Here is a 57671-nt window from a genome sequence, read left to right as displayed (position 1 = left end):
GGAACTTTCTCTCATATAGCGCACATTCATCTTTCTGTACTTCATAGCGTAACGATATGCACTCTTCTTATGAACCCAGCCGTTTTTCTGGAATACATTCTTATAAGTATCCACATACGTCACATTTTTATAACCGGACTTCTTAACAAGCTTACGTAATGTGTTATTAAAACGAATAACCTTACTGTTTGTTACCGTATTTCCTCTGTAACGAAGCGTACAGTACACTGGATTGACAGAGAGAAGATAAAAATGATCTTCCGGATATTTACTGATAAAACTCTCATATAACTTCCAGTACTCTGTAGCAAGGGTTTCCGGACTTGCTGGAGCTACTCGTCCACCACCTACATAGGATCTGAATGGACTTACCTGTGGATTATAAATATCATTTACTCCGGAGGCAAAGACAATATTCTGACGACCCGCTTTTCTTGCTACGTTCTGTATTCTCGTTCTTCCTCCGCGCACCAGATTATATCCGGTTCCTCGTCCTGCATAACAATCACGATACTTGAGCATAAGATATTTGCCCTCTACTCGTGCTTTATTGCGATATTTTGTTCCATTTGGAGCTCTCATATCCATGTCCTGATAGATGAGAACGGTTCGGGAATCTCCCACCCATAATGAAATCGAATCATTTGTATCAATATTTTTCTTTACAGCAGCCTGTGATGTCATATTGAAACTAAATAACATCACTGCTGCCATAGCTAATGTCATTACTTTTGTTAATAAACTTTTCTTCATAATGCCTTCCTTCCTGTCTTATTCGTCTGGTACATCGTTTTGTAAATAACTATGTACTAACATTCTCCAAACAGCAGAATTCGAAATACTTTGAATCTGCGCAGAATATACTTTGCTGCAATAAATGATATGCCTGTTCCTGACACAAAACATAAAATAATAACCAAAATATTTGGCATATGTAATATGTTCCATAAAGCTAATCTTGATACCGTCTGTACCGGGTCTGACAAAATATAAATATCCATACTCGCATCACCCAGACTTTTCAAAACGCCGTAACTTCTTACATTCTTCTCTACAAGCCAAAGAGAAAACCACATACATAATATTGTTCCTGAAACAGAAGTAATAAATTCTCCTCTCCCCATCTGATAATTTACTATATTACATATAATAAATGCGATTGCCACCAAAATAAAAATCAACTTATTCTTTCTGATTTCTGTGAATTTGTCATAATGATCTCTAATATAAATTCCCAGAATAAAGAAAAATAAATACTTTGGTATACGGAAGCTCCAGTTAAATATAAAAGCTGTGCATGAAAGAATAGCGCTTGCAATAAGCATCGGTAACAGCACTGAGCGCCTCAGTAAAATCAATGCGATTACCGACACCCAGAAAAGGGTATATAAAAACCACATCGTTGTATTCGGATTATCTCCAAGAATCAACTTCCAGCTCTGTGAAAAATCATAGGGATTAATCGCAAACCTGTTCATAAAATATTTTAAAGGCATATAGAGAATTCCCATAACAAAATAAGGAATCAGGAGGCGGGCTGCTCTGCTTTTTATATAGTTTATGTATTCTGTCATCTTAGAATACTGAAGAATCTTTACAGAAACAAATCCCGATAACACAAAGAACAGGGGCATATGAAAACTATATATTATACTGATTACCGCATTCCCCGGTACATTACTTACTCCCGTCTGCTTTAAAGCATGTCCTAATACAACAAGAAGAATACCGATTCCTTTTGCAATCGTAATCTCGTTATAATATTTTTTATTTTGTTGTGTTGAATTCTCCATAACTTTCTTTCCTTTTATTATTCGTTACTTATCATTCCATGCAATTTCTTTTCTATCTTTATCGTCAGGTGATTATATCGCAGAACTTCTTTTAAAAATTCAATAACAACAGAAAACAGCAGACAGTCTATTACTAATACAATAACAATCAGCCACCAGAATCTGAAAGAATATGAGAAGTCCTCAAACCATCTCGAACGGATAAAGTTATGAAATAAAAAGATATTCATTGAGTATTTACCCAGTATGCACAGCATATCCCGAAGAATCGGTATACTTGCAAGGAAAAGATAAGTGAATAAAATAACTGCTAATGGTGTTACACTATCGGTAACATTCGGATGCACTTTTCCAAACTTTGAAGTCTTAAGCCATACGGTTCCAAGAATGAACACAGCAAGTACACAAAACTCTGCTGCCCTTGTTATCATAAGCCCTGTATGCGGAATCTTCCAGTCTGCAGCCTTAGGAAATAAATCTTCCTGTGCAAACCAGATACCTAACGTCATAGCCGGAAGATAATGTACAACACTGCTGCTCATCGGCAATGATAATGCCATTGGCAGAAGATAACTCAATGCAATCGTAGTAAATGCTCCACATTTACGATACATATAATAAAGAAATGGAAGCAGCATAATCTCCATAAATGCAAGTCCAAGATACCACCAGGTTCCAAGTAAAGTCGGTGTTCCAAAAATATGAGCCAACCCTGAAAAATCAATAAGCATATAAATAATTCGAGTCATACCCTGCTTATATACGGCAAAGCTTTCCGGTGCCCAAACTTTACATCCAACAATCGCAAGAATATAAATCGGCCAGAAACCGCTCAGAATCTTCCACACTCTTCGTATTGTAAGCCAGGAAATATTCTGTCTCTCATATTTATTCTGATCATATAGCTTTTTCAAAGAAATCGTAATACCGTATGCACTTAAAAATACAAAGATTCCAACACAGACTTTTGCCCATAAAGACAATGTTACAACGGTTCCTTTTGAAAATGGTGCAAACGATACCCCGTGTGCCTTAAAATTAATATTGGTTACATAACAATGATGGAAGAGCATTGCAATAATTGCAACGCCCTTCACGATATTTGTATCTTTTTTAGAAAATTGAGTATTCATCCATACTTCCCCCGCTAAAACTATTTAACGGAGAATGGATTTCCAGGGAATAATACTGGATCTGTAGGATCAGTTTTTCTGGAGTTCTTTAACTTACCTGTAGTATGTTTTAACTTAACAACACCGAAAGGTCCCTTTTTATTTTTCTTTACAATGTTGATCCATGTACGCTGTTTTTTTGGTGTCTTCTTTGCAATATCATAAACGATCTTTGCGTTTACCGCCTGCATACGAACACAGTAAGATGTATTACTGTTTCCTAACTTATTATAATAAGATGCAGATAATGCCTTGTTATTACCATACTTTGTATATACACTACTGTGAACTAATGTAGGAGTTCCTGCAATACGTGTAGCCCACTGATAGAAACGTGTATTATTATTCGGTACTCTTACCCATCTCTTTGCGGATGTCTTCATTAAGAAGAAATGTCCTCTAGGTGTTCCGTTCGCCTTTGCAGATGTAGAACAAAGCACTGTCTTCGCTGGAATAATATACTTCTTTGTCTTCTTATCGTACAGATAGAATGTAACATTATGAGTCTGTGTATTGATTTCAATCGTCATCTTTGTCTTAATACACTTGTTATATCCCCAGTCTTTAAATAAGTTTGTAGAAAGAGAACCGTCTTCTTTAAAGTAATATTTATACTTCGTACTTCCACCGGTATAGCTCTTTAACATCTTAAATCCTTTTGCAGGAGCAACACCTTTTGTAAAGTAATAAATCTTTCCGCCAACTTTCTTCCATCCTGTAAAGTTGCTCTGTAACAGACCCTTTACATAATACTTTCTGCCTGTAACACCAGAAAATACACTTCCGTTCTGATAATATACACCGTTAATCTGTGCCTGTGCACCTGTACTTACATTCAGATACTTTCCTGTAAATATTCCTGTATAGGCAACTCCCTGTACACCTTCTTTGTAGTTATAAAGCTTACCGTCCTTTAATGCAATACCTGTGTAAAGCTGTCCGGTTAAATAAAGCTTTCCTGCTTCCTCCCCTGTAAAATTCGCTTCAGCCGCCTGAACTACTGCAGGGAGATTAACACTTCCAGGTAATGCTGTAAAATTAAATGTAAATAATGCAGCACCCATTACAACACCCGTTAAAACGGTCTTTTTTACGTTAGTAAATTTCATAAAATCCTCCTTATAATTGTTTATATGCTAATACTTTTACTTTATCGTTTCGTATAAGAAAAGTCAAGCAAGTGTCTTTACTAATTATTACGTTTTTTTGCTTTTTTAGCTTACTTGCTGATTCACTGATTCTTTTTTCCTGCCCAATATAAATAGGTGCAAAATACAATCGGCATAGAGTAGATAACCGGAAATGCATATCTTGGATGTCCTTTAATAACCGGAGCCAGTACAATAATCGCATCACTAAGCAAAAGCGGCATCACCAACAAAAACAGTTGTGGAATCTTCTTGCGTATTCCATGATAGCAAAGATAGATTAAAATCAGATTAAAAAATGCCATACTTGCCATAAGCCCAAACACAGGCAAGGTAAAAAATACCTTATTAAATCCAGTTCTCCATCTATCCAGTTTTTGAATCACCGGAACTTCATGAACCCCTAACTTTTCTGCCAGTTTCTTTGCGGAGACTTTGTCCGGCGCTGTTGTATCATAAACGGTACTGTTCTCTACCAGTGGATAGACCAGATAATAATTCTGATTCATTGTTGCTTCTATATAAGTGACGGGATGCTTCAACCCCTGCTGTACCCACACTTTAAGATACGCTGTCAGATCTTTTGTCGTTGCCTTTTTCTTATAGGTAGCTTTGACGGGATCTGAAATCTTTGGATTATAATACTTACCAAGCTTATTGTATGCCAGTACTCCCTTTATCGCTTTCTTCTCTTCCTGCGTTACTTCTTCCTCATGCTCTTTCACATAACGGGCAGTCTGCTGAAATGGCAGGGATAATGCTTCCTGAATCCCTCCCGGTTCAATGTTATAATGTCTGGTCAAAAAGTTCTGAACCCCTGAAGAAACAGCAACCGAAATCAGACACACTATGACTGCTGTCATAAATGTTTTCGTATACCGAGTCCGTCTACTTTTCTTTCTGATGCAACTTGTATCTTGATTCTCCTCTTGATCTGTACGCTGGTTTCTATTCTGTAAAAATACCGTAATTAAAATACATAGGATCATCGGATAGATAACATACTTTCCGTTATTTCTAAACAAAACAGAGCCAATCATTGATGCTGCTAAAAGAAAACAATGCTTTTTACTTTTCCAATATTCCTGTTTTAATAAAAGTATGTACACCAGCTCAATGACAAAAAGCAATATAAAATAAGAATATATTGTATCCTTTACGATCATTCCGATATACTGCGTATAATATGGAGAAGAAACGGCAATAATAAATGCTGTAACTTTTAACCATGTTGGTGAAGCAAGCTCCTTCATTGTGTAAAACATATATCCTAAAATCAGCGCAAATAAGATTATTTGAAATAAAATATATAAAAATAAGCCCAGATTTGCACTTCCAAGCAGTAATCCTACTCTCTCAAAAGCGCCTGCCAAAACAGTATGTGCCGGCGGATGATGCGTCGTGAATCTCTGGAATCCAAAAGATTGCAGCATCTGATTCCACACATCAATACACATGGTCGCTGGATAAGATAATAATAAATTCGGCAACCAGCATACAAACAATACTAAAACAGAAACTTTAAATGGATGCTTATTGTAGGCATCACAGAAAAACACTTTTTTCTTTGGCAGCCAATCCCAGCCAGACTGTAAAAACAAATCAAGCAAAGCTGACATTTCAGAGAGGAACCAGGTGATACCTGTCACATAGACAAGAGTTTTCACCATCTGTCCTGCTCCCATATGCAATAATGTAAGGGAATTTACCCTGTAAAAACTTTCTCCCATCACCCATACGACTGCAATACAAAAACATATAAGAAATAGTACCGGTGTCCTATGTACTTTTCCTTTATTTTTATAAAGATATCTGTCTATGATACATAACAAGACAAATACCATCGTTGCCGCTGCCATCGTACCGGTCAGACTTCCCTGAAAATTATAAAATATATTAAGCATCTTACTTTCGCTGGCCAAATGATTCATATCCTGTGGAATATCAAACCGTATATTTAATGCTAACGCAGCAAGAAAACTCATAATAAAACGAACGACCATGTTTTCTCTCTCCTCACTATTCTTTTAGAAGAGTATCTCCTCCACTCACGTTTCTTTTCTGAAAAAAACAAAAAGCGTATAAGCTTCAACATAAACTTATACGCTTTTTAATATCTTTACAATCCTTTAATACGGATAATAAAAGAAACCTTATGTTTATTTAAATAACTAAATGTCTTAATCTTATCTGCAGAATAATAACGTCTTACTCTTCCTCTGCGAGTTCCTGCGGAACCTCCGTCTAACCAAAGCTTCTGTCCCTTGCCATTCTTACCAACATAAATATTAGTATGTACGATATCTCTCCATCCAATAATATCACCTGGCTGCAAATTAACATCTGTTAATTTTTTATTTACTTTGATAATCTGAACTTTTCCTCTCCAGGATTTGAATCTCTTATGAATTCTTCCTCCACGAGTGTAAAAGGTCTGTCCCTTCTTCAGTACTCCGAATTCCTGCAGACACCATGAAACATATGATGCACAGTTTGCCTTTCTTCCATGTTTGATACTGGCTGAAAGAGTCGGCTTATTATGACTTCCGTATGTAAAATTGTATTTTGTTAAGTCTCTTCCGACTTTCTGACAAGCTTCAATCCATCCTTCTGTATCCTGTGTATAATCAGATGCTTTTGCCTGTACAGTTGCTGGCTTAACTGCAAGCACTGCTACAATTACCATCATCGTTAAAACTAATGTGCGGAGGCATGATTTCCAGTTTGCAAAATATGTTAACTTCATGTATAAATCCTTTCCAGTGCGGTGTTTTTAACTTTCTGTAACATATTCTACGATAATTATTAACAAAAGTCAAGTACAAATTTAATAATTCTGTAACTTTTGCAACATTTGTTACGATTTTGTTAACAAATCATCCCGGAAAGGTGATGAATTTATGTCTTATAATACTAAATTCAATATTAAATTCTATGATCAAATAATGTTGGGGTCAAAAAATATTTTGACCCTGGTATCAGCAGCTTAATGAATTGCTGTTCCCTCTGGTACACAATCATCTACAAAGATAATCTTACATCCGAAATCATCTCCGCTGGCTGCGATAAGCATACCGTTACTCTTCACACCTGCAAACTTCACCGGCTTTAAGTTCGCGATTACAATAATCTTTCTTCCGATCAGTTCTTCTGGTGTATAATCGTCACGAATAGAAGATACGATAATTCTTTCATCTAATCCATCAAATAATGTAAGTTTTAAAAGTCTCTTTGCATTCTTTACAACTTCACAGTTAATAACTTTACATACTCGCATATCAACTTTATCAAACGCATCAATTGTAATCTCTTCCTTAATCGGTGCAATTGCATTTTTTCTGGCTTCTTCTTCCTCAGCAGCCTTTCTTCTGGCTTCTTCTTCTGCAGCTTTTCTCTCTGCCTCAGCCTTCGCTTCTGCTGCAAGAACCTTCTCTTCTTCTGTCTGTGGAGTAGAGAAATCAAGGAGTCCAAGGTATCTCTGTGGTTCTACAGCAAACAGGAATAAATACAGTCTTGGTCCCGCGGCTTTACCAATCATAAGATTATATGCGTTCTTAAAGAACTGTGCCTGTGCTGCCTTCTTATTCTCTTCCTGGAAGTCTGGGTCTGCCTCTCTAGGAATCGTATAGATAAAGCTGTTAAGAGCATCTAAATCATATTCACCTTTAGCGATAAAGTCATGTAATAACTCAATCTCCTTCTTCTCCACCTCATTCAGTGTATTATAGAAATCCCAGTTTCTGTATCCAAGAAGTGTATTCATGTTCTCTGGTGAACACTTCTCTAACCAGTACTTCGCAAGCTCAAGACGCTCTGCAAACTCTTCTTTCTTATATGGTGTACCAATCTTTTCAAATACCGTCTCAAGCATGTCTGCATTGAAATCTACAACAGAACCAAAGTTTACGATCTGCTGCATTGGTACCGGATGAATCTCACGACCCTCGATCATACAGTTATGCATGATGCCTTCAATATAATCATAGTTCTTGCCCTTACCTGCCTGATACACCTTAAGCATCTTATCAAACTCAAAATACTGACGTAAAATCTCGTCATCAAAGCAGAAATCAAATGCCTTATTCGGCTCTGACTTAGAATAAAGCCATAAAATCATCTCCGGCTGATAAATCTTAAGTAATGTATCCGGTGTAAGATTAAGACCTGTAGAACCAGACATCTTACCAGTTGTTCCCTTGATACCTACGAATTCATATCCTTTAAACATAGGTGCCTGCGCTCCGAAAATCTTCTTCGCGATGATCTTACTTGTATCATAACTTCCTCCTGGGCTGGCATGATCCTTTCCGCCCGGCTCAAAGTCAACACCTTCGATCATCCAGCGCATAGGCCAGTCAATCTTCCATGCAAGCTTACAATTAAAGTCCTTACTGAAATCCCATGTGCCCTTATGTCCACACTTACATGTATATTCACATGTTACTCCGTCTTCAGAAGAGGATATGATTGTTGTTTCATCCTTACCACATACCGGACAGTAAATACTTACCGGATAATATGCCTCTCTCTCTTCTTCTGTTGCTACCTGCTGACGGAACTTATCAAGAATATCAAAAATCTCTTTTCTCTTCTGTACTGCCTGGATAATATACTTCGCATACTTTCCGCTGCGATAATTCTCACTCTGTCTACGGAAATCAACCTCTACTCCAAAACGGGAAAGAGATGCTTCAAATTCCTTTTCAAAATGTTCTGCATAAGAAGAGCAGCATCCATAAGGATCCTTTACATCTACATATGGCTTACCAATCTCGTTCTCTAACTCAGGAGCTATCTCCTTAACGTTAACAGGTACCTTTCTGAAACGGTCAAACTCATCCCATGAAAATAACAGGCGGGCTTTCTTTCCCTGCTTGATCAACGCTTTATATACAAAATAACTTGTAGCTATATCTCTGAAATTACCAATGTGAATGGATCCGGATGGGCTGATACCCGCTGCACAAACGTACTCTTCCTTGTCCGGAGATCTCTTAATAATATCTTTTGCAATCTTCTCAGACCAATGCATTCTTCTTCCTCCTACTTTTCCTGTACTGAAATCTGTCTTCAGCACCAGTGTGCTATCTATCTTCATTAATTATAAAGGCTTTTAAGGGCATCTGCCTCAGCCCATAGTCAATAAAACATTATAGCAAACCCTATACGTCTTTTCAAGAAAAATATAAGAAAATCACCGAAAAACCGTACTATTCACCCCTTGGTCCCTCGATATATTTCAAAAATCGTATGCAATCTGCTATTCCACAAAAATAACTTTCTGTCGCATACTCTGCCTCTGCCGCACTCTGTGCTTCAAAAGCCTCTTCTATAATCTCTCTCTGCTCCTCTGTCAGATTCAGCGTATCAAGCTTGGCATACGCCTCTTCTTCCTCTCTTACTAAACGCCTGTATGCTTCGGAATTCTTCCGAAAATCTGCCATGTTCTCATTACGAAAATGGTCTAACGTGAGCCGAAATCTCTCTTCCCATGAATCTATAACATTCCCCTGCAATGTTTCCCTGCCTTTCTGCTTAAGACACAAGCTATACTAAATTTCCATACTAACTTTTAAACACAAAAAAAGCATAACACAGCCTCGGATTCGTGTCAATATTTTACTTTGAATAATTATTTTTACTTACGCATAAATTAACTATTTACTTTGCTATTTTTAAGAATTTTTCAGCACTCTTGCTACGAGATACGCATCCCATCCGATATAATGCCCATTTCAACAAATAAAATACAAAATATTCATTGACATAACTGGTAAAATCCTTTATACTGATATTTACCGTGCAGCTGGGAAGTTAGCGGCGTCCTGTACCTGAAATCCGCTATAGCAGGAGTGATGGTCAGCCTCGGATGTCTTATTGATGGAGCTGCCCTTTATAAGTGGTGTTGACAATTGGGTCTCGCGCAACAGGAACCTCTGAACCGTGTCAGGTCGGGAACGGAGCAGCACTAAGGAGTCTCTCCTGTGTGCCGTGAGGGTGCCTGGTTCGAGCTAACTGTAGAGGTAACGTCTGTTGGTAAGCATACAAAGCTGACCGCACGGTTTTAATAATTCGATTTTTATATTCACATAACAGAAAGCGTCACATACTCGAAGTTTTTAATCACTTCCGGATGTGACGCTTTTTTAATTATTTTCACTTTATTCTTCCTGAATCTGCTTTCTTTTTCTCTTTTTTTCTTTCTGAATCTCTCTTAACTTTCTGAAAAATGCAGAAAGCATTTCCGAACATTCCTCCTGAAGTACTCCTCTTTCAACCTGCACCTGATGATTAAACTCCTGCATTTCAAGAAGATTAAGAATGGAACCGCCACAGCCGGCCTTCGCATTCATGCTTCCAATAACCACTCTGGTCACACGTGCCTGCACGATCGCTCCGGCACACATCTGACAAGGTTCTAAAGTAATATACATCGTACAGTCTTCCAATCGCCAGTCGCCAAGCTTTTTACACGCTTTTTTCATAGCAAGAAGCTCTGCATGTGCAAGAACCGTCTTATCTTTATTTCGTTTATTATATCCCCGGGCAATCACCTTTCCATCATGGACAATAACACAGCCAATGGGAACATCTCCGATTGCTTCCGCCTTCTTTGCCTGCTTGATTGCCTCTTTCATAAACTTTTCATCTTCTGTGTATTTTCTCATAAAATGTTCTCCTGTTTGCCAGTTGCTCATTCCTCTAAAAATAACGGCCTTTCCTGATTATTTACTCCCTGCCCTTTAAAAGATAAAGCCAGTAGCCAAAATTGCCTGTTTTCATTCTATTCTCTGTCAGCGATAAAAATATCGGGAACTGATAAAGTTCCGCCATATATTTTTCCCTATTCTCATAAATACCAGGAACTCCAACACAATATCTTTTTTCTCCTGCGTATCTTACCTTTCCCATTAACAAATGCTTATAGCGTTCATATCCTTTTAAAAGAAATTGATTATCTGCTAACTGTCTGGCTTCTTCTCCCAGCTTTTTTAGCTTTGCTATTGATACTTTATACCCTTCATAAAAGGCAGTATTAAAAATATTATCCACAGGAGGGTCTTGTTTTACAGAGTTTATCCACATTTTTTCAAATTCATCCACAGGAGCGTTTACTTCTTCTATGTCTGTATCCATATTTACTTCCATATTATTTAACCCAGTATTGCCTATCTTATCATTGTTATCTGCAGCAATAAAATTAGCTATATTCTGTTCTTGCTCCTTAATATTATCTGTACTCTCTGCCTGATTGCTAACATCTGTATCATCTGCATTCTCAATCTGCTTACTAACATCCGTATCATCTGCATTCTCAATCTGCTTACTAACATCCGTATCATCTGCATTCTTAATCTGCTCACTAATATCAATATCATCTATACGCTCATCTGTATTTTCAGCCAACTTACGCATAGCAGTATGATCCACGTTTTCATCCAGATTGCCTGCATTGATGTCATTAATATCATCAATATTATCTACATAATCTACATGATCTACAGGTTCTTCCTTTTTCTTCCACTGCAATGATTTCAACACTTCTGCAGGGATTTCCTCACCAATCCAGACACTTCCATAATAGTATTCTTCCTGATAATACAACACAACACCTGACTGTTTCTTTATATCGAAACCTTCCGGAAGCTGCTCTTTAGAATATATTTGATGAAATTCCTCTTTATCTTCTTCTGTTATGATCGAATCAATCTTTCGGACTCCCCAGTGTTCTCCCTGCTTTTCATAGAAACATAGTTTTAATTCCATTCCATGTAATAATCGTTCATCGTTTATCTGAATAGTCAGCTTAAGAATAGCTGATTTTTGCTCTGCCTTAATAAATCCAAGACATTCTTTTTTTTCTGACTTTTCATAACGATACAGATAAGAAAGTATCCGTTGATAATCTGCCATGATGATACTCCTTTTTCACTAATGTATTCCGGCAAACTACTTTTATGACAGCAGTGTGTTTATCTTCCAAGAATATCTGATAACTGTGCAAATTCCTCCAAAGAAAGTTTTTCCCCTCGGATTGTCGGAGTAAGCCCCATCTCCTCAAGCGCCGCTACCGTTTTTTCTTTCGGTATACGCAGTTCGCTGGAATTATACAGTCCATTCTGCAATGTTTTTCTTCTCTGATTAAAAGAAGCGCGAATAATTTTAAACATAAAAGAGGCATCATTTACTTTCACTGGCTTTTCCTGATAGCGTGTCAGGCGAATAACGGCTGACCCAACGGCTGGTCTTGGAATAAAGCAATTTGGAGGCACATTAGCTACGATATATGGCTCAGCGTAATACTGCACTGCAAGAGAAAGCGCGCCGTAATCTTTTGTTCCCGGTCCTACCTGCATACGGTCTGCCACTTCCTTCTGTACCATAACTGTAATGGAATCGAGTGGCACTTCACTCTCAAATAATCCCATGATAATTGGTGTTGTAATATAATATGGCAGATTGGCAACGACCTTGATTGGCTTACCACCGTTCTTTTCTTCTGCAATTTTACGGATATCCACTTTTAAAATATCTTCATTTAATACCGTTACATTATCATATTCCTTTAACGTATCCTGAAGAATCGGAATCAGCTTTGTATCAATTTCAACAGCAACAACCTCCCTTGCCGCTTCTGCCAGATACTGTGTCATCGTTCCGATTCCCGGACCGATTTCCAACACAAAATCATCCGGACCAATCTGTGCTGCTCCGATAATCTTATCAAGTACATGTGTATCAATCAAAAAGTTCTGTCCATATTTTTTCTGAAAATTAAAACCATACCGCTGTAAAACAGCAATCGTCTCCTGCGGATTTCCTAAATTCGCCATAAAACCTCCTTTTGCTGTCATAAGATTCAACTTTCGTCTTTGAATATGTTCTATGGCAAGATGAAGTCTTTGAAAACAGAATTTATAATAATATCCTTCATTGCTCCTCGTTGCCGCCCCAGGATTTCTACCCCACTATGCTGTGGCAATGCGTGCAAATACTCGCACTAAAGGATATTATTATAAATTTTGTTACAGAAGATTAAGCTATTCTTGCAATAGAACATTCCCACAAAACACAGAAAATCATTTATAACACTTATGACAGCATTTTTATATTCGGGAAATCAGTTCTTAAAGCTTCCCTTAAATTTTTACTTAGTTTCTCTACAATAATGTAATAATACATGAAATAGCTATTTCATTCAAGAGACGAAATTGAGAAAGGGGCAATATGTAAAAAATGCTTCGTATCACTACGTCCAAACTGCTCAACCGCAGCTTGAACTTGCTCTAAGGCGCATTTTTTACATATTGCCCCTTTCTCAATTTCTGTCTTTGGCTAAAGAAAAAATCACTATATAATGTTGAAGTTCTAATACATAGTTTATCTCAGTCGATAAGACTCCCATTGGTTTCATTCATCTCAAAGCAGCCAAAAAACAGAACTCTGCTTGCCTAACGAATTAAGCCATATAATCTCTGAGCATTTTCATAAGTTGCATTTTCTACTTCTTCTGCCGTAATTCCTTTCAATTTCGCGATTTCTTCTATAACTAACGGCAGATATGCAGAACTGTTTCTCTTTCCCCTATGCGGTGTTGGCGCAAGATAAGGACAATCCGTTTCTACCACAATATGCTCTAAAGGAATAGCCTTTACCACTTCCTTTAATACACGAGAATTTTTAAAAGTAACAACACCACCTACACCGATATAATACCCCATTTTCACATATTCTTTTGCCATCTCAGCAGAACCGGAAAAACAGTGGATCACACCGCCTGTTGTCCCTGCATGTTCCTTTTTCATAATATCAAATGTATCTTGTGAAGCTTCTCTGCTGTGTATAATTACCGGCAGTTTTTCTTCTGTTGCAAGATGAAGCTGCCTGACAAACCATTCCTGCTGTACTTCCTTTGGTTCTACGTTCCAGTGATAATCCAGTCCGATTTCTCCAACTGCAACAACCTTGTCTCTGTGGCAATATTCCCGAAGCTGTCTCAACCGCTCTTCATTCAACTCGCCAACATGATCCGGGTGAATTCCGACTGCCCCATACATAAACGGAACCTTCTGAATAAGCTCTAACGTATCCTGTAAATCTTTCCAGCTCGCACTTACATTTACTACCTGTGTTACACCTGCATCTTCTAAAGATGCAAGGACAGCTTCCCTGTCCTGTGTATATTGCTTGTCATTATAATGAGAATGTGTATCAAAAATCATAATATACCTCTTTAATTGCTAATTGCTAAAGGAAACATACGCCACTGAAGGCAGCTTGATTACTTAGCTGAATTGCATTCCAAACTATGAACAAGAAGAAACTTCTTATTAAGTTTCATTTTGTTCCGTTGCGCTAAACATTCCATTCTGCCCAGAAAAACAGGAACTTAGGAAAAATGAGTCCTAAGTTCCTATGGTCAGAATTCCATAGCACAAAGTCACAAAATGTAATACTTAATTAAGAAGTTTCTTCTCTTTTCCACAATCTTTTAGCAATTCAGCAATAAACATTCCTTCAGCCGCTGAAACAAAATTTCATGCTGAATTGTAAAGAATTTATAATAAAGAAAATCTGATACAATTCGGCAGAAATATACTCACTTCTGGAGAATCCCCATCCTTACCAACTGTAGATTTAGAATAGTCAGAAAAAAGAAAAAATACCATATCCCAGATGCGGCTTCGGAGCGTATTTAAGATGCGGACGAGCATCTTAAATACAGCGACTACAGAGCAGATGGGATATGGTATTTTTTCTTTTTTCGTCTCCACGAAATCTACATATTAACAGATTTCTGCTCCTGCTGGCATCTTCTTTTCTGGAACCATAAGAGATAATTCTCCATTTTCGTCCTCAGCACATAAAAGCATACCTTCAGAAAGAACTCCAGCTAATTTAGCAGGTTTTAAGTTCACAAGTACCATAACTTTCTTGCCAACCATTTCTTCTGCACTGTAATGTTTCTTGATACCGGAAACAATCTGTTTTACCTGGCTTCCAATCTTAACCTGAGAACAGAGAAGTTTTTTGGACTTCTTTACTTCCTCGCAGGCAATGATCTCGCCAACCTGGAACTGCATTTTTTCAAAATCATCAAATGTAATCTCTTCTTTGGCTTCGATATCAATTACAGGTTCATCATCTTTTTTCTCTTCTTCTGCTTCCTGTGTCTGTTTTGAAGCATTCATTTCCTCAACTTTTGCCTGTACTTCTTTTGCATCAAGTCTTGCGAAAAGAATTTCCGGTTTATCTGTTACCTTATTACCAGACTTATAAAGACCAAACATCTCAAGTTCATCCATGCTTCTTTCAGAAGAATTAAGCTGGGCAAAGATTCTTTCTGCTGTTTCCGGCATGAACGGAGTAAGTAAGGAAGCACCGATTGTGATGCTCTCTACTAAATTATAAAGGACAGTAGACAGTCTGTCTTTCTTCTCAGGATCTTTTGCTAAAGCCCATGGCATTGTCTCATCAATGTATTTATTACAACGTTTAAATAAGTTAAAAATCTCTGTCATAGCATCTGCTACTCTGAGTTTGGACATACATTTTACTACTTTATGCTTTGTATCTAATGCCACATCCATAAGATTCTTATCAAATCCATCTGTGACACCAGCATTGGCAACAACACCATTAAAGTATTTATTAGACATGGAAATAGTACGGTTAACAAGATTTCCAAGAGTATTCGCAAGGTCGGAATTCATACGTTCTACTAAAAGATCCCATGTAATAACACCATCATTTTCAAAAGGCATCTCATGAAGTACAAAATAGCGGACAGCATCTACACCAAATAACTCTACAAGATCATCTGCATAAATAACATTTCCTTTTGATTTACTCATCTTACCATCACCCTGTAATAACCAAGGATGACCAAATACCTGTTTTGGAAGTGGGAGATCTAATGCCATTAGGAAGATCGGCCAGTAAATTGTATGGAAACGAATAATATCTTTACCGATCAAATGTAAGTCTGCCGGCCAGTATTTCTTAAATAATTCTCCACTTTCCCCATCACAGTCATATCCAAGACCTGTAATATAGTTTGTTAATGCATCAAGCCATACATAAGTAACATGCTTTGGATCAAAATCTACAGGAATACCCCATGTGAAAGAAGTACGGGATACACATAAGTCCTGAAGTCCCGGTAAAAGGAAGTTATTCATCATCTCGTTCTTACGGGATTCCGGCTGAATAAAGTCAGGATGCTCATTAATATACTGAATCAGACGGTCTGCATATTTACTCATACGGAAGAAATATGCCTCTTCCTTTGCAGGCTGGCATGGACGTCCACAATCCGGACACTTACCATCTACTAACTGAGATTCTGTAAAGAATGATTCACATGGTGTACAGTACATTCCTTCGTAATATCCCTTATAAATATCTCCTTTATCATACAGTTTTCTAAAAATCTTCTGAACTTGTTTCTCATGATCTTCATCTGTTGTACGGATAAACTTATCATAGGATGTATTCATTAAATCCCAGATTCTCTTAATCTCTTTTGCAGTATTGTCTACGAATTCCTTTGGAGAAATTCCAGCCTCTTCTGCCTTTAACTCAATCTTCTGGCCATGTTCATCGGTTCCTGTCTGGAAACGTACATCATAGCCTTCTTTTCTTTTAAATCTTGCAATTGCATCTGCTAAAACGATCTCATAAGTATTTCCGATATGAGGCTTACCTGATGTATAAGCAATCGCAGTCGTAATGTAATATGGTTTCTTACTCATTTATCTATATACCTCCTGTGCAACCTGTCCTTAGGTGTACTATCTATAGTCAAACATTTTTTATTATAAAATAAATCCGAATATTCGTCTATGGTTATTTTTCTGAAAAACTAATAGTTTTCCTGTATAATTCATAGTATAATACCAAATACTTTTCATCTTCTGATATAAAAATGATATAAAAGGAGGCCGCTATGAAGAAAAACCATCGTCACACACTATTTGCCAGCATCTGTTTTATTCTGCTTTCCGGAACCATCCTGTTTGGCTGCGGACAAGCTTCTACGCAAACTTCTTTACAGCAAAAGAAGTTTGACCGCTTTCTTAACTCTTGTTTCAGGGAATATGCTGCTGAAAATACCGTCACTCTTCATTTTAAACTTTCGAATCCGTCTGCATATGGAATCAAAACCCCTGTCTCTCCAACCTATGGAGATCTTTCTTCCGATACTTTAAAAAAGAACTGTAGCCGTTCAAAAGAATTACTTCAAAAACTTTATACCTTTCCAACAAGCAATCTGACAAAAAAGCAAAAACTTACCTGGCAGATTTTTCAGGATTATCTGAACGAATCTATTATGAACGAAAAATACATCCTTTATTCTTCCCCACTTGGCACAAACGGTTTACAGTCCGAAATTCCGGTAACTCTTTCTGAATACCGCCTGGATAACGAAAAAGACGTAAAAGATTATCTTTCTCTTGTCAACCAGGTTCCTGAACTTTTTACTCAGATTCTTGATTTTGAACAGGAACGGCGAAATGCAGGTATCATAAGTCCTTCTTTCGTAATTTCTGATACCATTGATCAGATTGATCAGTTTCTCAATGCAAGTGAAGAAAATAATCTCCTCATCCAAAGCTTTGAGGAACGTTTAGCTGAGGTAGAATCTTTAAGTAAAGACCAGAAAGCAAGTTATATTGCAAATAACCGTCTGCTTGTTACCGATAAAGTTTTTCCTGCATATAAATCACTGAAAACTTCTTTACAAACTTATATAAATGAATCAAAAAATACTTCTTCTAAAGAAAGACTTTGCGAGTATAAAAATGGGCAGGATTATTATAAGTTTTTGCTTATATCTAATGTAGGAACAGATTTTTCTCCGGAAGACTGTATTACTATTTTAGAATCACAGTTAAAAAATACAGTAAAAGATATTTCTTCTCTCACTACAAAGAATAAGGATTTGTATACAGAATATCTCTCTGCAACTCCTGCTCTTTCTGCACCAAAAGAAATTATGAACACGTTAAAAAATGATTCGCTAATCGACTTTCCGGAAATAAAAAATATTTCCTGCCAGCTCAAAAATGTTCCTGATGCACTCTCCGGTACTTCCGCCTGTGCATTCTACCTTGTACCGCCAATCGACAGCACCAAAGATAATATTATTTACATAAATAAAAGCCGCGTGGATTCTAATGAATTATTTTCTACCCTTGCTCACGAAGGCTATCCGGGACATCTGTATCAGACAAATTATTTTTTAACTACGAATCCCTCTCCCCTTCGGACATTTCTCCACTGTGCCGGCTATGATGAAGGCTGGGGAACTTACGCTCAGCTATACAGCTATAACTTTATTGAATTTAAAAATGTCGATGAACAAACAACAAAGCAGCTCCGCCAGCTTTACCGGGATAATGACCTGCTCTCGCTATCCTTATCTTCTCTCAGCGATCTGTATGTAAATTATAAAAATTATGATGAAAATGCTCTGGCAAATTACTTACAGACTTATGGCATAGATAAAGATGGTGCCCAAAAGCTTTATCGTTATGTCATTGAAAATCCGACAACTTATCTCTCCTACAGTATCGGCTGCTACGAATTAGATCAATTAAAACAAACTATGGCTGATTCCCTCGGAAAAGCTTTTAAAATTTCTGATTTTCATGAAGCAGTTCTGAATGTTGGTTCCTGCAATTTTTCAATTTTAAGACAGGAAATAGAAAAAGAAACAGAAATTCTCAGTAATGTTTCTTAAAAGATATATGTAAATACCCTTGATTTTTAAATATTTTTAATATTTTTTCTCACAATTAGTCATTTTATTTGTTTTGAATAATTGACATTTCAATCCTTCATTGCTATACTAGGAACGATTGTTGAAAAATTGGTATTAGTTAATTCAAATATAACTTAGGAGGTATTACAATGGAAACATATGGTATCGAGAAACTTGGGATTGTGAATCCTAAAGCAGTTTACCGCAACTTAACACCTGCACAGTTAACAGAGGCAGCTTTAAGAAGAGGAGAGGGCAAACTCTCTAATACAGGCGCACTCGTTGTAACTACAGGTAAATATACAGGACGTTCTCCTAAAGATAAATTCATCGTTGATACTCCTTCTGTTCATGATGACATTGCATGGGGAAGCGTTAACGTTCCTATCACTCAGGAGAAGTTCAATGCTATCCGTTCAAAAGTAGTTGCTTACCTTCAGAACAGAGAAATCTTCATCTTTGATGGTAAGGCTGGTGCTGATCCTGTCTGCACAAGAAAGTTCCGTATCATTAACGAGTTAGCAAGCCAGAATCTTTTCATTCATGAGCTTTTAATTCGTCCTACAGCAGAAGAATTAGAAAACTACGGCGAAGCTGATTTCACAATCTTCGTTGCACCTGGATTCAAGTGTATTCCAGAAATCGATGGAACTCATTCTGAAGCAGCTATCATCGTTGACTATGAACAGAAACAGGTAGTAATCTGTGGTTCTCAGTACTCAGGAGAAATTAAGAAGTCTGTATTCTCTGTAATGAACTTCTTAATGCCAAAAGAAGGCGTGCTTCCAATGCACTGCTCCGCTAACATGGATCCTGAAACTCATGAAACAGCAGTATTCTTTGGTTTATCCGGAACAGGTAAGACTACTCTTTCCGCTGATCCTAACCGTAAATTAATCGGTGATGATGAGCATGGCTGGTCTGACAGAGGAATCTTCAACTTCGAAGGTGGATGCTACGCTAAATGTATCAACTTAAGCGCTGAAAACGAACCAGAAATCTACAATGCGATTAAGTTCGGAAGCCTTGTAGAGAACGTTGTCATGGATGACGAAACTCGTGAATTTGATTTTGATGATGGATCTCTTACAGAGAATACTCGTGTAGGATACCCAGTTGATTATATTTCTAACGCACAGATCCCTGGTGTTGGCGGAATCCCTAAAGTAGTTATCTTCTTAACTGCTGATGCATTCGGTGTACTTCCTCCAATCTCCAGATTAGATGAGAACGCTGCTATGTACCACTTCGTAACAGGATTCACATCCAAACTTGCTGGTACAGAACGTGGAATCACAGAACCACAGCCAACATTCTCCACATTATTCGGTGAACCATTCATGCCAATGGATCCATCTGTATACGCTAACATGCTTGGAGAAAGAATTGAAAAATACAACACAAAAGTATATCTTGTAAACACAGGATGGACAGGCGGTCCTTACGGAGTAGGAAGCCGTATGAAGTTAAAATATACTCGTGCAATGGTAACTGCAGCATTAAACGGAACATTTGATGATGTAGAGTACAAACATGATGAAGTATTTAACGTAGACATTCCTCAGACATGTCCTAACGTACCTTCTGAAATCATGAACCCTCGTGACACATGGGAAGATAAAGCTGCTTACGATGCACAGGCTAAAAAGCTTGCTAAGATGTTCCAGGATAACTTCACTAAGAAATATCCTAACATGCCAAAGAATATCGCAGAAGCAGGTCCAAAAGCTGACTAATTGATACTCCAAAAAAATCCCAGTAAAGGAAAGGCTAAAAAGCCTTCCCCTTACTGGGATTTTTAATATTTACCTATCTACGAACATATTTGGTGTAAATATGGAAATTATGTTTTAATCTTGTTTCATTTTTCTTAGAAACAACATTATAATAATAATATTTTCCATTCTTAAATGCCTTATTCTTAAACTTAGATATTACGACTGTCTTTCCCGGTTTTACTTTCTTAACTTTTTTATATCCTTTATCACTCTTTGTTGACATATACAAAGTAAACTTCTTAACACCCTTTACTTTAGGTACTTTTATCTTAATCTTCTTACCGGATAATTTAACCTTACATATAGCAGTATTAATACCATAACCATAAGACCAGTCAGAAACAGGAACATATTTTTTCTGTGTATAATCATATGCAGTTGCTCTTACTCTATAGTAATAAAGCTGATTCTTTTTTAAATCAAAAAATGCATATAATGCACAATCATCCTGAGCGATAACTTTTTTCTTCGTATGATCTAATAACTGAACTTCATATGTATAATGATTAGAAGAATTACTTGTAACTTGTATTGTGACTGGGCATTTTTTCATAGATTGATTGTAATAAAGGCTATATACTCTATGTGTATATGTATCCGCCTGTACTGTTGCTTGCGCCTGCTCTTGATTTACAGCCTGCACTGCTCCTTTTTCCGCTGCACTTACCGGAGCCTGAAGTGCGAATACCATCATCAATGCCATTGCAAATGCAAAGATTTTTGTAAATTTCTTCATATTCATATCCTCCTTTTATGGTGTTTTCATTATTTACACTGTATTTAGAATAGCATAACTATACTAAGACTTCAATATTTATCGTTATTATTTTGTGCATTTTATCATTTTTGCAAATATCTGGACCGAATATTTCTTGTCATTTTATTCTTTTTAAGCAAGAAAAATCTGCTTATAATTGTCTATTTTTTATTTTATCTTTATTATTCAGATGCAAGCTCCCGAATTGCTTCGATCCCCTGTTTGATTTCTTCTATCGTATTAAAACTTGAGAAACTAAAACGGACAACACCCTGCTCCGTTGTTTCTAGCGCTTCATGCATAAGCGGGGCACAGTGTGCTCCTGCTCTTGTTGCAATTCCATAATCTTCCCAAAGAATTTCACTAACCTTTCCTGCATCCTCGTCCCGAATATTTAACGATACTACAGGCGCTCTTTTTTCCTGGTCAAAGTTACCATACACTCTCACACCCTCAATACGACGCACTCCCTCATAAAATGTCTTCGTAAGAAGCGCTTCTTTTGTATATAACTTTTCCAGGCCTTCCTTCTTCAGATATTTAAGTGAAGCATTTAAACCAGCAATCCCATGTGCATTTATCGTTCCGGCTTCTAAAAGTTCCGGCATAAACTGCGGCTGCTCTTTATCAAAAGAATGTATTCCGCTTCCACCTACCTTTAGCGGGCGAATCGTTATCCCCTTTCTAAGACAGATTCCCCCCGTTCCCTGCGGTCCAAACAATCCTTTATGCCCGGTAAAGCACAGTGCATCAATGTTCATTGCCTGCATATCTATAGGAAGAATTCCTGCTGACTGTGAAGCATCAACAATAAAATGTAATCCATGACGTTTACATGCTTCTCCTATCCTATATAAATTAAGCGCTGTGCCTGTTACATTCGATGCATGCGTACAAACAACCGCTTCCGTATCCGGACGAATCGCCTCTTCAAAAGCTTCACTGGAAATCAACCCATTCTCATCAAGTGGCAAAACAGTAAGCGCAACCCCTGTCTGTTCTTTTAAATATAACGGACGAAGTACCGAATTATGTTCCATAACCGTTGTCACAACATGATTCCCCGGCTGAATCATCCCATTAATTGCCGTATTTAAAGCTTCCGTTGCATTAGACATAAACGCAATCTGCTCCGGTCCCTCTCCATTAAAAAGTTCATTCAATAATTCTCTCGTTTCATAGGCCATTCGCATACTATGTAAAGATGCATCATAAGCACCTCTTCCTGCATTCCCCAAATTCATGATAGCATCTGAAACAGCCTGTGCTACTCCATCTGGTTTCTTTAATGTTGTTGCCGCATTATCAAAATATATCATGCTTTTCCTCCTCGTATACTAATACCATGCCAATACCAAAGAAAATATCATTGCCTTTGAAATTCATTGCAAATTGCATAACAAATTGCACAGCATATTTATCAACACTTACTTTTTCAAGAATGCCTCAGCATTCTGTCTGAATATATTATCACACTTACCGCATTTTTCTCAACATTTATTCCTTTTTTATTGAACAATTTCCATTAGATGGTTTTCTTACGCAAACGCCTTGTATTTTGTCCGAAAAAATGGTAACATAATTTGATTGCAGCTATTCAGATTCGTTTCATTATCACTGAAACACTGAATAATTTTGCCTCACTATATTTTTAGAAAGGAAGAACTTCCCATGAGAAATGATGAAAAAATTGATATCAATCTCACCATCGAAGAAACCCATGATAATTTATCGGAAGAAGAACTGGCTCAGCAGAACTATGAAACTGCCCTCCGATATATTAATATAGCGGAACATATGAATAAGTTTGAAGACCAGGGCAAATATTATCATCGTGCTATCCAATATTTAAAAAAAGTCAAACCTTATAAAGATGTGCGGCCACTTCTTAGAGAACTCAAGAAAAAGAAGTTCAACACACGCGCAGAAGGGAAAATAGAATTATATAAAGAAGCATGTCATATTCGTGATAAAGCAAAAACACCGAATGACTACTACTCTGCTCAAACAATCTTTTCTCGTATTTACCACTATGAGCAGACACATCCCCTCGTTGAAAAATGGACAGAGCCTTCTGTATATGCAGAAGCCATCAAGTGTAATGATTCCGAAGAACAGATGAAACTCTGTGAAAAGCTTGCAGATGAGAAAGCTTCCCAGTTAAAACGTCACAGTCTTTTTGTAAGCTGTACCTTCATCGTTTGTATGCTTGCATTACTGTTTTTCACCCGGACAGTTTCCTTTAGACAATGTCTCGCCGGCATTTACTCACATACAGGAAACTATGAAAAAACATGGCAGAACTACGAAATTGTTTATATGAAGAACAAAGATATTTCCGCCCATGAAAAAGCATTAGAATACCGTTACAAATCTGCAAAACAAGCTTATAAAGACGGAGACGAGAATACCGCCTATAAAAATTATAATGCACTTTCTAAAGAAGACTATAAAGACAGTGAATCTAAATTTGTTACATTAGAAAAAGCACGCGTTAAAAACACCAAAATAGGAGAAGTAATTCCTTTTGCCCATATGGACTGGAGAGTACTCGATAAAAAAGATGGAAAAGTACTTTTACTCAAAGATAATGCTTTCGGTTCAACACCATTTGATGACAAAGGGCAGAATGTAACTTGGGAATCTTCTTCCGTACGTGAATGGCTTAACAACAATTTTCTTCAGGAAAGTTTCACTGAAAACGAACGGAACAGTATTTTGGAAACAACTGTAAAAAACACACCAAATGCAACCTATAAAACTCCAGCAGGTAATAATACGAAAGATAAATTCTTCTTACTCAGCTGTGATGAAGTTGCAAAATATTATGATGCCATTCATGAAACAAAAAGCTGCTGGTGGCTTCGTACTCCAGGAGCAGCCGAAAACTCTATGAGCTTTGTATACAAAGATAAAACCGTTATGGATTATGGATATGAAGTAACCAATACTAATATCACTGTAAAACCAGCAATGTGGTTAAATATAGAATAAGATTTAATATAGACGAAAAAAGAAAACATACCATATCCCATCTGCTCTGTAGTCGCTGTATTTAAGATGCTCGTCCGCATCTTAAACACGCTCCGAAGTCGCATCTGGGATATGGTATGTTTTCTTTTTTCTGGCTATTCTAAATCTACAGTTGGTGAGCATGGAGATTAAATGCTAATTTGAGGGACTAAAGAAACGAAAAGCAGAAATTTACTATAGAAGAAAATGTGAAGATAGTCGCGGCGTAGAAAATGTCTGACCGACATTTTTACTGGCTCTGACATCACGTTTTCTTCTATAGTAAATTTTTGCTTTTCTGTTTTTTGGCGCCAGATGAAATCAGGATTTTGTGTAGAAAAAATAAGGGGGGCTCCCCAGAAGTGAGTATCTTTCTGCTGAATTGCATTGAGGTTTCTAAGGAAAAGAGATTGTCCAGAAGTATACAATTTCTATTCAAATGAAAAACTCCAGAAGAAATGCGTCAATCCTTTAGACTTTAATTTCCCGGAAAGTCATGTCCTTCTGGTACATTTCACGTTGCCCAACTGTAGATTTAGATAGCCAGAAAAAAGAAAAAATGATATATCCCAGATGCGGCTTCGGAGCGTGTTTAAGATGCGGATGAGCATCTTAAATACAGCGACTACAGAGCAGATGGGATATATCATTTTTTCTTTTTTCGTCTACATTAAATCTACAAATCAGGATTTAGAATAATCCTGTGATCTTTCCATTATCATCTACATCAATGCCAAATGCTGCTGGTTTTTTTGGTAATCCCGGCATTGTCATGATTGCTCCGGTAAGGATTACAACAAAACCTGCTCCGGCATTTACGAAAGCATCACGTACATGAATGTTAAAACCTTCCGGACGTCCTAATTTTGTCTGATCATCAGAAAGAGAATACTGTGTTTTTGCCATACATACTGGCAGATCACCGAATCCTAAATCTGTAAGTTTCGCAAGCATTTTTTCTGCTGCTGGCTCATATGTCACTCCATCTGCACCGTAAATCTCTTTTGCGATGGTTTCTACTTTTTCTTTTAAAGGTGCATTATCTGGATAAAGTACTTTGAAATTACTTTCTTTTTCTTCTAATGTTTTCAATACTTTCTTGGCGAGTTCAATTCCACCTTCGCCGCCTTTTGCCCATACTTCAGACAGAGCGAATTCACATCCTCTTTCTTCACAGAACTGACGGATAAAGTCGTGTTCTGCTTCTGTATCTGTAACAAACGCATTTAAGGTTACAACGATAGGCACACCAAATTTCTGAAGATTTTCGATATGTTTTTCAAGATTACAGATACCTTTTTTCAACGCATCCATATTTTCTTCTGCAAGGTCTGTTTTTGGAACACCACCATTATATTTTAAAGCACGAACTGTTGCTACTAATACAACTGCGTCTGGCTTTAAGCCTGCCATACGGCACTTAATATCCATGAACTTCTCTGCCCCAAGATCTGCACCGAATCCAGCCTCTGTAATGGCAATATCAGAAAGCTTTAACGCCATCTTTGTAGCTCGTACACTGTTACATCCATGTGCAATATTAGCAAATGGTCCTCCATGAACGATTGCGCCTGTATGCTCTAATGTCTGTACCATATTTGGCTTAATCGCATCTTTTAATAATGCTGCCATAGAACCAACTGCATTAAGCTGTCCTGCAGTTACAGGATTACCATCCACATCATATGCTACAATAATCTTTGATAAACGTTCTTTTAAGTCTTTAATGTCTTCTGCAAGACAGAGAATCGCCATAATTTCTGTTGCTACTGTAATGACGAAATGATCTTCTCTTACATAACCGTCTACTTTTCTTCCAAGACCAATGACAATATTACGAAGAGAACGGTCATTCATATCCATACAACGTTTCCAGATTACCTGTCTTGTATCGATACGAAGCTCATTTCCCTGCTGAATATGATTATCCAGAAGTGCTGCTAATAAGTTATTTGCAGATGTGATCGCATGGAAATCACCTGTAAAATGAAGATTTAAATCTTCCATAGGAACTACCTGGGAATATCCGCCTCCAGCAGCTCCGCCTTTTATTCCGAAACATGGTCCAAGAGAAGGCTCACGAAGTGCAAGAACAGACTTCTTTCCTAACTTCTCTAATGCCTGTGCAAGACCAATACTTGTTGTTGTCTTTCCCTCTCCGGCAGGAGTTGGGTTAATCGCTGTCATTAATACAAGTTTACCATCTGGTTTCTCATCAAGACTGTTCATAAACTCATCAGAAAACTTAGCCTTATACTTTCCGTATAATTCTAAATCATCTTCTGTAATCCCATAATTCGCAGCTACATCCTTAATTGGAAGCATTGTTGCCTCCTGTGCAATCTGAATATCTGTTTTCATATCCTTCTTCCTTTCATTTTAACACATATAAATACTTTACACACTTTCTCTTCTGCTTTATACCCTACCATATTTACTATATTTTTAAATAAATTATTGGGGTAAAAACAAAAAGGGCAACTTCAAAAGAAGCTGCCCAGACGGTCGGCTAATAACAAGATGTCTCCATCCCACCGGCTACACTGTGTCTCTTCACATATCCGTCAGTAATCGGAAATTCTGCATTGGCAGATTTGATATGTATATCTTTACACACTTCCAGAAAAAAGTCAACTTTTATTAAAAAATATCATCTACGACATTTCCAGATATTATGATATACTATTTTCATCACTACATCATTATATGAAAAGGAGAGAAAACAGATGAAAAAAACATTAAAAAGATTAACTACCATCCTCATGGCTGCTGTCCTGTGTTTTAGCGTGGCAGTACCAACTCAGGCAGCAGGTAACAGAACAAAAATGATGGCCGCCTACCGAAATTTTATGGAAAAAAGAACAAGCTACTATGATCAGTTTGCCCTTATTTATTACAACAATGATTCCAAACCAGATTTATTCTACAGCAACTATGTAGATAACGCTGTATACACATACAAAAAGGGTAAGCTCGTACGCTTATACAGTAACAGTTCTACGGGTGTTTATTCCCGATATTATCCAAAGAAAAGAGTATTAGTTGGTTCTTATGCACATATGGGAACATCCACAGACACCTATTATCCTTCTTCTGGAGCCCGTATCAGTAAATCAGTAGGGTATGGAATCAGCAAACCTATTTACAACAAAATTACTAACAATAACTATAAAACAATCTCAAAATCTACATTCAACAAAACTCTGAAAAAATATGTAGGTTCCAAAAAACAAAAGAAAATTAAACTCTACCGCAGCACAGAAACTAACAGAAACAAAATATTAAAGTAACTATCTTGTTGCATTATGCAAAGGGGGATTTTTATGAAAAAATCGAAACCATCCAGACAGCTCATTCTTGTTGCTACGTTAACCCTGTGCATGCTTTTTACATTATTCGCACCTGCAACTAATGTAAACGCTGCCTCCAAACGAACAAAAGCATTAACTGCTTACCAGAAAAAGCTCAAAAAGCTTGATCCTAAAATGTACAAATTTGCGTTAGTCTATTTAGATAAAGATGCTGTCCCTGAACTTCTCATCAGCCCAACTTACAGCGTACATGTCAGTTCAGGAGAAGTTTATACATACACTGGCAGTAAGGTTAAAGAGTTAAAATATGCCGGCAGCGATTTTGGTCGTCTTGTCTATTCCAGAAAGAAATCTGTCACATGTAATTCTGCATGGATTAATGGATACGGCGCAATTTCAACATTTTATCGTTTTAACAAAAAGGGAAAAGAAACAAAACTCAAAAAATTCGAAGAAATTGTAAATCCAAAAATTTCTTACAAAATTAACGGCAAAAAAGTATCCAAGAAAAAATATACATCAGAGTATAAAAAACTGGAGAAAAAGTATCCTCTAAAATCGCTTTATCCAGAGGGTAACTTTACCATTACCACGCAAAACATCAATAAGCTTACAAAGAATTATAAATCCTTCCTTCGAACAGGAGACAAATTCTAGTTTGCGCAGGCAAACGAGACGCCCTCTGAAAGGGTTTAATAAGACAGACGAACTTCTAAAAAAGGATAATGTAGAAAATGCTCAGTAGTCGCTGCGAGCAAAATGCCTTGAGCGACATTTTCACGCGCTCCGAGTCGCATTTTCTATATTATCCTTTTTTAGAAGTTCTGTGTTTTGGCTGGACTTTTCAGTGGGCTGTGTTTTAGGCTAGAATTTATTGTTGGAGGGGGAGGGGAATCAGACAGAGGATTGTGGAAGATATAAGGAGATGAATCCAGACGGACTGACAAAAAAGATTTGAAAATAAAAACTGATGTTTTAAGTTGCTTATTTCTATAAGGGTATATTAAGTTACTCTCTCAGCGATTCTACCGAAATAGGGTGCACATGATTGTTAATATATTTCAAAATAATCATAAAAACAAAATTACAGGAATTAAAAATTCTATTGTCCGCCACTCATCGGCTTGAAACAAAACAGTCCCAGAGACTTTCCAATACTGTCAAAATGCGACTCGGAGCAAGTGAAAATGCCGACCGAGGCATTTTACTCGCAGCGACTACTGAGCATTTTGACAGTATTGGAAAGTCTCTGGGGCGTCTGTTCATCCAGTCAGCTGCGCTGACAACCTGGAATTTCTAGCTTAATTTCTCAATGGCAGCTTTCATTCTGCTTACTGTTTCTTCTTTTCCGATGATTTCCATAATTTCGGTTGCTCCACCTGGAGTCATACGCTTTCCAGAAACAGCAGTACGAACTGGCCACATAACGAAGCCTGGCTTGTAACCATTTTCATCTGCAAATCCACGAAGCATCTGATATAATGCATCATTTGTAAAGTCTTCCTGTGCTTCGATTACTGGAAGTAATTCCTGTAATACTGGTAAAGACTTCTCTGCATTTGTTTTATTTTTCTTGTTCGTGTACATATCTACATCGTATTCCGGAACTTCTTCAAAGAAGTCGATCATCTCTCCGATTTCAGGGAATACTTCGATTCTTGTTTTAACAAGTGCTGCAATCTTCTTTAAATCTATATCTTTCTTGATGACTTCTTTGATGTAAGGTTCTGCCATTTTGTAGAAAGTATCAAAGTCCATTGCTTTTAAATATTCTCCGTTCATCCATTTAAGCTTAACCATGTCAAATACGGCTGGGGACTTACTGATGTGTTTATAGTCAAACGCTTCTACTAACTCTTCTAAAGAGAAGATTTCTCTGTTATCCGGTGAACTCCACCCAAGAAGGGCTACAAAGTTTACAACTGCTTCCGGAACAAATCCCTGCTCGATTAAATCTTCATAAGAAGAATGTCCTGAACGCTTAGAAAGCTTCTGATGTTCTTCATTTGTAATTAACGGACAATGGATATACTTTGGTTCTTCCCATCCAAATGCCTTGTAAAGATGTGTGTATTTTGGTGCAGAAGAAAGGTATTCATTCCCTCTTACAACATGTGTGATCTGCATCAGATGATCATCTACTACATTGGCAAAGTTATATGTTGGATATCCGTCAGATTTGATAAGGATCATATCGTCAAGCTCTTCATTCGGCTGTGTGATATCTCCGTAAATCTCATCATGGAATGTAGTCTCGCCCTCATTCGGCATATTCGCACGAATGACAAATGGCTTGCCTGCTGCCAGATTGGCTTCTACTTCTTCTTTAGAAAGATACAGGCAGTGTTTATCGTATACGCTGATTTCCTTTCCACCTACGTTCTGTTTTAAAGAATCTAATCTTTCCTGATCACAGAAACAGTAATATGCCTCGCCTTTTTCGATAAGTTTCTTTGCATAATCCATATAAAGACCGGATGCCACTCGTTCACTCTGAACATAAGGGCCAAATCCGCCATCTTTATCCGGACCTTCGTCATGCTTTAAACCTGTTGCCTCTAAAGTACGGTAAATAATACCCAGTGCTTCCTCACAATAACGTCCCTGGTCTGTATCTTCTATTCTTAAAACGAAATCTCCACCTTCATGCTTTGCGATCAAATACGTATATAAAGCAGTACGAAGATTTCCGACATGCATTCTTCCTGTAGGACTTGGTGCAAATCTTGTTCTAATCTTTGACATCTCTAATTCCTCTCTTTCCCAATCTATACAATGTAACTTTAAAATGTAACTTTAAACAGTTACAAATCAACTCGTATTATCATATCATCTTTTCACGTAAAAATCTATAAAATACTCTATCTGAAATAAATTGCAGAATATACTTTATTATGTTAAGCTAAAAATCAGTAGAAACAGAATTTAAAATAACATCATTAATAAAAAATGAAAAACAATCTAATTTTTTTAATCCAATACGAAAGAAGGTATTTTTATGTTGTCCCTGTTAAATATTGACTACAGCTCCCTAATGGGCACTCTTCCATTGAATTCCGGAAGCAGCGACAGCCTGAACAGTTTTATTAATAATGGTTTTCTCGGACTCATAACCGAAGCCGATACCACTTATAAGATCGTTGGCTCTGTAATTGCTCTTGTCTTTGCTCTTCTTGGATGTTTCTTTGGTTATAAACTGTCCAAAGTTTTTATGAGTATTACCGGTTTCATCATTGGACTCTTTATCGGCCAGATCGCTGCATCCCAGCTTCTTCATGTCGAAGGTTTTGCATCCGTTCTCTGCATTATTCTTGGCGGTGCGGTCATTGCAGCTCTTGCCCTGTGGATTTACCGGATAGGAATTTTCATCCTGTGTTTTACCTTTGCATTTAGTGCTGCAGGTACATTATTTTCATTTGAAGGAGATATCCAGTTCTTTATCAACATAGTTGCCGGGCTTATTGTTGGCGTACTTGCTGTAAAATATATGCGTCCGGTTATTATCCTTACTTCCGCAATCGTATGCGGTTCTTCCGCTGCCGGACTTCTTCCTGGTGTTGCAGAATATATGGGAATTACAAAGTTTTCTTCCACAAACTCAAGTGCAACGTTAACACTTGCGCTCTGCAGTTTAGGAATAGCTGTGCAGTTTCTCACAACAAAAGACCCTGTACCAAAAAAAGTTCCCAGACATAAACATGGATAAATTTAATTTGTAAATTTGATACAGCCAAAAAGGAAGGTTCCGTCGGCAGTTACGGTCGTTAGACCGTTACTGCGACGGAACCTTCTTAAATCCTCTTCTACTATCTTAATGTGCTCTACTGTTCTTCCCATAGAACAACTTTGCCTGTTTCAAGACTCTTTTTTACATCTATTATTCGCTGATTAGAAGAACCACGAAATCTGAGTGTAATATCCTTCTTCGCTTCTACAAATGGTCCGTCTACGAGGTAGTCAATCTGTTCCAACATCTTTTTTGTATACTTCCACTTTGGAATCATTCTATTTAAAATATCCTTTTCAAAAACATATCCTGTAAAGCACCAGATTGTTTTTTCTGGAAAACGTTCTTTTACTTTTTCAAGAAATGGAAGGAGGGCTTCCTGATTCATATATTCCATAGGCTCACCGCCTAATACTGTAAGACCTGATATATACGAAGGCTCTAATAATTTTAAAATCTGCTCTTCTGTTTCTGCTGTAAAAGGCTGTCCAAATTCAAAACTCCATGTTTCCTCGTTAAAACATCCTTTACAATGATGCGTACATCCGCTTACAAAAAGGGACACTCTGACACCGGGTCCGTTCGCAATATCACACTTCTTGATCTCACCATAATACATAATATATCACCTCTTCCAAAAAATTAAACAGAGTGTCTGTTCTAAAATGTGTTTAGTTAATAGTTATATTTTACAATATCCACACTCTATTTACAATCCGTTATTTTATATATTTTAGGGCGAAAATGGATAGATAATCAACATCTCTTCTCATCTTCTCTCTGTCAAAAATAAAGAAATGGAAAAAGCGCCCTCTTTGATATGGGCGCTCTTCCGGTTTTGTCTACAAATGCATTACTCTTTCTTTAATTTCCTGTGTTCTTCCCTGATTCCAGAACTGTGTTCCGATATATCCACAGGTTCTTCTTGCTACATTCATCTTTGCCTGATCCTGATTACCGCAGTTTGGACACTCCCAGATCAGCTTGCCATGTTCATCGCTTATGATCTGTATTTCTCCCTCATAACCGCAGCACTGGCAGTAATCACTCTTTGTATTAAGCTCTGCATACATAATGTTGTCATAAATATGTTTCATAACCGCTAATACCGCATCAATGTTATTCTGCATATTTGGAACTTCTACATAACTGATCGCTCCTCCTGGAGAAAGTTCCTGGAACTGTGCTTCAAAACTTAATTTATCAAATGCATCGATTTCCTCTGTTACGTGAATGTGATAACTGTTTGTAATATAATTCTTATCGGTTACTCCCGGAATAATACCAAAACGTTCCTGAAGGCATCTGGAAAACTTATACGTTGTGGATTCAAGTGGCGTTCCGTAAAGACTGAAATCAATATGACTTTCTTCTCTCCACTTTGCACAGGCTTCGTTCATATGCTTCATTACTTCAAGTGCAAATGGCTTTGCTTCCGGGTCTGTATGACTCTTTCCGGTCATATATCTTGTACATTCGCAAAGTCCTGCGTAGCCAAGAGAAATAGTCGAATATCCATTATACAGAAGTTTATCAATTGTCTCACCTTTTTTAAGTCGTGCTAATGCACCATTCTGCCAGAGAATCGGAGCTACGTCAGATGGTGTTCCTTTTAAACGGTTATGACGATACATAAGTGCCTCATGACATAATTCAAGGCGCTCATCAAATATCTCCCAGAACTTCTCCATATCCTTACCAGAAGAACAAGCTACATCTACTAAATTGATGGTTACTACGCCCTGATTAAATCTTCCGTAAAACTTCGGTTTATCATTCTCATCATGATATACAGTTAAGAAAGAACGGCATCCCATACATGGATAACAGTTTCCATCTTTTAACTTCTTCATGATTTTCTCTGAAATGTAATCCGGAACCATACGTTTTGCTGTACACTGGGCAGCTAACTTTGTAAGATACCAGTATTTACTTCCTTCATGAATATTATCTTCTTCAAGAACGTAAATCAACTTAGGGAACGCTGGTGTAATATATACACCTTTTTCATTCTTAACACCAAGAATACGCTGGTTGAGCATCTCTTCGATGATCATAGCAAGGTCATCTCTTGCCGGACCTTCTTCTACCTCATCCAGATACATAAATACCGTAACAAATGGAGCCTGTCCGTTTGTTGTCATCAATGTGATTACCTGATACTGAATAACCTGGACACCCTGTTTTACTTCTTTTCTTACACGCATTTCTGCGATTTCATTTATCTTCTGCTCATTCATTTCCAGACCTTCTGCTTCAAATTCAGCGCGAACATCTCGACGATATTTTTCACGACTGATCTGCACAAAAGGAACCAGATGGGAAAGTGTAATACTCTGTCCGCCATACTGGGAACTTGCAATCTGGGCAACTGCCTGTGTTGCAATATTACATGCTGTAGAAAAGCTCTTTGGCTTCTCGATCATAACGTCACTGATCACTGTTCCGTTTTGAAGCATATCTTCCAGATTCACCAGACAGCAGTTATGCATGTGCTGTGCAAAATAATCAGAATCATGGAAATGAATCACTCCACTCTCATGTGCCTCAACGATTTCCGGTGGAAGAAGGAAACGTCTTGTGATATCCTTACTTACCTCACCTGCCATGTAATCTCTCTGTACGCTGTTCACTGTTGGATTCTTATTAGAATTCTCCTGAATCACTTCTTCGTTATTGCACTCTAACAGACTTAATATCTGTTTATCTGTAGAGTTAGACTTTCTAACCAACGCTCTTTTATAACGGTAAGTAATATAATTACTTGCCAGACGGAATGCCTTCTGGTTCATGATCTGATTCTCGACTAAATCCTGAATCTCCTCTACATTAAGAGCACGATTCATTCCGTCACAGATAGTTTCTACATTCTCTGCAATCTTCTCTACCTGTTCGTCACTTACTTTTTCTGCTTCTACGACGCTGTTATTTGCACGCTTAACCGCTGCAATGATCTTACTTCGATCAAATTCAACTTCCATTCCACTTCTTTTAATGATCTTCATACCAACACTCCAATTATAAATTTTTAAAAATTACGCATTGCCATTGTAACACATAATTTTGTATGATGCAATGATACTTTATACAACATATTGTGTTTTAGTCGCATAAAAATCTCACAGCAACACAAAATATTATCTTGCTGTGAGATTTGCCAATACCCATTATATGATTTTTCTCTGCAAATATCAATATGCTCTATGAATAATCTTCTATTAATATCTGCCTTCTTTTTTCATCAAATTAACAACAGCATTATATAATGCTTTTCCGTACACACTTGTATTTGCCTTCATTCTTGCCGCTTCCGTTTTATTACTGATAAATCCATATTCAATCAGACATGCCGGCATCTTGGTATGTTTTAATACGTAAAGATTTGGACGGTCTACTAATCCTCTGTTCGTAAATCCTGTCGCTGCAACTGCCGCACTCTGCATTGCTGTTGCCAGCTCTTTAGATGTTAAGCCATTCTTCTCTGTTACAGAATTTCTGCTCTTACTCCACAAAGTTTCTGTCCCATGTGCAGAAGCACTTGCAGAATTGATATGAACACAGAGGAACATATCTGCATCTCTATTGTTAGCAAGGTTCGCTCTCTGAGATAAACTTGGGTATGTATCTGCTGTTCTCGTATAGTAAACCTGGAATCTGCTGTCATTATCAAAAGATCTTTTTGCTGCAAGAACGATTGCCAGTGTCAGATTCTTCTCTGCCATTCCATTCCCGGAAGCTCCTGAGTCAGAACCACCATGTCCGGCATCAATAACAATCTTAATCTTTTCTTTACTATCTGTTGTATCCGTTCCTCTGTCTTCTGTCGTCGGAGCTGTTGTATTAGAAGCACTACTCTTTGTTGTACCTGAAATACGAATCTTTCCACCAGATAACTTATAATTAATTCCTAATCGTGTACATACACTCTTTAACGGAACAATCCATCTTCTTCTGCCGGTAGCAGTATACGTTCCATGAATAACCGGCGCTCCCATCTGACTTTTCACGCCATTCGTCACAGCCTTTCTGCTATCTGCCTTTAGAACAACGGTATTCGGACCGTAGGACAGTGTCATTTTATTTCCCTTAGTAGTTACCTTAACTTTTAAACCACTGTTTTTAAATATCGCTGCAACCGGTCCCATATAGGAGCCTGACTTTTTAAAAATAGGATTCTTCGTCAACCCAATCTTCTTTCCGTTCACATAACAGTACTTCATCCGACCGGAATAAGAGCTTGTTACTCCCTTTACGGTTCTTACACGAACCTTTGCAGCCGCATCTGTGCTGATTGGTGTAATCAGACATGCACATAACAATAATACCGCGAATATACTAACAATTCGCTTCACTTTCATTATTCTCGCCTTCCTCTCTTTTACAATTGTGAGTTTATCATCCTTAAATATCAAAACAGTATCCAACCCCATAAACTGTCTTAATATAAGGATATTCCTTAGTTAACTTCGCTCGTAGTTTCTTTACCAGCGTGTCTACGCTTCGGTACCCGCCAATATAATCAAATCCCCATACAGAATCAAGAATCTTATCTCTGGATAAAATCATACCTTTATGCTTTATAAAATACTCCAGTAAATCAAACTCCTTCGCTGTTACCTTTAACGGTCTGTCCGCAAGATAAATCTTTCTTCCTTCATAATCAATAGATAAGGCACCTACAGCTTCTACTGCATTCCGCTTCTCCACTGTCCTTCGTATGATTGCCTCTACATGCGCCTCTATCAACGGTAACGGTGCCGGCTTTACCATATAATCATCTATCTTCTTAGAATAGGCATATAACTGACTGTCCAGCTTATCATCCTGTGACAACATTAAAATAGCCATGTCAGAATACATTCTTATCTTCTCAACTGTCTCATATTCTCGCCGTTTTGGTATATCTACATCAAAAATCAGCAGATCCGGTTTGTTCTTTCCTCTGGAAAGAATCTCTCCTGCTTCATCATATTCTGTGCACCAGATTACATTATAACCGCTATCTTCGAAATAAGCTGTCATCTCTTTACATTCTGCTTCTTTCTTGCTTAAAATCAGTAATCTGCCTGTAAGCATTCGACATCTTCCTTTCATTCTTAGTTGTTAAAATTATATTACAAGATTATGGCTCAAAAATGACTTATTTAAAATTATTGTAACATAATCAACATCACAGAACAACCCTTGGTACCATTTTACATAATTCCCCCATAAAATTCAATATCCGGTTTAAAAAAACCGGATATTTTTAAAATACTGTCTATTAAATTGTAGCATTTATAAATAATTATGTAATTAGCACCGAAATCCATTTACAACATTATAGTAAATCTGCAATTTCGTAAATTAATCTTTCTGACTTTTCCCAGCCAAGACAAGGATCTGTAATCGACTTACCATAACATCCTCCACCAATCGGCTGATTACCATCTTCAATGTAACTTTCGATCATCAGACCTTTTACAAGTCCTTTGATATCTTTAGAAAGTCTGCAGCTATGCAGTACTTCCTTTGCAATACGAATCTGTTCAAGGTAATGCTTACCGGAATTCGCATGGTTTGTATCAATAATCACACCTGGATTTTTTAATTCATGTTCCTGATATAATTCAAAAAGTTCATTTAAATCTTCATAATGATAGTTCGAGTATGTTTTACCATGCTTATCTACATATCCTCTTAATAAAGCATGTGCATAAGGATTACCAAGAGACTGTACTTCCCATCCACGATAGAGGAATACATGCTGCCCCTGCGCTGCTGTGATAGAATTCATCATAACAGATAAATCTCCACCTGTCGGATTCTTCATTCCTACAGGAATTCCTACACCGCTTGCTGTCAGACGATGCTGCTGATCCTCTACAGAACGTGCTCCGATTGCAACATAGGATAACAGATCCGAAACATAACGATGGTTTTCGGGATACAGCATTTCATCCGCACAAGTAAGTCCACTTTCAAGAATTGCTTTCTGATGTAACTCACGAACAGCAATAATTCCCTGCAACATATCCGGCTTCTTCTCCGGATCTGGCTGATGAACAAGCCCCTTATATCCCCCACCGGTTGTACGAGGTTTATTCGTATATATTCTTGGGATGATCATAATCTTGTCTTTTACTTTCTCCTGTACCTTTGACAATCTTGTTACATAATCAAGAACAGCATCTTCTCTGTCAGCAGAACATGGCCCTATAATTAATAATAACTTATCAGACTTACCCTCAAAAATTCTTCGAATCTCAGGATCTCTCTCCTGCTTAATCTTTACAATTCTCTCATCAGCAGGAAACTGCTCCTTTAAATCCTTTGGTACCGGCAGTTTCCTAAAAAATTTCATATCCATATCCATAATCGTCTGTACTCCTTTATACACTTTCATTTTTGTAAAAATAATTGCTTATTATTAAATCTTCCTTATCCTACCATAAATTTTTCATTTATTCAACACTTTTTAGCTTTAAAGTGAAGAAAAAAATATTTTTTTTACTTTTTTCCATGTATGCCTTATAATTATGAAAAAGATACGAACATATACTCTGGAATTTTCTTACACTTCTTTTTATGAGAAGTTCAATCACAAAAGATTCCAAAAGTACATGAAAATCAGGAGGGATTTATTGTGGATTCTATAACTAATACATTAACAAAAGCTTATTCTATTATAGAAGAAGGAGGTCAGCCCTTAGCACCAGAAACTATTTGTATACAATGTATGTTTCTTTCACCTGCCCACATTTCCGCTTTTCACAATGATGAACTTTACCTTGAATATATTCGCAATTTAGTCCGGGAAAGATTCAATGTTTCTTTTCCAGAAGAAAAGGGGGCTTTTGATCAATATTTTGCAGACTGTATACAATTAAAAGAACAACTGGAATTACACAAAAACTTCAATCAGGATACCTGGCTTACTTATACATCCTCTCTTCTTGAAGCATTAAAAACACCTTATTATTCCGCATATTCCATGACTTTATTAACACTTGAATCCTGTTTCATGAATACGCAGCTTTTTGAAAAAGTACAAAAAGCATTTTATTCTGTACTAATAAAGTCCTCTGAAAAAAAACAGCTTATTATAAGAAAAATTATTGAACATGCGCCGAATTATAAAAAGTATTCCTTTATTACAGAAGAGCTTCTGGCCGAAATACTCATAAATACCCTTGCTCTCTTTGGTGATGAAAAAGATTACTGGCTCGATTCTGTTGCTTCTTTATTAGAAATAAAATTAGAAACAAACACTCCGAATACACACAAGGATACGCTTTCCCTGCTTGCTGCATTTTTTGCCCGGGAACAGCAATTTTTAGAGGCAGTATCTCCAGAAGATCTTTCTTCTTTTTCTTCCTATCTTGCTGCAAGAACTATATGGTTTACTACCCATAAAAATGTTGTAAAAGATTCTACAGACACTGCCGCTGCCGCTATATCTTCTTCAATAGATATCGACAGCGCTTATGTTGACAGCGAATTTTTAAATACCTACGCCTATAATATGACCACTAGAATCTATCACACCAATCCGGCAATTGGACGTGAACAGGAGATTGCTGATCTCGAATTAATTTTGATTTCACCAAAGAAGTCCCCTCTTCTGATTGGAGATGCCGGTGTCGGTAAAACATCCGTTGTGGAAGGTTTAGCCTACCGTCTTCAAAAAGGAAATGTGCCGGACCTTCTTAAAAATAAAAAGATTTTTAAATTAACAACAACGTCTCTTTTAAGCGGAACAAAATATGTAGGTGAAATGGAAGACCGTATCAAAAAACTTGCTGGAGAACTTGAATCGCATCCGGATGTCCTTTTATTTATAGATGAGATTCATACGATTGTCGGCGCCGGTTCTACCGAAAGCTCCAACAACGATATTTCCAATATGTTAAAACCTTATATTGACCGCGGTGATATTAAAATAATCGGAGCTACAACAAAAGAAGAATACCGTCAGTTCCTTCTTCCGGATAAAGCACTCTCCCGCCGTTTTTATCCGATCACAATAGACGAACCTGATGAGGAACTGACACTTTCCATTCTTTACGGAAGTATTCCTGCCATTGAATATGAAACGAAAGTACACAATGCCTTTTCTTCCGATACAACAGAAAAGATACTACGTACCCTGATTGCTATATCTTCTCCAGAAAATCAACCAGAAGATCAGTCCACGAAACGCCCTGAACTCCCACTGACACTTTTAGAAATGGCATTCTCTTATGCAGCCCTTAATGAACGGACAACCTTATCCAAACAGGATATTATCCAGGCAATCCGCCATAGTAATCGTCTACGTAAAGAAATACGAACGGCCACAAATCTTCTAACCGATCTATAATTCTATCTGCTTTATAAAAATTCAAGTCGAGCAGCCACTCACCACCTGAAAGATGTTGGAGTCTTCTCGACTGAGATAAAAAAGTATTCTATAGTAACATAACAAGTTTAGACATGTGAATTTAGCTGCTACTATAGAATACTTTTTAATTTTTATAAATTTACACAATCAGAAATTACTTACCAATGTACAACTACCGGATAGGTAGATTCGATGTTATTATAGATTTTCTGAACGGCACTTCTTGGTGTATTTACACAGCCATGGGAACCATCATAAGTGAAAATTCCTCCACCGTAACTTCCACGCCATGAAGAATCATGAATTCCTACACCAATCTGAATGAATGGAAGCCAGTAATCTACGTGAGAGGCATATCCCTGACCGGTTAACGTATAATCTGTTGTTTTATAAAGGATGTAGTAAACACCGGTTGGTGTTCCATGTCCTTTACTGATATCTCCGGTTACAACATCTGTAGAAACTAACGTTTTCCCGTTCTTATAAAACCACATATGCTGTTCACCTAAGCTTACTTCTACATAGGTATTACCAATATCAAACTCCTTACGACTTTTTGCGCGATGAGCATATTCCGGCTTTCTCTTAACAGACTTTCCCTGTTTAATGACTTTGATCAGATTAGCAGTTTCTGCTTCCTGATCAATCTTCCAGCCATAGGTACCACCGCTGACTTCTACGTCATTACCGCATATCGATTTAAAATGTCTTTTTACTCCAACTGTATCATACTTCTTTGCAAGATTTTTAATATACTTTGCAACCATCTCGCTATGAACCTTAACTTCATGTTTATCTGTTTCATATAACCATTTACTAAGTTTCTTTGCGTTTACTTCTTCTGTACGGTCATCAAAATCATATGTAATCGTTTCCTGAACATATTTATTCAATGTTTTATTTGCTGCTACAACTTCTGCTGTATCTTTCTTATACACAGGATTCTTATAACAATCTTTTTTCTCTATATCGATACTACGCTCCATATTTAAAATTGCTTCTTTTAATATTGGCTTAAACTGCTTTCTTTTTACTGTATTTCCGTAAACCTCAGGTACAATACTGTAGCTGTTCGATGCCGCATCATATGTAGAATATGCATCTACCGGAGCAATTACCATCTCTTTATTAAATGCATTTAAATTCGTATATGTATCATTAAAAGCATCTTTATCTACCGTTAAAGTAATCGCATCTTTATAATTCTGAGACTGGAATAATGCTGTGATCCACGCATATCCCTTCTGTCCTGCCTTAATATTTTCCAGCTTTCCGTCATCTTTAAATGCAAGCTTCACCTGAGAGGATGAAATACTTTCCTTCTTTTTATCCCTTTCCTTAATCGTAATCTTATATGACTTAACATCTTTTTTAATCAGTTCCTTCGCTTTAGAAACACTACGGAATGCACAGGAATATCCATTCACCTTTGTTCCTATAAAATAATGATACTGAAAAAAGATTGACGCAGCAATATACAAAGCAATGATAACCAACACCGCCAGACCAACTTTTTTCTTCTTGTCCATTTTCCTTCCTCCTCTTTAAAATTTCTTAATATATACAAAACCTTTATTATATCCTGCAATTTTCTAGTATAGTTCATTTCACTTTATGAAACAAGGGAAAAAAAGGAGAAAATCAAGCTCTTTCCTCTAAAATTTGTATACATTTTGACCCTATATATATTTTGTGTTATACTAATCAATAATAAAAAGGGAAGCAGGCTCTATTTGGGCTTATGGGGGCAACATTATGATGAAGACAATTAACAGAATTATGAATTCTTATATTCAGTTTTTTAAAATAAAGAATTTAAATGTCCAGATTGTACTGACAGATGATATGTATACCTGTCAGAAAAAATACGGTTTTAATAAAGAAGACTCTCGAAGTCTTGATGAGGCAGCCGCCCGCAAAAACTGGAAGCATGTTGCTGCCTGTATGAAGTATCCAAAGCATATGGATGAACCATTTACTCTTATATTTAAAGAGCCTTATTTAAGACGTTCTCCACTTTGTGAGGTCTACCGCCTTGTCTTCCATGAATTAACCCATATCTGTGATTACAGAGACTATGCCCGCCTGAATCATCTAACTTCTTACCGACAGTTATTTGATGATCCCGAAACTGTATTATTCCAGCACTGGTCTGAATACCATGCCGAACGAAGAGGATATGCCGCATGGCTGAAACACCGTTATGGTATCCGCGTCAAGTACGATATTAATAATAGTAAGATAGATATTTTACATAAAGAAACCATCAATAATATTCAGTATTACGGCGAACATTACACCAATACGGCTGAATATGGATCCACTCGCCAGATTTACTTTACTATGCACCTTCTGGCCCGTATGAGTATCTGGATGCAGATTCTTCCTTATCAGGTAAGTGATATCTTATCCAAAGACCCATTTGATTATAAAGGCATCGAGTGGATCAAAAAGTTAATGTATCTTTTCCACAAGTATCCAAACATTGATCAGATGAATGATCACTTCATGGAAATCGCCAGAATCATTGCTGAGAACTTCTCACTCTCACGAGAAGAAATCTGGCAAAAAGTAAAGTATTGATTTGGTGTAGACGAAAAAAGAAAAAATGATATATCCCATCTGCTCTGTAGTCGCTGTGTTTAAAATGCTCGTCCGCATCTTAAACACGCTCCGAAGACGCATCTGGGATATATCATTTTTTCTTTTTTCTGGCTAATCTAAGGTTGGAGGAATGGGAATTTTCCAGAAGGATATGGATTTCCATGGAATTAAATTCTAAAGGACTGACATTCTAATTGTTGTATATACTTAAAATTTAGTTATATTAGACGCATGATAACTTCACTTCTACATGAAATCCTACAACAAGAAATTTTTCTCTTCTGAAGATTCCATCTGGAGCCAACAAACAGAACAGCAAAAATTTATATAAAATAGAATGTGATGTCGGAGCAAATAAAAATGCCGGCCAGGCATTTTCTATGCCGCGACTATCTTCACATTCTATTTTATATAAATTTTTGCTGTTCGTCTGTTTCCCCTCAGAAATCAAATTTTTAAATATTCTTTTATCATTTTAAGTTCTTCTGGAAAGAGGCAATATTTCTTATCCCCTGATTTTACTTTTTCACAGCAGGTTTCAAAATCCATCCAGCACACTTCCTGTACTTCTTCTTCCTGTAATTTTAATTCTTTTATATTTATTGGTTCAGAATATAAATAGACATGGCTGATCTCATGATTTTTAAACGGTTTGCCATAAAAAATTTCCTCACACTTTCCTTCATGTAAGCCCATAAAATGAAGCTGTTCCGGCTCTGCTTTTATTCCAAGTTCTTCTTCAAGCTCTCTTAATGCTGAGGTAAGATAATCCTGTCCTGCCGGCAAATGTCCTGCGGAAGAAATGTCATAACATCCTGGAAAGGCATCTTTATTCTCACTTCTCTTCTGTAATAATAAGTCGTAACTGCCCTTCTCATTTTTTTTCACGATCCATACATGTGAAGTCCCATGCAGGTCTCCATCTGCATGAACGAGAGAACGTTCTTTAATCACTCCCGTAGGATTACCATTCTTATCTCTAATATCTAAATACTCCATCTACGTTACTCCCTTCATAAATATATTTATTATAACAGATTTCCTTTTAAAATAAAAAAACGCATCGACGTCATCATTATGACTCGATACGCACCATATAGAATCTGCAAAGCAGTTAAAGGGGAAAATTAAGATTTATATTTAAGGTCTCGTCGCAAGGACTCAACTCGTTTTTCAACGTTTCTTATTATATAATATTTTTCTGTTTTTTCAATTCACAATATTCATAATTTTTTTTCATTTCATACCTTTTTTCTTGGACAATTTCACATTTCAAAAAAAGCTCATTATTGAAAATGTCTTTATTTCATATCTTTTATCCTTTTTCATTGTATTTCTTTTTTGAAAGCTAATGTCAAAAAAATTTCTATTTGTGCCCAAAAATTAGCCGAAGTTCATCTATTATCCTCTATTCAAATAGATTTTCTTTTGTTATAATAAAATAACAGAATTTAAGTTGGGAGGGAAGCAGTATGCAGCATATGACGTTGAATAAGATTTCTATTGAACACATTACACTGGAACATATCGGTTTTGTTCATCATGGATTTGGAGTTGACTTACCTGATTATCTTCTGTAATTTCAGTTTAATTCATTAGAAACAAACGAAACGCAAAAAGTATGATTATTGTAACTGTAAAGATGGTCGCAATAATTATACTTTTTGCGTTTTGTCTGTTTTTACTATGGAATTACATACCCTGCAATTATCACACTTGCAATTGCTCCTGCTATTGTTGCAAACATTGCTCCCGGTAAAGTCCATCTTGTTTTTTTTATATCGATACTCATATAATATATCGTAATCGTATAAATAACTGTTTCCGTACAACTCATCATAATAGAAACGATCATTCCTGTTTTAGAATCCGGTCCATATTCTTTAAAAATATCAAGTACAAAACTTACCGCTGCCGATGAAGAAAAGATTCTTACGATAAAAACAGGGATGATTTCTGCCGGAATACGAAGGACTTTTCCTAATGGAGTAATGAGATCAGAAAAGCTGTCTAAAGCTCCTGAGGCTCGGAATATTCCTATCGAAACAAGAAGTGCTATCATCGTTGGAGCGATTTCGATGACTATATGAAATCCTTCTTTTACTCCTTTTAAAAAACTTTCATAGACATCGGTATGATTAAAAAAACCGTATACAATAATATAAAACATTGTAAACGGCACGATAAAATCTGAAAAATAAAGAAGAAACTTCACTGTAATCGTCTCCGTTTCTTCTTATTTCGTCCCTTGTATCTTATAAATTCCATTCCTTTGATAAATAGAATTCCTGCTAAAGTTGAAATCATAGTCGCTAAGATTGCCGGCAGAACTATCGCTGTCGGATTTACTGAACCATACTGGCTGCGATAGGCAATCATATTGATGGGGATAAGCTGCAGCGATGAAATATTTAATACAAGAAATGCACACATCATATCCGATGCTTCATATGTATCTTCCAGCTTCTTTAATTCCTTCATCGCCTTAAGTCCGGCTGGAGTTGCAGCCCAGCCAAGACCAAGGATATTCGCCGCCATATTTGCTGCAATATATTCATTTGCTTTATGCTGAGGGGGAATATCCGGAAACAGCCAGTGAATAAACGGATACATTGCCCTTGAAACTCTCTTCATAAGCCCGCTTTTTACTGCAATTTCCATCATTCCGTTCCAGACACCAATCACTCCCAGCATAAAAATACATAAATTCACTGCTTCTGTTGAAGATGAAATAAAAACTTCCGTTAGTTTTCCCATCGTACCATGAAATGATGCAAATAAAATTCCTCCTGCAATCATAAGTACCCACAATATATTCAGCATAAAACTCACTCAGTCTTTTTCTTTATTATATTGTTCCTGACTTGTACGATATGCTTCTTTATCAAAGTCACCAAACTGATCCTTCACTGTACGTTTAATCTGATACATTGCAAAATCCGCATACTGCATAAATTCTTTTCTATCTGTTGTATCATCCGGATACCATGCTACTCCTGCTGACAAATGCAACACAAATGGTTCTCCATTTGGTAAAAGTATTGACTGATCTTTGATATCTTTTTCGAGCTGATCTAAATATCTCTGTATCTCTCCCCTGCTTGAATACCCGTAAAATAAAATATAAAACTCGTCACCACCCGGACGGGATATTAGAGTATCTTCCGGTACAGACTCCTCAAATACTTCTGCTGCACTCTTAATATACTGATCTCCATATGTATGACCATATGTATCATTCACATATTTTAATCCATCTAAATCAATCATAACAAGAGCAGCAATCTTTAATGTGGCTTCTCCCTGCCAGAATAGCTCCTTCATAATGCGGTGAAACGCTCTGCGGTTTAACAGACCTGTAAGCAAATCATGGTCTCTCTCATATTCAATCTGTTCTTTTTCTATCACCATATCTGTTATATTTTCAACCAATCCACTACAATAATCTCCGGTATCATTCAGTGTAAGGCGAAGATAATGTGGCTTTACATCTGGAATCAGATAGATTACTTCATTCTCTTTTTGTGCCTTTTCCTCTACTTCATACTCTTTCAACTTTTTCATGAGCATTTCAAACATTTCTATTGAAGTTATATCAGAGAAACTATCATAGAAACTTTCTTTTTCAAGGCGAAACATTTCAGCAAACTTTCCTGTAAAATAAACAGTTCCTTCTTTACGATTAATCTCAAATCCCGCAAGTTCGATACTCGCCATGTTAATAATTCGCGAAAATCTTCTCGCCGTATCTCCAACTTCTTCATTTAGATTTTTAAGAGATTGGGAAAGATGATCTACTTCTTCTATTCCGGTCTGAATAAACTGCATTTCCTCTGAAAGTCTTATACTTTTTACATGTCGTATCAAGCGGGTAACCGGTTTTGAAATCGTTGAACTGATAATAACCGCTCCGACGATACCTATCAGTAAAGAAAGCATTATAGCGCTTGCTAAAGTCTTTATAATTCTTTCGGAAAATACAAGTAGTTTATCCTTTGGAACAATTCCTATCAATGCCCATTTCTGATTCGTAAATTCTGTATTTTCTCCGTACAAATTAATATATTCGGCATCTGCATACATTATCTTATCCTGATTTTTAATAATGTAATCTTCACCTTTTTGTATGATTTGCGTTGTTTTCTGATTGCCTGCTGTCTGTGAATAAACCATTCCATTAATCAAAATATTCTGAAACTCTCCTGCTTTACCACTCTCAACCCCCATAAGATACGAACCCTGTTCATTATCTAGCAATTCAGTATTTGGAAGCTGTTTTTGCAGATAATCAAGCGAAATTTCGACTCCTAATACTCCATAGATTGTTCCGTCATTCAAAATCAGAGGCACGGAATAAGAAATCACTTCCAGACTGTCATCATAAAGTTTATATGGCATACTCCAGTACCCAAAGTCTTTTAAGCTTATTTTTTCAGGATTTGCTTCTTTTAAAGCTGCCTGAAACGGCTCATATAAATATGCCCCATAATCACCTGTCTTTTGAAATTCAAACAATGGTCTCCATGTCTTACCATGAGAAATATTCATACTCTGCGTCAATGCTTTCGGTGCATATTTAAACAGTAAATCCTCATTTTTTTGAGATGGAGTGGAGGAAGGATCAAAATCTCTCAGATAAATTCCTGGTTTATTTTCAAAAATACCTTTTTCTTTTTTTATTTCCAGATTATCTGTATTTAAAACAATAAAAGCACCTGTTACCTGATTGGTCCTTATTAAATTAATCAGTTTTGAAGAACTTTTCTCCAATAGGGGAAGACAATCTTCCGAACTGTCATCTAACGTTTTCAATGAAATTACGTTGGTATCTATCAGCTTTTGTGCAGTATTATTTATCTCCTCCACAGTGCTGCTTACATTAGACCACCTAGTCAGCATTTCATTTTCCAGATAATTCTTTCGATTGCTTACTTTCTCATAAAAAATTGCTTTTTCTTTATTTTCCACATAGGAAAGGAGTCTGCTTCCGAAAATAGCTCCAACCAACAAAAGATTTTCTATGATCACTAAAAAAAGCATCGGTATTAATAATTTCTGCCTGATTGGAACACTCTTTATCTTCTCCACCATTTTCTCCTTTCCCAAATTATATTTTATTTTACAAGCTTTTCAAGTTCAGCCTTCGTTTCCTCATACCATGTATCAAAATTGCTGTCACTTACAAAATCCTTTACCGCCTCATCGAAAGACTCACCTTTTTCCAGACGTTTTACTACCGTCTTTCTGTCTGCACTTGCTTTATCAGACATAGCATATTCCAGAATATTTCTTGCATCTGTTCCATTCTCAAAAGCTTTTGTAGTATACAATGTATTATGATTTACTGTATCAATTGCTACCTTAACAATTGACAATTCATTATTTCCTGTCAAATCTGTTGTCTTCTCAATCTTTTTAACGTCATTTGCTGTTTTCGTTACTGGCAGATAACCAGAGGCCACAGAGAACTGAATATTTTTCTCATCTTCTGTAAACCATTTTAAGAACTGAACAGATGCATACATTTGCTTATCATCCGTCTTTGTTACTGCCATACCCGCTCCCTGCTGTACTGCATAATTCTCTCCGCCCTCAAACTTAGGAGCTTCAAGTACTTCCATATCAATCGGATAACTCTTTGTATCATCCACAATGACTTCATCAGGGAAAAATGTCGCTCCGGCAGAAGATCCCACAAATGAAAGAATATTACCCGTATTAATATCATCACTTCTAAATTTACCAGAAGCTGCAAAGTATCCTTTTACAAATGGCACATAATAATTATCCCAGATTTTTCGAATAACCTCTTTATCAAAGTTAAGCGTAACCTTTCCGTTTTTTACTGAAAAAATCTCTGTACCTAACTGTTTTGCACCAATAAGAAAATAATTCGCCACCGCATCTCTTCCAAAAAATGCTTTTCCATCATTCTTCTTTTTTGTCTGGCTGTCTGTCCATTCATAATAAGACTGTGCTGTTTGCGTCACACCTTCTATTGTCTTTAAATCATTAATATCGGCACCTGTAGCTTTTGCAAACTTATTCCAGTCTGTCTTATTTAACATAAAAACTTCTGTTGACTTTGCTGTAGGAAGAATTTTTAGGCTTCCATCTCCAGAAAATTCCCCTTCTTCTATATAACTTTTGATATATTTATCCTGTTCTTTCTCTGTCAGATACTCTTTTAAATCTACCACATAACCAAGCTTATCTACCTCATATGCTGTATCTGCATATCCTGCAAAAATACTTGGAATCGCTTTAGCTCCGGTCCGATGCTTTACTGCTGCAACAATACTATCCTTCAATTCATTTACTGTACCAAAGTTAGCTCCTTCTACATAGATTCCTTCTTTTTTCCAACACTGCCATTAAATTCGTCTATCAGCTTATTAAATGCTTCAAGCTGATCTCCATTATAATAATGCCATATTGTAACCTTTGTCGGATTATCCGGATCTAGTTTTACCTTCTTTACTGAACTTCCTAAAGAGGTTCCACACCCGCCAAGTAACATACTCAAAATCATAATCATGCAGATTACAACTTTCTTATTAAACTTCATACACTTCTCGCTTTCTTATCACATAATTACATATCACATAATCACATCAAACTTATTTTTTGTATACTCTCGGAACCCTCTTTCCCACATCACATACAAATTCATAATTAAAGCTTCCTGCAAGATTTGCCATATCCTCTACACTGATAGAATTAGCACCGTCTTTTCCAATCAGGGTTACGATATCTTCAAGCTTTACATCCGGAATATCTGTAATATCTACCATCATCTGATCCATACATACTCTTCCTACGATTGGAGCCTTCTTTCCATGAATTAATACCCAGCCTTTATTCGAAAGACTTCTTGCATATCCATCCGCATATCCAACCGACACTGTTGCCAGACGACATGGATGATCAACTACGTAGGTTGCTCCATAACTTACACCACGTTCCATCTCCGGCTCCATAATATTCACTACATGTGAATACCAGCTCATTGCTGGTGTTAACTCTAAATTAGAAAAATCCACCTCATCAGAAGGGTACATTCCGTAAAGAATAATTCCTGCTCTTGCCATATCATAACGATGGTTATCATATTCCATGATAGCGGCACTGTTACAAATATGTTTTACCGGAATCTCGATTCCTGCTTTATCAAGCAGTTCTACAAAATAATCATATCTCTTCATCTGGCTTTCTGTATATGCCTTATCTGTCATATCTGCACAGGATAAATGGGTAAATAATCCCTCGATTTTTATATTAGGCAGCTTCGCAATCTGCTCCACAATAGCAAGCCCTTTCTCATCCGGAGATAAACCGATTCTTGTCATTCCTGTATCTAATGCGATGTGAATTCTAGCCGTCTTTCCAGCCTTCACAGCAGCTTCGGACATTGCTTTCGCCGTATCATAACAGTAAATTGTCTGGTCTACTCCATACTCTAAATTCTTATAATAAAGAGAAGGGGAATTATAACCAAGAAGTAAAATCGGCTGCTTTAATCCTGCCTTTCTCAGTTCTACTCCCTCATCAATCGTAGCAACACCAAAATAATCTGCGATATCACTAAGATAATGTGCCACTTCTACAGCGCCATGACCATAACCATCTGCTTTTATAACAGCCATTGTCATTGCATTGTCTCCAGTCTTCTTTTTGATATTTATATAATTCTCCCTGATTGCTTTTAAATCAATTTCACAATAGGTCCGCAAGTATTCTTCCATTATGTTTGTCCTCTTTCCCTTACTTCTACAGTAATCCTGTAAAATCATACTTTACTCAGGTTACTGTACATATCTATATTATCTCTCATCTGATATACTTATAAATGGGCGCAAAACACCCCTTATAAAAAGTCTGTAAACAAATAAATTCTACCACATTTTTTTCTATTGTGAAGGTTTTTATACAGAAAAAACCCGGGAAATATAGTATCTCCCGAATTCTTCTAAATTTTTGTTCACTTATTTTAATTTTTTTACTTTAACTTTAATTTGACTGCAGCAATTCCTGATAAATATCCCTTTTACTTACTCCGCGGTCTTTTGCCACCTGTTTCATCGCACTCTTTTTATCCATCCCTTTTTCAAGATAATGCTCCATATGTTCCTGCACAGTAAGCTGATTCCACTCCTGTTGTTTTTCTTCTTTCAGTTCCTGTAAACTCTTTCCCTCAAAGATTAAAACATACTCCCCTCTTGGCTCGTTATCCTCATAATAAGCGATCATTTCATCGAGAGTTGACTTGCGCTTCTGTTCATATCGCTTCGTCAGTTCCTTACATACCGTCATATTTCGGTTACCAAGATATTCCCTGCACTCTTTCAAAGTCTTCTTTAAATGATGCGGCGCTTCGTAAATAATAATCGTTCTTGTCTCATTGCGAAGATTCTCTAGAATCTGCGCTCTTTCTTTTTTGTCATACGGTAAAAATGCTTCAAATGCAAATCTTCTTGTTGGCTGCCCAGACATGGTAAGAGCTGTAATGCAGGCACAGGCACCAGGAAGAGAAGTCACTGTAATTCCTGCTTCATAGCACTGTCTTACTAATTCTTCTCCCGGATCTGAGATCCCCGGTGTTCCTGCATCCGTAATTACTGCTATATTTAATCCCTCTTTTAACTTATTTACAAGATAAACTGCTTTATCAACTTTGTTATATTCATGATAGCTGGTCATCTTTGTCTTTATCTCAAAATGATTTAAAAGCTTTATACTGTTTCTTGTATCTTCTGCCGCTATCAGATCCACTTCTTTTAAAATTCGTACCGCCCGAAAGGTCATGTCTTCAAGATTACCAATCGGCGTAGCACATAAATATAATGTTCCTGCCATTTTAATTCTTCATCTCTCCATATATCTGATAGATCTCATCGGTATAAGAACCATCTTTATTATATACAATCAATGGTGAATCCACCGTAATTCTCGGATTTCCGCCTTTTGCACAATCAATAAGAACCATATTCGGCTCTTTATCAATGTAAGGATGTACAAGTCTCATTCTTTTAGGTTCTAATTTATATTGCTTTAATGTATAAATGATTTCTGCCAGTCGAAATGGTCTGTGTACCATGTAAAAATGTCCTCCCGGCTTTAATAACCACTTCGCAGCCTGTACTACATCTTCAAGAGAACAGGTAATCTCATGTCGTGCGATTGCCTTTCCGTAATCAGGATTCTTAAGTCCATGCGCCCCTGTCATATAAGGAGGATTACAGGTTACCCAGTCAAAGCTTTCTCTTTTATACTTTTCTTTTACCTGACGGACATCTCCATGGGCGATGTGTACCCTGTCACTCTGTCCATTCATATGAACAGAACGCTCTGCCATCTCCGCATAGTCTTCCTGATATTCTAAACCTTCTACATGAGCAATCGGGTACTTTGCATCCATGAGTATTGGAACAATCCCCGTACCACTACAAAGATCGATTCCTCGACTATTCTTTTTTACTTTGGCATAATCAGAAAGAAGTACTGCATCAATGCCAAAACAAAAGCCATCGGTCTTCTGGATAATACGATACTCTTTTATTTGAAGGTCATCGATGCGCTCCTTTTCTTTTACTTGTATTAATTCCATATAAATATCCTATTTTATTTTCCTTATAATTTTGACTTTCTTTCCTTCTTCTCCATCGCTTCTAACTTTTTAAGTTCATCATCCATTTTTACTTTTTCTCTGCGCTTGCGAGGACGGAAAACAAGATCATCTACTTTATAATCTATAAGTTCCTTTTCTCCTTTTTCATCTGTTACCAAAAGTTTCACTCTCTGTCGCAATACACTGACTTCCTGAACAATTCCCTTGACACCCGTTGACGTTTTCACTTCATCTCCTACATTCGGAAGCTTGCTGTTAAGATACTCATACGTATCCTGCTCATTTTTCAGGCAGCACATAAGTCTTCCGCAAACTCCGGAAATCTTTGTGGGATTCAGGGAAAGATTCTGCTCTTTTGCCATCTTGATCGATACCGGAACAAACTCAGATAAAAATGTATTACAGCAAAGACTTCTTCCACAAATTCCGATTCCACCTTTAATCTTTGTCTCATCTCTTACACCAATCTGTCTTAACTCGATTCTTGTCTTAAAGACAGATGCCAGATCTTTAACAAGCTCACGAAAATCAATTCTTCCATCTGCAGTGAAATAAAATAATACTTTATTATTATCAAATGTGTATTCACAGTCGATAAGCTTCATTTCCAACTCATGTTTTTTAATCTTTTCAAGACAAATACCGTATGCTTCTTTACTCTTGATCTTATTATTTGCCTGTATTTTATCATCATCTTCTGTTGCAATTCGAATAACTGGTTTTAGCGTAGAAATAATCTTCTCATCATGAATTTCACGATTTCCAAGTACCACTCTTCCATACTCCACACCACGTGCAGTTTCTACGATAACATTCTGTCCTACTTCTACCTCAAACTGTTCAGAAGAAAAATAATATATCTTACCATTGTCTCTAAAACGAACTCCTATTACTTTGGCCATTATAACCTCCTATTCTGTATCTTATATTTCTCTATCTTATACTTCTTTATTTTATACTTCTCTATTTTAAACTTCTATTTGACCTCTTTGATACAAGAATGCAAAAGCCTTTTTGAATTAAAATTCTCTCCTTGCTTCCACAATAAGCAATTCCAGCGTTGCATCAAAATTTACGTTTGATTTTATCCGGATTCGTGCACGATTTATTCTATTAATAATATAGTCGATCGAATCCATCTTTAATTTGTCTGCCTGTTTTCTCAAAGATACATACTCATTTTTAAAAATAATCTTCCTTCTGGCTATATCTTTATTCGGTGACGTATCCGCTTTTAATAATAAAATGTCTCGAAACCACATAAGAAAGATATCAAAAAAATCATCAATCCGAGCTTTGTATTTTTTATATTCTTTTACTTTATCTGCAATTTCGTAACTTTCAATCTCATGAATATATCGTAAAATATCTAATGTCAAATCTTTTAATTCCCGAAATTCTTCAGACAATATGATAGATTCGGCCTTTCCTATATTTCCAAGAGAAAATCCTGCTGCAAATTCTGCTTCCTCTTCCGGAATTTTGTATCGCTCTCCTAAATATCTTTCAATCATTTTTCCCGATACCGGCTTCGTTTCAAGAAGAATACATCTTGAAAGTATGGTATCTAAAAAAGCTCCACGATTTGTTGTCAATAAAAAAATAATCGCATATTCCGGTGGTTCCTCGATCGTCTTTAAAATCGCATTCTGTGCTGCCACATTCATCTTCTCTGCTTCATCTATTATATAAATTTTATACGGACCTTTATACGGCATAATATCTACAGTATTTACGACTTGTTCTCTTATTTCTCCGACACTGATCACTCCCGCTTTTTCGTGAGAAACCCATATCACATCTGGATGGTCTTTATTTTCCATCTGTATACATGATTCGCATTGATTACAAGCTCTTTCTTCCTCTGTTTTCTGCCTTGTTTCACATTGCAATATTTTAGAAAAGGCGGCCGCAAGCATCTTCTTTCCACTTCCCTTATCCCCTTCAATAATATAGGCATGGGAAATCTTTTTATGATGCACAGCAGCAATAAAATGTTCTTTCACTCTTTCATTTCCTAAAATATCATTTATATCAGCCATGATCTTTCCTCAAAAATCTTTCCTGGTAATCACTTATCTAATAACGCCTCTATCGGTTTCTGTTGTTTAACGATTCTTTTTCTTTAATAATTCATCCACATGATTGCGAATCTTTTTCTGGATAACATCAATGTCTTTTCCACCATCAATTTTAATAACTTCCGGTCGTTCTGCAAGTACCTTACGATATCCTTCCGAAACCAGATGATGAAAGTCTATACTCTCCTGCTCCATGCGGTCAAGCTTCTTCTGATTCTTCTTGCGGCGAATTCCCTCTGCCTCTGATAAATCAATAAAGAAAATCCCATCCGGACGATAAATACCGATTCCTGGTGCATTTACAGCTGCTACCGTAGAAATCCCAAGATTTCTTGCGATTCCCTGATAAACAATCGATGAATCTACAAAACGATCACTTATAACAATTCTTCCTGCTTCTAAAGCCGGTCCGATTACCTCATGTACAAGCTGTGCCCTGGATGCCGCATAAAGAAGCATCTCTGTAACCGGAGACATCTCCTTATATTCCGGATTAAGAATTAACTCCCTTACCTCTTCTCCTATTACCGTTCCTCCCGGCTCTCTTGTAATCAGACATTCATATCCTGCTTCTTTTAAATATTGCTCTAACAAATTTATTTGTGTAGTCTTTCCGGAACCATCCGGACCCTCCATCACAATAAATAATCCCTTCATCTAATAAAATCTCCCTTCAGAAGTACCTGCACCTGATCCTCTTTAGATAATCCAAGTACATTATATCCATTATATAAATATTGACTGATATTTTCCACTGTTTCTTTCAGTATTTTTTCTCCCGGAACTAATATTGGCACTCCTGGAGGATAAATCATCACATATTTCCCGGAAATTCTTCCTACTGCATCAGATAACTTTATATTCTCTACCTGCCGTCCCCGACATTGCCATGATTCCATCATTTTCGGCGGATATACGAACTCCACATTTTTTGTTGCAAAATTTTCTCCTATCAAACCTTCTGCCTGGGTTTTCTTTTCCAATTCATTTTGTTTTTCTCTACAGTCACACATTCTGTCTATTTCAGAAATTGCAGCCCATAACTTCTCAAAATTTTCTTTTGTATCACATACAGATGTCATGGCAATTCCATAAGTAAGATTCTCCATCTCCAATTCAATATGATATTTATCGTATAATAAATAAAATAATTCTTTTCCATTAATCCCACAATTCTTTACGGAAAATACTAACTTTCCATTATCGTATGCAAAACATCCCAACTTTTTTTGATCAAGTAATTCGATTTTTTGAAGTTGTTCACATTTCTTTCGGAAAATTTTGAGGTTATCCACATATTGAGCAAGTTGTTCTTTCTCCTCTTTCATATACATAATTCCATACTCTGCAGATGCCATTAAAAGATACGAAGGACTAGACGTTTCATAAATATCTATCATTTCCTCCACCTGCTCTTTTTTTATTAAATCCGAACAAAGATGCAATACTGCTGTCTGTGTAAACGAAGGCAATGTTTTATGCGTACTTTGAATCACCAGATCAGCCCCCTGTTTTGTTGCGCTGTCAGGAAAATATTTATCAAAAACAAAATGTGCTCCATGTGCTTCATCTACAATTAATGGAATCCCATATGGTTGAATAGTCTTTTTAATTCCTTTAATATCGCTCACAACCCCTTCATAAGTAGGGGAAGTAAGTACAACTGCTTTTATTCCCGGATTCTCCTTTAATTTCTTTTCTACCATCTCAGGTTTCATATCAACACATACATCATATTTTTGTGAAATGTCTGCATAACAATAAACGGCCTCTAACTGTAAAAGTCGAATACAGTTATAAACCGCTTTATGGCAGTTTCTGCCTATTAAAATCTTATCTCCCGGCTTACATACCGAAGAAATAGATACAAGAATCCCAAGAGTACTACCTCCAACAAGATACCAGGATTCTGTACTTTTAAATATATCTTTTACTAAATCCATAGATTCTCTGATTATACCTTCTGGTTCATGAAGATTATCATAATCTGTAATTTCTGTAATATCCATTTTTTCTATACCAAAAAAAGCCCCAAAATCTGTTCTTTTGTGGCCCGGCATATGAAAAGGTATTCTTTTTTCTGAGTCTAGCTCTTTTAATTTATTATATATTGGTGTATTCATATCTCTCTTTACTTCTTAATGTTTCTTTTCTACTCTATATCCTTATATTCTAATTCTTAAGACAAAAAAAATAGCTCAGTAAATAAAATATTTACTGAGCTTTCATGAGACATCGGGGATTCGAACCCCGGACAACTTGATTAAAAGTCAAGTGCTCTACCAACTGAGCTAATATCCCATATGCCCAGAACCGGAATCGAACCAGTGACACGAGGATTTTCAGTCCTCTGCTCTACCAACTGAGCTATCTGGGCATGAGTTGCGGGGGAAGGATTTGAACCAACGACCTCCGGGTTATGAGCCCGACGAGCTACCAGACTGCTCTACCCCGCGATAATAGATAATTATTAATTTTTAAATGGGCGGAGGTGGATTCGAACCACCGAAGCAATTTGCAGCAGATTTACAGTCTGTCCCCTTTGGCCACTCGGGAATCCACCCATATTCAATTATGAAAATGCTTTGATAATCATAACAAAGCCGATGAACGGACTCGAACCGTTAACCTGCTGATTACAAATCAGCTGCTCTGCCAATTGAGCCACATCGGCAAAATGGGACCTATAGGACTCGAACCTATGACCCTCTGCTTGTAAGGCAGATGCTCTCCCAGCTGAGCTAAGATCCCATATTACTAAATTATATCTTTATAGATAAGCGACCCGGATGGGATTCGAACCCACGACCTCCGCCGTGACAGGGCGGCGCTCTAACCAGCTGAGCCACCGGGCCAAAAAGGTATGTACCTTCAAAACTACACACAAATTATCTTTTTTCTATTCCAATAACTTTCTAAGGTCAAGCTTTCGACCGATTAGTAACAGTCAACTCCACACATCGCTGTGCTTCCATCTCTGCCCTATCTACCTCATCGTCTCTAAGGGGTCTCTCACTCTTTCGAGTTTGGATATCTCATCTTGAGGGGGGCTTCACGCTTAGATGCCTTCAGCGTTTATCCCTTCCCGTCTTGGCTACCCGGCCGTGCCATTGGCATGACAACCGGTCCACCAGCGGACGGTCCATCCCGGTCCTCTCGTACTAAGGACAGCTCCTCTCAGATATCCTGCGCCCGCGCCGGATAGGGACCGAACTGTCTCACGACGTTCTGAACCCAGCTCGCGTACCGCTTTAATGGGCGAACAGCCCAACCCTTGGAACCTGCTCCAGCTCCAGGATGCGATGAGCCGACATCGAGGTGCCAAACCACTCCGTCGATGTGAACTCTTGGGAGTGATAAGCCTGTTATCCCCAGGGTAGCTTTTATCCGTTGAGCGATGGCAATCCCACGTTATGCCACCGGATCACTAAGTCCTACTTTCGTACCTGCTCCACCCGTCGGTGTCGCAGTCAAGCCTCCTTCTGCCTTTGCACTCTGTGGATGGTTTCCAACCATCCTGAGGAGACCTTT

At 37.1% G+C, this 57671-nt stretch carries 44 protein-coding genes, 7 tRNA genes, 1 rRNA gene and 1 other RNA gene (2 of these 53 only partly in view); 9 read left to right on the top strand and 44 right to left on the bottom strand.

Features of this window, described 5'->3' with window-relative positions:
• The 8 genes from EHLA_RS00330 to EHLA_RS00295 all read right to left on the bottom strand — a co-directional run.
• Positions 1-753, bottom strand: the 5' portion of a protein-coding gene (locus EHLA_RS00330; RefSeq protein WP_096238884.1) for an SGNH/GDSL hydrolase family protein. Its footprint begins 108 nt before the window's first position; only the first 753 of its 861 coding nucleotides appear in the window; its start codon is at positions 751-753; the stop codon falls past the left edge of the window.
• A gap of 56 nt (positions 754-809) precedes the next feature.
• Positions 810-1793: an acyltransferase family protein gene (locus EHLA_RS00325; RefSeq protein ID WP_096238883.1), complete on the bottom strand. Its 984-nt coding sequence runs from the start codon at positions 1791-1793 to the stop codon at positions 810-812.
• A 17-nt stretch (positions 1794-1810) separates the two neighbouring features.
• A complete protein-coding gene (locus EHLA_RS00320) occupies positions 1811-2926 on the bottom strand; it encodes an acyltransferase family protein (protein ID WP_096238882.1) in 1116 nt (371 codons plus the stop codon).
• Between the two features lie 20 nt (positions 2927-2946).
• A complete protein-coding gene (locus EHLA_RS00315) occupies positions 2947-4074 on the bottom strand; it encodes a L,D-transpeptidase family protein (RefSeq protein WP_096238881.1) in 1128 nt (375 codons plus the stop codon).
• A 122-nt stretch (positions 4075-4196) separates the two neighbouring features.
• The gene (locus EHLA_RS00310) at positions 4197-6116 is read right to left on the bottom strand and encodes a DUF6020 family protein (RefSeq protein WP_096238880.1); all 1920 of its coding nucleotides are present in this window, start codon (positions 6114-6116) and stop codon (positions 4197-4199) included.
• Positions 6117-6232: 116 nt separating this feature from the next.
• On the bottom strand, positions 6233-6859 hold the full coding sequence (locus EHLA_RS00305) for a hypothetical protein (RefSeq protein ID WP_021906882.1): 627 nt from the start codon (positions 6857-6859) through the stop codon (positions 6233-6235).
• Between the two features lie 240 nt (positions 6860-7099).
• Entirely contained in the window at positions 7100-9211 is a 2112-nt protein-coding gene (gene lysS / locus EHLA_RS00300) for a lysine--tRNA ligase (protein WP_242970641.1), read from the bottom strand.
• Between the two features lie 112 nt (positions 9212-9323).
• Positions 9324-9629 carry a hypothetical protein gene (locus tag EHLA_RS00295; protein WP_123864818.1) on the bottom strand — a complete coding sequence of 102 codons (306 nt, stop codon included), beginning with the start codon at positions 9627-9629 and terminating at the stop codon, positions 9324-9326.
• Between the two features lie 282 nt (positions 9630-9911).
• Between EHLA_RS00295 and ffs the strand changes: the two genes are divergently transcribed.
• Positions 9912-10175, top strand: an RNA gene (gene ffs / locus EHLA_RS00290) — signal recognition particle sRNA large type.
• Between the two features lie 99 nt (positions 10176-10274).
• Here the strand turns inward: ffs and tadA are convergent.
• The 5 genes from tadA to metG form a co-directional block, all read right to left on the bottom strand.
• Entirely contained in the window at positions 10275-10781 is a 507-nt protein-coding gene (gene tadA, locus EHLA_RS00285; protein ID WP_096238877.1) for a tRNA adenosine(34) deaminase TadA, read from the bottom strand.
• A 61-nt stretch (positions 10782-10842) separates the two neighbouring features.
• Entirely contained in the window at positions 10843-12027 is a 1185-nt protein-coding gene (locus tag EHLA_RS00280; RefSeq protein WP_096238876.1) for a DUF6128 domain-containing protein, read from the bottom strand.
• 59 nt (positions 12028-12086) lie between these two features.
• Positions 12087-12947 carry a 16S rRNA (adenine(1518)-N(6)/adenine(1519)-N(6))-dimethyltransferase RsmA gene (rsmA, locus tag EHLA_RS00275; protein WP_021906887.1) on the bottom strand — a complete coding sequence of 287 codons (861 nt, stop codon included), beginning with the start codon at positions 12945-12947 and terminating at the stop codon, positions 12087-12089.
• A 618-nt stretch (positions 12948-13565) separates the two neighbouring features.
• Complete coding sequence (locus tag EHLA_RS00270) at positions 13566-14336, bottom strand: TatD family hydrolase (protein WP_096238875.1); 771 nt, start codon at positions 14334-14336, stop codon at positions 13566-13568.
• A 564-nt stretch (positions 14337-14900) separates the two neighbouring features.
• Entirely contained in the window at positions 14901-16868 is a 1968-nt protein-coding gene (metG, locus tag EHLA_RS00260) for a methionine--tRNA ligase (RefSeq protein ID WP_096238873.1), read from the bottom strand.
• Between the two features lie 194 nt (positions 16869-17062).
• Between metG and EHLA_RS00255 the strand changes: the two genes are divergently transcribed.
• Both EHLA_RS00255 and pckA read left to right on the top strand, forming a co-directional pair.
• Entirely contained in the window at positions 17063-18859 is a 1797-nt protein-coding gene (locus EHLA_RS00255; protein ID WP_096238872.1) for a DUF885 domain-containing protein, read from the top strand.
• Positions 18860-19029: 170 nt separating this feature from the next.
• Positions 19030-20616: a phosphoenolpyruvate carboxykinase (ATP) gene (gene pckA, locus EHLA_RS00250; RefSeq protein ID WP_096238871.1), complete on the top strand. Its 1587-nt coding sequence runs from the start codon at positions 19030-19032 to the stop codon at positions 20614-20616.
• A gap of 73 nt (positions 20617-20689) precedes the next feature.
• Here pckA and EHLA_RS00245 read toward each other — a convergent pair whose 3' ends face one another.
• Both EHLA_RS00245 and EHLA_RS00240 read right to left on the bottom strand, forming a co-directional pair.
• A complete protein-coding gene (locus tag EHLA_RS00245; RefSeq protein WP_096238870.1) occupies positions 20690-21394 on the bottom strand; it encodes a hypothetical protein in 705 nt (234 codons plus the stop codon).
• A gap of 203 nt (positions 21395-21597) precedes the next feature.
• On the bottom strand, positions 21598-22734 hold the full coding sequence (locus EHLA_RS00240) for an aminotransferase class V-fold PLP-dependent enzyme (protein ID WP_096238869.1): 1137 nt from the start codon (positions 22732-22734) through the stop codon (positions 21598-21600).
• Positions 22735-23086: 352 nt separating this feature from the next.
• On the opposite strand from EHLA_RS00240, the gene EHLA_RS00235 reads away from it, so the two are divergent.
• Positions 23087-24409 carry a DUF6273 domain-containing protein gene (locus EHLA_RS00235; RefSeq protein WP_096238868.1) on the top strand — a complete coding sequence of 441 codons (1323 nt, stop codon included), beginning with the start codon at positions 23087-23089 and terminating at the stop codon, positions 24407-24409.
• 708 nt (positions 24410-25117) lie between these two features.
• Here the strand turns inward: EHLA_RS00235 and EHLA_RS00230 are convergent.
• The gene (locus tag EHLA_RS00230) at positions 25118-26788 is read right to left on the bottom strand and encodes a formate--tetrahydrofolate ligase (protein ID WP_096238867.1); all 1671 of its coding nucleotides are present in this window, start codon (positions 26786-26788) and stop codon (positions 25118-25120) included.
• A 365-nt stretch (positions 26789-27153) separates the two neighbouring features.
• Here EHLA_RS00230 and EHLA_RS00225 point away from each other — a divergent pair, with 365 nt between their 5' ends.
• Positions 27154-27717, top strand: coding sequence for a hypothetical protein (locus EHLA_RS00225; RefSeq protein ID WP_096238866.1), 564 nt, complete (start codon positions 27154-27156; stop codon positions 27715-27717).
• Between the two features lie 33 nt (positions 27718-27750).
• Positions 27751-28395: a hypothetical protein gene (locus tag EHLA_RS00220; protein ID WP_096238865.1), complete on the top strand. Its 645-nt coding sequence runs from the start codon at positions 27751-27753 to the stop codon at positions 28393-28395.
• 639 nt (positions 28396-29034) lie between these two features.
• Here the strand turns inward: EHLA_RS00220 and gltX are convergent.
• Positions 29035-30483 (bottom strand): glutamate--tRNA ligase, encoded by a 1449-nt coding sequence (gltX, locus tag EHLA_RS00210; protein ID WP_096238863.1) that lies wholly within the window; start codon positions 30481-30483, stop codon positions 29035-29037.
• A 253-nt stretch (positions 30484-30736) separates the two neighbouring features.
• Here gltX and EHLA_RS00205 point away from each other — a divergent pair, with 253 nt between their 5' ends.
• Positions 30737-31444: a DUF4203 domain-containing protein gene (locus EHLA_RS00205; RefSeq protein ID WP_096238862.1), complete on the top strand. Its 708-nt coding sequence runs from the start codon at positions 30737-30739 to the stop codon at positions 31442-31444.
• A 115-nt stretch (positions 31445-31559) separates the two neighbouring features.
• Here the strand turns inward: EHLA_RS00205 and nrdG are convergent, their stop codons facing one another.
• The 5 genes from nrdG to EHLA_RS00180 all read right to left on the bottom strand — a co-directional run bounded on the left by nrdG (position 31560) and on the right by EHLA_RS00180 (position 37820).
• Entirely contained in the window at positions 31560-32084 is a 525-nt protein-coding gene (nrdG, locus tag EHLA_RS00200) for an anaerobic ribonucleoside-triphosphate reductase activating protein (RefSeq protein WP_096238861.1), read from the bottom strand.
• Positions 32085-32307: 223 nt separating this feature from the next.
• Positions 32308-34470 (bottom strand): anaerobic ribonucleoside-triphosphate reductase, encoded by a 2163-nt coding sequence (gene nrdD, locus EHLA_RS00195; protein ID WP_021906195.1) that lies wholly within the window; start codon positions 34468-34470, stop codon positions 32308-32310.
• A gap of 213 nt (positions 34471-34683) precedes the next feature.
• On the bottom strand, positions 34684-35823 hold the full coding sequence (locus EHLA_RS00190) for an N-acetylmuramoyl-L-alanine amidase family protein (protein WP_162290846.1): 1140 nt from the start codon (positions 35821-35823) through the stop codon (positions 34684-34686).
• Between the two features lie 43 nt (positions 35824-35866).
• Positions 35867-36541, bottom strand: coding sequence for a response regulator transcription factor (locus tag EHLA_RS00185; protein WP_021906197.1), 675 nt, complete (start codon positions 36539-36541; stop codon positions 35867-35869).
• 244 nt (positions 36542-36785) lie between these two features.
• A complete protein-coding gene (locus EHLA_RS00180; RefSeq protein ID WP_096241510.1) occupies positions 36786-37820 on the bottom strand; it encodes a 3-deoxy-7-phosphoheptulonate synthase in 1035 nt (344 codons plus the stop codon).
• Positions 37821-38090: 270 nt separating this feature from the next.
• On the opposite strand from EHLA_RS00180, the gene EHLA_RS00175 reads away from it, so the two are divergent.
• The gene (locus EHLA_RS00175; RefSeq protein ID WP_096238858.1) at positions 38091-39806 is read left to right on the top strand and encodes an AAA family ATPase; all 1716 of its coding nucleotides are present in this window, start codon (positions 38091-38093) and stop codon (positions 39804-39806) included.
• Positions 39807-39985: 179 nt separating this feature from the next.
• Here EHLA_RS00175 and EHLA_RS00170 read toward each other — a convergent pair whose 3' ends face one another.
• Positions 39986-41356: a L,D-transpeptidase family protein gene (locus tag EHLA_RS00170; RefSeq protein WP_096238857.1), complete on the bottom strand. Its 1371-nt coding sequence runs from the start codon at positions 41354-41356 to the stop codon at positions 39986-39988.
• Between the two features lie 226 nt (positions 41357-41582).
• Between EHLA_RS00170 and EHLA_RS00165 the strand changes: the two genes are divergently transcribed.
• Positions 41583-42410, top strand: a complete 828-nt coding sequence (locus EHLA_RS00165; RefSeq protein ID WP_021906462.1) for a hypothetical protein — start codon at positions 41583-41585, stop codon at positions 42408-42410.
• A gap of 468 nt (positions 42411-42878) precedes the next feature.
• Here EHLA_RS00165 and EHLA_RS00155 read toward each other — a convergent pair whose 3' ends face one another.
• From EHLA_RS00155 to EHLA_RS00060, 21 genes are all read right to left on the bottom strand, one after another.
• The gene (locus EHLA_RS00155; protein ID WP_096238855.1) at positions 42879-43430 is read right to left on the bottom strand and encodes an NUDIX hydrolase; all 552 of its coding nucleotides are present in this window, start codon (positions 43428-43430) and stop codon (positions 42879-42881) included.
• Positions 43431-44115: 685 nt separating this feature from the next.
• Entirely contained in the window at positions 44116-44646 is a 531-nt protein-coding gene (locus tag EHLA_RS00150) for a spore maturation protein (RefSeq protein WP_096238854.1), read from the bottom strand.
• Complete coding sequence (locus EHLA_RS00145; RefSeq protein WP_096241509.1) at positions 44643-45254, bottom strand: nucleoside recognition domain-containing protein; 612 nt, start codon at positions 45252-45254, stop codon at positions 44643-44645. The genes EHLA_RS00150 and EHLA_RS00145 overlap by 4 nt, the downstream gene beginning before the upstream one ends.
• A gap of 9 nt (positions 45255-45263) precedes the next feature.
• Entirely contained in the window at positions 45264-47522 is a 2259-nt protein-coding gene (locus EHLA_RS00140; RefSeq protein ID WP_096238853.1) for a diguanylate cyclase, read from the bottom strand.
• Positions 47523-47545: 23 nt separating this feature from the next.
• Positions 47546-48742, bottom strand: a complete 1197-nt coding sequence (locus tag EHLA_RS00135) for an extracellular solute-binding protein (RefSeq protein ID WP_330399823.1) — start codon at positions 48740-48742, stop codon at positions 47546-47548.
• A 29-nt stretch (positions 48743-48771) separates the two neighbouring features.
• Positions 48772-48999: a hypothetical protein gene (locus EHLA_RS16820; RefSeq protein ID WP_330399822.1), complete on the bottom strand. Its 228-nt coding sequence runs from the start codon at positions 48997-48999 to the stop codon at positions 48772-48774.
• Positions 49000-49051: 52 nt separating this feature from the next.
• Positions 49052-50176 carry an alanine racemase gene (gene alr, locus EHLA_RS00130; RefSeq protein WP_096238852.1) on the bottom strand — a complete coding sequence of 375 codons (1125 nt, stop codon included), beginning with the start codon at positions 50174-50176 and terminating at the stop codon, positions 49052-49054.
• Between the two features lie 265 nt (positions 50177-50441).
• Positions 50442-51287, bottom strand: a complete 846-nt coding sequence (gene rsmI / locus EHLA_RS00125; RefSeq protein ID WP_096238851.1) for a 16S rRNA (cytidine(1402)-2'-O)-methyltransferase — start codon at positions 51285-51287, stop codon at positions 50442-50444.
• Between the two features lies 1 nt (position 51288).
• Positions 51289-52038 (bottom strand): tRNA1(Val) (adenine(37)-N6)-methyltransferase, encoded by a 750-nt coding sequence (locus tag EHLA_RS00120; protein WP_096238850.1) that lies wholly within the window; start codon positions 52036-52038, stop codon positions 51289-51291.
• Between the two features lie 23 nt (positions 52039-52061).
• Entirely contained in the window at positions 52062-52961 is a 900-nt protein-coding gene (locus tag EHLA_RS00115) for a PSP1 domain-containing protein (protein WP_096238849.1), read from the bottom strand.
• 117 nt (positions 52962-53078) lie between these two features.
• A complete protein-coding gene (locus tag EHLA_RS00110) occupies positions 53079-54101 on the bottom strand; it encodes an ATP-binding protein (protein WP_096238848.1) in 1023 nt (340 codons plus the stop codon).
• A gap of 66 nt (positions 54102-54167) precedes the next feature.
• The gene (gene tmk / locus EHLA_RS00105) at positions 54168-54797 is read right to left on the bottom strand and encodes a dTMP kinase (RefSeq protein ID WP_021906236.1); all 630 of its coding nucleotides are present in this window, start codon (positions 54795-54797) and stop codon (positions 54168-54170) included.
• A complete protein-coding gene (locus EHLA_RS00100; RefSeq protein ID WP_096238847.1) occupies positions 54794-56263 on the bottom strand; it encodes an aminotransferase class I/II-fold pyridoxal phosphate-dependent enzyme in 1470 nt (489 codons plus the stop codon). The genes tmk and EHLA_RS00100 overlap by 4 nt, the downstream gene beginning before the upstream one ends.
• 105 nt (positions 56264-56368) lie before the next feature.
• A tRNA-Lys gene (locus EHLA_RS00095) sits at positions 56369-56441 on the bottom strand.
• 3 nt (positions 56442-56444) lie between these two features.
• Positions 56445-56517 (bottom strand) — tRNA-Phe (locus EHLA_RS00090).
• A gap of 5 nt (positions 56518-56522) precedes the next feature.
• Positions 56523-56596: transfer RNA gene (locus EHLA_RS00085), tRNA-Met, on the bottom strand.
• A 26-nt stretch (positions 56597-56622) separates the two neighbouring features.
• A tRNA-Tyr gene (locus EHLA_RS00080) sits at positions 56623-56704 on the bottom strand.
• Positions 56705-56741: 37 nt separating this feature from the next.
• Positions 56742-56814 (bottom strand) — tRNA-Thr (locus EHLA_RS00075).
• A gap of 4 nt (positions 56815-56818) precedes the next feature.
• Positions 56819-56891 (bottom strand) — tRNA-Val (locus EHLA_RS00070).
• A 30-nt stretch (positions 56892-56921) separates the two neighbouring features.
• A tRNA-Asp gene (locus tag EHLA_RS00065) sits at positions 56922-56995 on the bottom strand.
• A gap of 62 nt (positions 56996-57057) precedes the next feature.
• Positions 57058-57671: ribosomal RNA gene (locus EHLA_RS00060) — 23S ribosomal RNA — on the bottom strand (it continues 2277 nt past the right edge of the window).

This window comes from Anaerobutyricum hallii (assembly GCF_900209925.1).
GTDB lineage: Bacteria > Bacillota > Clostridia > Lachnospirales > Lachnospiraceae > Anaerobutyricum > Anaerobutyricum soehngenii.
Note: the sequence above shows the minus strand (reverse complement) of the source record. Positions and strands in the feature narration are given on the sequence as shown.

Excerpts from the sequence above, each read along its gene's own strand:
- EHLA_RS00325 (WP_096238883.1), bottom strand. The coding sequence starts at position 1,793 with ATGGAGAATTCAACACAACAAAATAAAAAATATTATAACGAGATTACG.
- EHLA_RS00320 (WP_096238882.1), bottom strand. The coding sequence starts at position 2,926 with ATGAATACTCAATTTTCTAAAAAAGATACAAATATCGTGAAGGGCGTT.
- EHLA_RS00315 (WP_096238881.1), bottom strand. The coding sequence starts at position 4,074 with ATGAAATTTACTAACGTAAAAAAGACCGTTTTAACGGGTGTTGTAATG.
- EHLA_RS00310 (WP_096238880.1), bottom strand. The coding sequence starts at position 6,116 with ATGGTCGTTCGTTTTATTATGAGTTTTCTTGCTGCGTTAGCATTAAAT.
- EHLA_RS00305 (WP_021906882.1), bottom strand. The coding sequence starts at position 6,859 with ATGAAGTTAACATATTTTGCAAACTGGAAATCATGCCTCCGCACATTA.
- lysS (WP_242970641.1), bottom strand. The coding sequence starts at position 9,211 with ATGAAGATAGATAGCACACTGGTGCTGAAGACAGATTTCAGTACAGGA.
- tadA (WP_096238877.1), bottom strand. The coding sequence starts at position 10,781 with ATGAGAAAATACACAGAAGATGAAAAGTTTATGAAAGAGGCAATCAAG.
- EHLA_RS00280 (WP_096238876.1), bottom strand. The coding sequence starts at position 12,027 with ATGGCAGATTATCAACGGATACTTTCTTATCTGTATCGTTATGAAAAG.
- rsmA (WP_021906887.1), bottom strand. The coding sequence starts at position 12,947 with ATGGCGAATTTAGGAAATCCGCAGGAGACGATTGCTGTTTTACAGCGG.
- EHLA_RS00270 (WP_096238875.1), bottom strand. The coding sequence starts at position 14,336 with ATGATTTTTGATACACATTCTCATTATAATGACAAGCAATATACACAG.
- metG (WP_096238873.1), bottom strand. The coding sequence starts at position 16,868 with ATGAGTAAGAAACCATATTACATTACGACTGCGATTGCTTATACATCA.
- EHLA_RS00255 (WP_096238872.1), top strand. The coding sequence starts at position 17,063 with ATGAAGAAAAACCATCGTCACACACTATTTGCCAGCATCTGTTTTATT.
- pckA (WP_096238871.1), top strand. The coding sequence starts at position 19,030 with ATGGAAACATATGGTATCGAGAAACTTGGGATTGTGAATCCTAAAGCA.
- EHLA_RS00245 (WP_096238870.1), bottom strand. The coding sequence starts at position 21,394 with ATGAAGAAATTTACAAAAATCTTTGCATTTGCAATGGCATTGATGATG.
- EHLA_RS00240 (WP_096238869.1), bottom strand. The coding sequence starts at position 22,734 with ATGATATATTTTGATAATGCGGCAACAACATTAAAGAAACCAGATGGA.
- EHLA_RS00235 (WP_096238868.1), top strand. The coding sequence starts at position 23,087 with ATGAGAAATGATGAAAAAATTGATATCAATCTCACCATCGAAGAAACC.
- EHLA_RS00230 (WP_096238867.1), bottom strand. The coding sequence starts at position 26,788 with ATGAAAACAGATATTCAGATTGCACAGGAGGCAACAATGCTTCCAATT.
- EHLA_RS00225 (WP_096238866.1), top strand. The coding sequence starts at position 27,154 with ATGAAAAAAACATTAAAAAGATTAACTACCATCCTCATGGCTGCTGTC.
- EHLA_RS00220 (WP_096238865.1), top strand. The coding sequence starts at position 27,751 with ATGAAAAAATCGAAACCATCCAGACAGCTCATTCTTGTTGCTACGTTA.
- gltX (WP_096238863.1), bottom strand. The coding sequence starts at position 30,483 with ATGTCAAAGATTAGAACAAGATTTGCACCAAGTCCTACAGGAAGAATG.
- EHLA_RS00205 (WP_096238862.1), top strand. The coding sequence starts at position 30,737 with ATGTTGTCCCTGTTAAATATTGACTACAGCTCCCTAATGGGCACTCTT.
- nrdG (WP_096238861.1), bottom strand. The coding sequence starts at position 32,084 with ATGTATTATGGTGAGATCAAGAAGTGTGATATTGCGAACGGACCCGGT.
- nrdD (WP_021906195.1), bottom strand. The coding sequence starts at position 34,470 with ATGAAGATCATTAAAAGAAGTGGAATGGAAGTTGAATTTGATCGAAGT.
- EHLA_RS00190 (WP_162290846.1), bottom strand. The coding sequence starts at position 35,823 with ATGAAAGTGAAGCGAATTGTTAGTATATTCGCGGTATTATTGTTATGT.
- EHLA_RS00185 (WP_021906197.1), bottom strand. The coding sequence starts at position 36,541 with ATGCTTACAGGCAGATTACTGATTTTAAGCAAGAAAGAAGCAGAATGT.
- EHLA_RS00180 (WP_096241510.1), bottom strand. The coding sequence starts at position 37,820 with ATGGATATGGATATGAAATTTTTTAGGAAACTGCCGGTACCAAAGGAT.
- EHLA_RS00170 (WP_096238857.1), bottom strand. The coding sequence starts at position 41,356 with ATGGACAAGAAGAAAAAAGTTGGTCTGGCGGTGTTGGTTATCATTGCT.
- EHLA_RS00165 (WP_021906462.1), top strand. The coding sequence starts at position 41,583 with ATGATGAAGACAATTAACAGAATTATGAATTCTTATATTCAGTTTTTT.
- EHLA_RS00155 (WP_096238855.1), bottom strand. The coding sequence starts at position 43,430 with ATGGAGTATTTAGATATTAGAGATAAGAATGGTAATCCTACGGGAGTG.
- EHLA_RS00145 (WP_096241509.1), bottom strand. The coding sequence starts at position 45,254 with ATGCTGAATATATTGTGGGTACTTATGATTGCAGGAGGAATTTTATTT.
- EHLA_RS00140 (WP_096238853.1), bottom strand. The coding sequence starts at position 47,522 with ATGGTGGAGAAGATAAAGAGTGTTCCAATCAGGCAGAAATTATTAATA.
- EHLA_RS16820 (WP_330399822.1), bottom strand. The coding sequence starts at position 48,999 with ATGAAGTTTAATAAGAAAGTTGTAATCTGCATGATTATGATTTTGAGT.
- alr (WP_096238852.1), bottom strand. The coding sequence starts at position 50,176 with ATGGAAGAATACTTGCGGACCTATTGTGAAATTGATTTAAAAGCAATC.
- rsmI (WP_096238851.1), bottom strand. The coding sequence starts at position 51,287 with ATGGCAGGAACATTATATTTATGTGCTACGCCGATTGGTAATCTTGAA.
- EHLA_RS00120 (WP_096238850.1), bottom strand. The coding sequence starts at position 52,038 with ATGGAATTAATACAAGTAAAAGAAAAGGAGCGCATCGATGACCTTCAA.
- EHLA_RS00115 (WP_096238849.1), bottom strand. The coding sequence starts at position 52,961 with ATGGCCAAAGTAATAGGAGTTCGTTTTAGAGACAATGGTAAGATATAT.
- EHLA_RS00110 (WP_096238848.1), bottom strand. The coding sequence starts at position 54,101 with ATGGCTGATATAAATGATATTTTAGGAAATGAAAGAGTGAAAGAACAT.
- tmk (WP_021906236.1), bottom strand. The coding sequence starts at position 54,797 with ATGAAGGGATTATTTATTGTGATGGAGGGTCCGGATGGTTCCGGAAAG.
- EHLA_RS00100 (WP_096238847.1), bottom strand. The coding sequence starts at position 56,263 with ATGAATACACCAATATATAATAAATTAAAAGAGCTAGACTCAGAAAAA.